Here is a 57,671-nt window from a genome sequence, read left to right on the forward strand (position 1 = left end):
CTGCGCGCAAGCTCTGCAGCTTGTGCACGACGACCATCAGCAGAGTCAGCTCGTCCACCAGGGCGTTGTAGCGCATGTGTTGCATCAAAAATAACAGGTGCCATTGCCTTCATGTCATCCATACCAAGCATATCAACCACAAGGTTGTTGTAACCAAAGCTAGAACCACGCTCACAAAGGGCTACGTTGTTATTACCAGCTTCATTAAATTTAGTAATGATATGACGCATTTCATGTGGCGCTAAAAACTGTGGTTTTTTCACATTAATAATTGCACCTGTTTTAGCCATCGCTACAACTAAGTCGGTTTGACGCGCTAAAAAAGCAGGTAACTGAATTACATCAACAACTTCTGCAACAGGTGCAGCCTGATGCGGTTCATGTACGTCAGTAATTAGTGGAATTTTAAACGTGTTTTTAATTTCTTCGAATATTTTTAACCCTTCTTCCATACCTGGACCACGGTACGAATTGATTGAAGAGCGATTAGCTTTATCAAATGAGGCCTTAAATACATAAGGAATATTTAGTTTCGTCGTAACTTCTACGTAATGCTCTGCAACACGCATTGCTAAATCGCGAGATTCTAATACGTTAATACCACCAAACAATACAAACGGTTTATTGTTTGCAAGTTCAATTTCATTAATTTTAATAATTTGGTCTTTCATTTAAATTCCTTAAGGTGCAACTGCTTGCATCATTAATCCACAAATATAAGCCATATAAGTACCCACACCGTAGCCCAGTACAGCTAACAAGACACCAACAGGCGCTAATGACGGATGAAACGCTGATGCTACTACAGGTGCTGACGCTGCGCCGCCCACATTAGCCTGAGAACCCACAGCCATATAAAATAACGGTGCTTTAATCAGTTTAGCCACAATTAACATGATGCTTGCATGCACTAACATCCAAATTGCACCCACTAAAAATAGCCCAGGGTTATTGAAAATAGCGGTTACATTCATGTGTAAACCAATCGATGCAACCAAAATATATAAAAAGCTAGAAGCTACTTTTGAAGCGCCAAACGCTTCTATTTGCCTCACTTTAGTAAACGATAAGCCTATGCCAATCGTTGTTGATATAACAATTAGCCAAAAGAATTTACTGTTTAAGCTGTATTCTTTTGCCCATTCATAAGTAGTGCCAAAGTACGGCCCTAAAAAGTCAGCGCAAAAGTGTGCTAAGCCAGTTATACCAAATGCAATTGCAATCAGCGTCATGTAATCATTAAGAGTTGGAATGCGTGCATGTTCTGCATGATATTCTTCCACACGCTTTTTCAAATCTTCAATTGCGCTTGTATCAGCACCCGTCGCTGCATCAATCTTTTTATGATTTGCTGCCATTAACAATAAAACAGCCATCCAAATATTAGCGACAATTACATCTACTGTAATCATTACTGAGAATATATCACCACCAACTTCAAACATTTCTTTCATTGATGCTTGGTTAGCACCGCCGCCAATCCAGCTACCTGCAACAGTTGTCATACCGCGCCATACGGCATCTGGGCCATGCCCACCAACAATACTTGGGTCAAATGCGCTCACCACTAAAATAGCTAATGGCCCACCAATAACAATGCCTAAAGTACCCACTAAAAACATAATAAGTGCTTTAGGGCCTAAGTTAATAATCGCTTTTAAATCAATACTAATGGTAAGTAGTATCAAACAGGCTGGTAGTAAGTAGCGCGAAGCCACATAATAAACATTAGATTTATTACCATCTACAATACCAAAGGTATTTAATAACGAAGGTAAAAAGTAACACAGTAATAAAGCAGGTACGTATTTATAAAATCGTTTTAAAGCTGGACGCTCACTGTTTGAGGTTTTAAAAATAAACCCCAAAATAATAGCAAGCAAACCAAGCACAACGGCATCATTTGTAATTAATGCGCTTTGAGTTTCAACCATAATTATTCCTATTCTTAATGGTGCGTTTTATTATTATCTTCTAGTTCTTCTATTTGGTGTTGAATAATCTCTATTGCAGGATCGTCCGGACACTCATCTACAAAAAACTGTAAATCATCACGTGCCATTTTAGGGCAACCGAGCTGATTTAATAAGTAACCTCTGTCGCGTCTCTCATACGGGTCGTCGCCTATTAACTCCATTAGCATCTCTACACAGGTTAAAGCATGACCAAATTTATTTTCGCTAATGAAAGACCATTTTTGCTGAGCTAAAAATAACTTATATACTTCGTCATCAAAAATCAGTTCTAGTGGCTCTTGCTCTTGACCATCATCTTCATCTGCGTTTTCAGGGATAATATACCAACTTTGTTGTCCACTGCTTGGCTCTATTATGTAGCCTTCTTCGTCACTAATCGCCACATGTACGCCAACATCACCTTGGGTAAGACTAAGGTTCGCGTCACAGTTAGCTTGTTGTAAAAAATGACAAAGTATAATTGCCAGTGTTGTAGGTGAACCACTGCGCATAGAAAGCGTATAGCTTAATGTATTTAATTTATATTCAGGCACTTTTAAACCTGATGCACTAAATAGCCAATCACTGTAAAACATATCTAATAATTTTTCGAGGCGATCGTGCTCATCACTCACTTTTAAACACAGCGCTGAAATTTGCTGTTCAAAGTCAGTTAAAGTTTCATAACATGGTGTTAAATCTATCTGAGGGTCCCACTTTGACTCTGCTTTAATACAGCGGTAAATCGCTGGAGGTGTAAATTCATCGTAAGCATCATCAAGATAAGATTCATCGTGTTCGTCAAACCCGAGGGTAGTCATTAATACTGCAACATTTTAGAAAACGAAGGCGTAGTTTACCTAACTTTAAAGCTATATACCAATATAGAGGTGTATTTGAATATTTTCTGAGAGGGAGTTGTATTTGAGCTTTACAAAACAACTATAAAGCTCAAATAGTCAGATATTACTTAAAGCAAAAAAGCTGATTTAGACGTCGCTAAATAACCTATCGCTAAAATAACAGCAGTGTTAACTAAAACGTAAGCAACTTTAGCCGCCATTTTAGTTTGTCGGGCGCTTTTAGCCCCAATACCAATGTATATAACCACTAAAACTATTTTTTCTAATAGCCAATATTGTTCAAACGGATTAATTTTAGCCATAAATATAAGCGTAAGTGCAGACACTAACAATAAAGTATCTATACTGTGACTACCAATCATTACCGCTTTATTTTTTGCTAATTTACCACTGCCCATTCGCGAAAAAGCGCGAATATAAAATAATATTACACTTAACATCGCAATTGCCATGTGCGAGTGCTTTACTGCTAAATAATCCATATGCCCCTGTACTTCTGTTTTATAAAAATTTAATCAGGAAAACGGTTAAGAACCGCTTCTAACTCATCAAGCTTCTCGTTAAATACTTCAACCAATTTTGGTTCAAAGTGTGTGCCTTTTTGAGCGTTAATTTCATCAACTACGTTTTGCAGTGTCCAAGGTTCTTTATAGCATCGTTTATGGCGAAGTGCGTCGTATACATCAGCAAGTGCAACTATACGACCAAATACATTAATTGCGTTTCCGCTTAAACCTTGTGGGTAACCAGAGCCATCCCATTTTTCATGATGCTCTTTTGCAATAATTGCGCCTGCACTAACAATCTCATGGGGAGAGTCTTTTAAAATAGTATAGCCTTTATCAGTATGGGTTTTCATCACTTCCCATTCTTGGGCGTCTAACTTTGCTGGTTTATTTAATACCGCATCAGGAATGCCCACTTTGCCTACATCATGAAGAGGCGACGCCAACCTTACTAAATCAGCATCATGCTTAGATAAGCCATACCCTTGTGCCAATATATGACAAATATGTGCTACACGCTTAACATGATTACCCGTTTCTGTTGAGCGTTGCTCTACCGCTTCACTTAACCTGTAAACAAGCTCTTGCTGAGTCGCTTCTATTTCAGACTGAAGCTGCACATTTTCAAAGGCAAGTTGCACATTTTGAGAAAATATTTTGATTAAATGACGCTGAGTATCCGTTAAATCCTTTGGGACACCAGATATGAACAGCATTGAATTATGATTGTACTCACTACTGCAGTACGCAAATAAGTAATTATCTTTATAAATGATACTTTTATCATTAAGCGCCTGATGACACGCACTTAACTGCTCAGCTTGTAATACCTTATCAAGCTCTTTACCTTCACTTTTTTCAAAATCGCCAGTGCCAGAGCACACTATTAGTTTTTTATTTTTTTCATGTTCTGGGTTTTGTGCAACTAAAGTGGTGGCATACATAGCTTGATCAGCAATACCCAATAAAGATGTTAATTGCTGCATAACGCCTTCAATAAAGTGCTCTATTGAATGCGCAGAAAAAATATCACGAGACGCTATAATTATTTTCTCAAGCCCTTCGCGTGACTGCTCAATCGAAATAATATCCCGATACGAGCGTAGGCTCGACATAATAACAGTAAATAATTTTTGAGCCGTTAGCTCCGTTTTCGATTTGTAATCGTTAATATCATAATTAATAATGACTTGACGTTCAGGTGCCTGGCCAGGTTGGCCTGTTCTTAAAATAATCCGTATATGATTATTTTTAGCTTCTTCACGAATAAACTTAGCAACCTGCAAACCAGCGTCGTCGGTTTCCATTACCACGTCAAGTAGCACAATAGCGGCATCTGGATGCTCTTTTATGAGCTCTTTCGCTTCAGCACCTGAGTAGGCACTAATAAACTCTAAGCGTTTATTTTGAAATTCAAAATCACTCAGTGCTAGTTTTGTAACAGCATGTACTTCAGGTTCATCATCAACGATTAATACTTTCCAGGTACCGTGTTCAATCTCATCGATTGTTTCTTCTGGTTCATCTGAAAATAAAAAATCACCCATCATAGTCGAAATTCCTTCATGGCATTATTTAACGCACTAGTAGGCAATTATTATTCTCTAGGGCCACAGTGCAAGTGTTACACGGTCATTGTTACCAAGGTCTTTCACTGTTTTAATATTAACAAACGCCATTTTTTCAAAAAAATGACGTACAGCTTCACCTTGCTCAAAACCGTGTTCTATTAAAAGATAGCCATTAGATGACAAATAGTCACGTGATTGTGTAATTATTTGTTTAATATCAGACATTCCGCAATCATCAGCCACTAATGCCGATAAAGGCTCAAAGCGCACATCACCCTGATTTAAATGTATATCGCTACTTTCTATATAAGGAGGGTTAGTGACAATTAAATTGAATTTTTCGCCATGCAACTCACTAAACCAGTTACTCTGTTTAACATGTACATTATTAATCGCTAATCGCTGCTGGTTACGTGTAGCAAGTGCAACTGCATCGCTTACTCTATCTACTGCAGTAATTTGCCAACTAGGCATTTCACTACCCAGTGCCAACGCTATTGCACCAGTACCTGTGCCTAAATCAAGCACCTTTGCTGTAGCGGGTAGCGCTATTTCAAGTGCTTGCTCGACTAATGTTTCAGTATCTGGTCGAGGTATTAGGGTCGTTGCGTTAACTTCAAGCGATAAGCTCCAAAATTCACGCAGCCCAGTTATATGGGCTACGGGCTCACCTTTTAAACGTCTTTGGATAAATACATTAAACTGCGATTGTTGCTCATCACTAAGCGCATGTTCTGGCCAAGTAAAAAGGTAACTGCGAGGTTTTTGAAGTATATGAAGAAGTAAAACTTGTGCATCTAATTTAGCACTTTCGCTGCTAGATGCTAATAAGTCAGCACCTGCAGCAATTGCTTGTTCAAGAGTGTGAGCCACAATTACTCGTCGCCCATGGCCGCAAGTAAGTCAGCTTGATGCTCTTGCATTAATGGGTCAATAATCGCACTTAAATCACCGGCTACCACTTCGTTTAAACGATAAAGTGTTAAGTTAATACGGTGATCTGTAATACGACCTTGCGGGTAGTTATAAGTACGAATACGCTCAGAACGATCGCCACTACCTACCAAGTCACGACGTTCAGAGGCTTCTGCCGCATGGCGTTTTTCATCTTCAGCTTGTTGCAGTCGAGCTGCAAGTACTGACATCGCTTTAGCGCGGTTTTTATGCTGCGAACGCTGATCCTGACACTCCACCACAACACCGGTAGGTATATGTGTAAGTCGAATAGCAGAATCAGTTTTATTTACGTGCTGACCACCTGCGCCTGATGCACGAAATGTATCAACTTTTAAATCTGCTGTATTAATTTGTATCGCTTCAGCTTCTGGTACTTCTGCCATAACCGCAACAGTACACGCTGAGGTATGAACACGACCTTGTGATTCAGTCTCTGGTACACGTTGTACGCGATGTACGCCTGATTCAAACTTTAATTGACCGTAAACGCCTTCGCCACTGATATTTGCAATAACTTCTTTGTAACCGCCATGCTCACCTTCATTGGTGCTTACAACTTCTACTTTCCATTTTTTATTTTCTGCGTAGCGGCTGTACATACGAAATAAGTCACCAGCAAAAATAGCCGCTTCATCGCCGCCCGTCCCTGCACGTACTTCAACAAACACGTTGTTGTTATCTCGCGGATCTTTTGGCAACATTAATACTTGAATTTTATCTTCAATCACTAGTATTTGTGCTTTTGCTTCTTTATATTCTTCTTGCGCCATTTCACGCATTTCAGGGTCAGAATCTTTAAGCATTTCTTCTGCACTGGCTAAATCGTCTTGCGTTTCTTTATAGTTTAAAAACGTTTTTACAATCTCTTCAAGCTCAGAATACTCTTTTGAAAGCGCACGAAAACGGTTTTGATCACTAATGACCGACGGGTCGCTTAGCAGCGCTTGTACTTCTTCATAACGCTCTACTAAGGTTTCTAATTTATTATAAACAGACTCTTTCATTTAACGGTTATTCCTGATCAATACCTAACATTTTTTTCAACTGGTTTAGCTGCGCCACTTCACCTTTTTTCGCTGCATCTTGTATTGCACGGGTAGGCGCGTGCATTAAGCGATTGGTTAATTTATTGGCGAGCTCTAATATAATTTTTTCTGCATCTTTACCTGTATTGAGCTGACTAACAGCACGCTCTACAAGTTCAGACTTAATTGTTTGTACATCGTTTCGATAATGGCGGATTAAATCTACCGAATCGAGTGAACGCATCCACATTGCAAATTCTTTGGTGCGTTCAGTAATAATTATTTGCGCTTGCTGTGCAGCTTGCTCGCGCGCTGCCATATTCTCGCTTACAATGGTTTGTAAGTCATCAACGGAATATAAATAGGCAGCATCTAGCTCCCCAACTTGGCTTTCTATATCACGCGGAACCGCTATATCTATAAATAGCATAGGTTTGTGACGTCGCTGCTTTAGCGCCTGCTCAACCACCCCTTTACCAATAATAGGCAAAGTGCTGGCTGTAGAACTAATCACTATATCGGCTTTATGCAAACGCTCAGGCAATTGCGCCAAAGCAATCACATCTGCCGACACTTCGTCAGCTAAGTTACGAGCTCGCTCAATAGTTCTATTTGCAACAGTGATATTTTGAGGCTCATTTTGGTATAGATGTTTAGCAACCAATTCGATGGTTTCACCTGCGCCAATTAATAACACATTGGTCTTATCAAGCTTGCCATAAATATGCTTTGCCAAGTTAACTGCAGCAAACGCTACCGATACCGCACTTGCGCCAATATCGGTTTCAGTTCTAACTTGTTTCGCTACTGAAAATGTTTTTTGAAACAACCTATCAAACGTAACACCTACTGCATCGTGGTTTTTAGCACTAAAAAACGATTGTTTTATTTGCCCCAAAATTTGCGGTTCGCCCAACACCAAAGAATCCAACCCACACGCCACGCGCATTAAGTGATTAATAGCATTGTTATCTTCGTAGCAATAAGTGTTTTTGCTCAGTTCATGTTCATCCAAACCATGGAAACTGGCAAGCCAGCTCAACAGTGTTTGGGAATTTTGCTGAGCGAGGCTACAATAGATCTCGGTTCGATTGCAGGTAGACACAATAACCGCTTCATTAAAGTCGGCATGGCCACTTAATTGTTGCAACGCCTCTGAAATTTGCTCAGGCGAAAAAGCCACTTTTTCACGTAATTCTACGGATGCGGTTTTGTGATTTATACCTAGTGCTATTATGGTCATATTTGCCAAATATTGCTGAGCCCTACTTCAAAGGCGGTAATTTTACCAAAAATCAGCGGAATATGGAAAGTAAGGAACAACATTTGATTCGACAATATTTGATTTTATTCATGTTTTTTTTGTTTTTAGGTGGCTGTGCTCATCAAATTGATACAAAAACAACACTTTATGATGATTGGAAACCACGTTTAGCTGCTCAAAAAACTTGGCAAGTAGAAGGTAAACTTGCATTTATTAGCCCAGAAGAGCGTCAATCTGCAAACTTAAATTGGCAGCAAACAACAAATTCCAATAATTTAATACTGACTACTTTTATTGGTACTCGTATTTTGTCGCTTAAACAAACAGCTAACGGTGCTGAATTAGAGTTTGACGGTGAACAATACTTTGATACTAACGCTGCAGAGCTTTTAAAACGATTAACGGGTTTTACACTACCGGTTGATAATGCCGATAACTGGCTTAAAGGCACTATTGACGATGAAAGTTTAATTGTTGATGAGCTTGGGCGTGCAAACCAAGTATTATGGTTTGATAATACAGGCAAAAAATGGCAAATAGATTATGGCACCTATGTACAAAACGCAGGTTACTGGTTACCTACTAAACTGACGTTAAAGCACCAACAAATAAAAATTAAAATTCAACTATACGATTGGCAGTTTAAATAAGTATGAATAACAAAACCTCTTTTTCACTTATTGCTCCGGCAAAACTCAATTTATTTTTACATATTAATGCTCGCCGAGAAGATGGCTATCATGAACTTGAAACCTTATTTACTTTTTTAAATTTTGGTGATGAGCTGCATTTTGAGTTAACAACAGATGGGAGTATTTCTGTCGGTGGTGATACTAAAGACATCCCTCTAAATGATAATCTTATCTATAAAGCGGCTTTATTATTACAAACACACTGTAAAACCTCTTTGGGTGTAAAAATAAATTTAATTAAGCGCTTGCCGATGGGGGGCGGTGTTGGAGGAGGTTCATCTGACGCAGCGAGTACTTTATTAGCCCTAAATAAGTTATGGAAACTGGCACTAAATTTAGAAACACTAGCACAATTAGGGCTCAAGTTAGGGGCAGATGTTCCGGTGTTCATACAAGGTCAAAGCGCCATAGCGCACGGTATTGGTGAAAAACTACACCACGTAACACTTGAACAAAAATGGTACTGCGTTGTACACCCTAACCAACATGTAAGTACCGCAAAAATATTTACACATCCAGATTTAAAACGCGACACACCAAAAATAATAGGCGACTGGAAACACCATACTTTGACCAACGATTGTGAGCCTTTAGTTAAAAAGCTTTGCCCCGAGGTTGAAAAAACCCTCCAGTGGTTGCTAAAATACGCACCGTCGAAGATGACCGGAACAGGTTCATGTTGTTTTGTCGAATTTGCTAGCCAAGTTCAAGCACAAGATGTACTTGAAAATCTCCCCCATACTTGGCAGGGTTTTGTGGCTTCAAGCGCAAATGTCTCACCTGCTCATACGGAGTTAACCGCCATATTCGATCAATGAAGTAACGTACAAGTAATCATAAGTTAACCCGCAGTGATATTTATCATTGCCCGTTAGTCCAAATATTCAGTGCCTGAGGAACCCTACCGTGCCTGACATGAAGCTCTTCGCTGGTAACGCAACACCTGAGTTAGCTCAAAAAGTTGCAAAACGTTTATATATTGAATTAGGCGATGCTGTTGTTGGCCGTTTTAGCGACGGTGAGATCAGTGTTCAAATAAATGAAAATGTTCGTGGCTCGGACGTTTTTATCTTGCAATCAACCTGTGCCCCTACAAACGATAACCTGATGGAACTTATCGTTATGGTTGATGCTCTACGTCGTGCATCTGCAGGTCGTATTACTGCCGTCATTCCTTATTTTGGTTATGCGCGCCAAGACCGTCGTGTACGTTCTGCTCGTGTTCCAATTACCGCTAAAGTTGTTGCAGATTTCTTATCAAGTGTTGGTGTTGACCGTGTTCTTACGGTTGATTTACACGCTGAACAAATCCAAGGCTTCTTTGATGTACCTGTAGATAACGTATTTGGCAGCCCTGTATTACTTGAAGATATGAAAGAACGCGACTTTGAAGACGTCGTTGTTGTATCTCCAGATATCGGTGGTGTTGTACGTGCTCGTGCAATTGCAAAACTACTAAATGATACCGATTTAGCAATCATTGATAAACGTCGCCCTCAAGCAAATGTTTCTCAAGTAATGCACATTATTGGTGACGTTGAAGGTCGTGATTGTATTATCGTAGATGATATGATTGATACCGGTGGTACATTGTGCAAAGCCGCAGAAGCACTTAAAGAACATGGCGCTAAGCGTGTATTTGCATACGCAACGCACCCTATCCTTTCAGGTAAAGCAGCCGAAAACTTACGTGACTCAATGATTGATGAAGTAATTGTAACTGACTCAATTCCGCTATCTGATGAGCTTAAAGCCCTTGATAAAGTTAAGGTACTTACGCTTGCTGACATGTTAGCAGAGACTATTCGTCGTATTAGTAACGAAGAATCTATCTCAGCGATGTTTGAACACTAAAATTAAACATTCCTGAATATAAAAGCGCCTTTTGGCGCTTTTTTTGTAAGCGATGTTTATTTTATCTGGGCGTGGTGGTATGATAGCGCGCCTTTTGGCTAGGGACCTTGGTCGCAAAGGCCCTACACATTTAAATAACTGGAGACATCATGTCTAACAAAACTTATACGTATAACGCTGAACTTCGCGTAGAAACTGGTACTGGTGCGAGCCGCCGCCTACGTCGCGAAGACAAAGTTCCTGCAATCCTTTACGGAGCTGATAAAGAAGCTTTATCTCTTACTTTTGCTCATAAAGATATGATCAAAGCTCAAGAAGACGAAGGTTTCTACACGCATATCCTTACGCTTAACGTTGATGGCGAAGCTGTTGAAGTAATCTTAAAAGATATCCAACGTCACCCATTCAAGCCTAAGCTTACTCACCTTGATTTCCAACGTGTAGATGCTACTCATAAATTTCAAACTAAAGTTCCTCTACACTTCATCGGTGAAGAGATTGTAACTAAAGCTGGCGCAACTGTTGTTCACCAGTTAACTGAAGTTGAAATTACGTGTCTTCCAAAAGCACTTCCAGAATTCATTGAAGTAGATGTTTCTAAGTTTGTTGTTGGCGATTCAGTTCATATCTCTGACCTAACTTTCCCTAAAGGCGTTAGCTCTGTAGATTTAGCTAAAGGCGAAGGCCATGATCAGTCTATCCTGACTATCAAAGCAAACAAAGCAGCTCCAGTTGAAGACGACGCTGCAGCAGCAGAATAATATTTAAGGTCTCGCAACCTTGAATTCTATTCAAATGCTTGTGGGCCTGGCTAATCCAGGCCCCGAATACGCAAACACACGCCACAATGCAGGTGCTTGGTTCATCGAGCAAATCGCTGCACGCTATAACTGCACTCTAAAACACGATCCTAAATATCATGGCCTTACAGGCAAAGTGATCATTCAAGGCCAAGAATTCAAATTATTGATCCCCACTACTTACATGAATTTAAGTGGTAAAGCGGTCAGTAGTTTAGCTAATTTTTTCAAAATCCCTGTCGAGGACATTTTAGTTGCCCATGACGAATTGGATTTAGACCCAGGCGTTGCCAAATTAAAAAAAGGTGGCGGGCATGGCGGTCATAATGGTTTAAAAGACATTATTGCAAAAATGGCAAATCAAAAAGACTTTATGCGCTTGCGCATTGGTGTAGGTCATCCGGGGCATCGTGAAATGGTAACTGGTTGGGTGCTTGGAAAAGCGGCCAAAGAAGACCAAGAAAAAATGGATGCTGCTGTTGATGAAGCAGTTCGTTGCATGGAAATACTTGCAAAAGATGGTGTGTTAAAAGCACAAAACAGACTACATTCGTTTAGACCCTAGTAACTTGGGTCCAAGTACACCGTTTAAACGAATTCTAAACAAGGTATCTTACTATGGGTTTTAAATGTGGCATCGTTGGCTTGCCTAACGTAGGTAAATCAACGCTTTTCAATGCACTAACTAAAGCGGGTATTGAAGCCGCTAACTTTCCTTTTTGTACCATTGAGCCTAATACAGGTGTGGTGCCTGTGCCAGATCCTCGTCTAGACGAACTTGCTAAAATTGTTAATCCTCAACGAGTTCTTACCACTAGTATGGAATTTGTAGATATTGCTGGCTTGGTAAAAGGCGCATCTAAAGGTGAAGGCCTTGGTAACCAGTTTTTAGCTAACATTCGTGAAACCGATGCAATTGGCCACGTAGTTCGCTGTTTTGAAGATGAAAACATCATTCACGTAGCAGGCACTATTGACCCTGCTGACGATATTGACGTAATCAACACTGAGTTAGTACTTGCTGATATGGATAGCGCTGAAAAAGCCCTTTTCCGTAACGCAAAAAAAGCAAAAGGTGGTGATAAAGACGCCAAAGAGCAAAATGCCGTACTTGAAAAAGTAAAAGTGCATCTTGATGAAGGCTTAACTTTACGCGCTTTAGCATTAACTAAAGAAGAAAAAGCAGCAATCAGCTCTATCAACTTCTTAACTATTAAACCAACTATGTATATTGCAAACGTTGCTGAAGATGGTTTTGAAAATAATCCATACCTTGACCGTGTACGCGCTATTGCTGCAGCTGAAGATGCGATTGTTGTTCCTGTATGTGCTGCTATCGAATCTGAGCTTTCAGAATTAGATGACGAAGACAAGCTTGAGTTTATGGCTGATCTTGGCTTAGAAGAGCCCGGCCTTAATCTTGTTATTCGTGGTGGTTATGAATTACTACAATTACAAACTTATTTCACTGCGGGTGTTAAAGAAGTGCGTGCATGGACAATCCCTGTAGGTGCAACAGCGCCACAAGCAGCGGGTAAAATCCATACCGACTTCGAGCGTGGCTTTATTCGTGCGCAAACGATTGCTTTTGACGACTTTGTTGCCTTTAAAGGTGAAAGTGGCGCAAAAGAAGCAGGTAAGATGCGTCAAGAAGGTAAAGAGTACATTGTTAAAGACGGCGATGTAATGAACTTCTTGTTCAACGTATAAGTTAAATGAAACCAAATTAGTATTGGTAATAATTTTAAAGGCTCGTTTTTACGAGCCTTTTTTGTACCTCCAACGTTATAAACTTATAAAATTGATATAGCCCCAACCTAAATGCCTACGTTTAATTTAAAAAACACACTGCGCAGAAGATCAAACCTCAATAATAAGTACCTCTTAAACAAATTAATGTTAAGATTTAACCAGAGCGTAATAATTTGTCGAATAATCAAACAGCTTCAAACTATTGGTTTTTGCTTTTTTTATTTAGCGACAAATTTTGTATGTGAATTGCACTCAAAAAATCATCATTTTTATTAAAATTTAGCCGCTTAGCTTAATTTTCCTGCAAACAAACACAGTTAAGTGTTTTTTTGCAAAAAAGGTGTTGACGAATTTGGGTCATATCAGCATAATACGCCCCGCACTCAGCGATGAAGTGCTAACAAAAAAAGATGGCTAAGTAGCTCAGCTGGTTAGAGCACATCACTCATAATGATGGGGTCACAGGTTCAAATCCCGTCTTAGCCACCATATTTTTTTGTTGCTCAATGAAGAGTTTAAAATAACTACCTTGTGTGCGGGAGTGGCGGAATTGGTAGACGCGCTGGATTTAGGTTCCAGTATCTTAGGATGTGAGAGTTCAAGTCTCTCCTTCCGCACCATAATTCTTGATAAGAATTAAAACTATCAATTGTTATTGTTGGGATATCGCCAAGCGGTAAGGCACCAGGTTTTGATCCTGGCATTCCCAGGTTCAAATCCTGGTATCCCAGCCAACAATGGCTAAGTAGCTCAGCTGGTTAGAGCACATCACTCATAATGATGGGGTCACAGGTTCAAATCCCGTCTTAGCCACCATTTCTTTTTTTAGAAGTGGCTCTGCAAGAGTTAAATTGCACTCAATGAAGAGTCTAAAATAACTACCTGTGTTTTATAACACAAACGATGCGGGAGTGGCGGAATTGGTAGACGCGCTGGATTTAGGTTCCAGTAACTTCGGTTGTGAGAGTTCAAGTCTCTCTTTCCGCACCATGTTCTTGATACGAACTAAAAATATCAATTAATTCTTTGTTGGGATATCGCCAAGCGGTAAGGCACCAGGTTTTGATCCTGGCATTCCCAGGTTCAAATCCTGGTATCCCAGCCAACTTCTTCTACCAAGGAAAGTTGAATAAAAGAATAACTCTTGCTTAGAGTTTAAATGAGCAAATTAGTGATGCGGGAGTGGCGGAATTGGTAGACGCGCTGGATTTAGGTTCCAGTATCTTAGGATGTGAGAGTTCAAGTCTCTCCTTCCGCACCATGTTCTGATAAGAACTAAAATTATAAAAGAATTCTTTGTTGGGATATCGCCAAGCGGTAAGGCACCAGGTTTTGATCCTGGCATTCCCAGGTTCAAATCCTGGTATCCCAGCCAACTTCTTCTACCAAGGAAAGTTGGATAAAAGGATTGCTCTAGCTTAGAGTTTAAATTAGCAACTTAGTGATGCGGGAGTGGCGGAATTGGTAGACGCGCTGGATTTAGGTTCCAGTAACTTAGGTTGTGAGAGTTCAAGTCTCTCCTTCCGCACCATGTTCTTATTAAGAACTAAAACTAATTCAAATTTATAGTTGGGATATCGCCAAGCGGTAAGGCACCAGGTTTTGATCCTGGCATTCCCAGGTTCAAATCCTGGTATCCCAGCCAATTTGACTTCCTTCTCTAAAACTTCTCAATATTCATTAAATTCAGCTTACTTTTTCTGTACTTAAATATACATTTATAAATTCATCTATATTTATTGGTTTGCTATATAAATACCCTTGTAAATAATCACAGTTAAGACTCAACAACGCCTGTTCTACCTCTTTAGTTTCTATTCCTTCAGCAACTACATCGCAATTTAATCGACTCGCTAAAAACAATGTAGATTCTACAATGGCGTAATCAGGCGAGTTAGTAAGCATATCTTTGACAAACGACTGATCAATTTTTATTTGATTGATTGGCAGCTCTCTTAATAATGACAGTGACGAAAAGCCAGTACCAAAGTCATCAACACTAAATTTAAACCCCCGCATACTCAACTGTTGCATCATTTTTCTTGCTGCGGGTATGTTTGTCATCATTGCCCCTTCTGTAATTTCAAATATTAGTGAATCACTTAAAGTCGGGTCAGTAGTAAGTAAGCTAATTATAAATTCGTAAAACTCGCTGCTTTCGATATCTTTCGTTGATAAGTTGACATGAATAGTACCGGTAAACCCAAAGAGTTTAAGTTTTCTAATATGGTTAACTGCTTCTTGTACAACCCATTTCGATAAAACAAAAATTAGCCCTGTACGCTCAGCTACACTTATAAACTTTTCAGGACTAATAAAGCTACCATCAGCTTGCGGCCATCGGATCAGCGCTTCTAGGCCATGCAATTGAATATCTTTGGAGTTCATTATTGGTTGTAAATAAAGCTCGAACTCCCCTTTGTGTAACGCGGCTTTAATTTTGACTGATAAATCAAAAAAGTCCTCAGCTCGTTTACCTATTTCAGATGAGTAATTTACTAAAGGTTGAAATGTCTTTTTTGCTTCATGCAGTGCCAAGTTGGCTTTTTTTAATAACTGGTCGGGTAATCGGCTATCATCTGGGAAACGGCTTACGCCTATACTTAATTCTATTTTAACCATTTGCTCATGTGTACAAAACGGGGCTTTAACGGCTGAGTTTATAATATTTACACAGTGAGCCATGCTTTCATCAGTATCGGTATTCAGTAAGAACGCAAACTCATCCCCCCCTATTCGATATAACTTAGCAATGCCACATAGTTCTTTGCTTAACTTATTAGCAAAAGCAGCCAGTAGCTGATCACCACATTGATGACCAAAGGCATCATTAATTTGTTTAAAATTATTTAAATCAATATAAAATAATGCAAATGAAGAAGGGTAATCAACTTGTTTACTCAAGGATTTAAAAAAGTTATTGCGGTTGGGTAAGGTTGTTAAGTTATCGTGCTCAGTTTGATATTTTTGATACTGCGTTGCTTGCTCTATTTTAAGGATGCTTTTCAAACTCAGTTTGACAACTAAGAAAACAAACCCTGCACCACCAAATAATATTGTGGCAACTGCATTTCTTATTATTGGTGCCGTATCGTAATTTGAAAAGTAATAAAGTATCCACCAATACCCTAAAATAAAACAGACAATAGCGCATAACAGTACACTCCACGCTCTTTGCGATGTTTTTTTACAAACTTTAAAGGTTGTTTTTAAGCTAGCAACTAGCAGTAGCGCACCTAAAATAATTATTACTGAAAAAAAATTATCCACACATAGGCTCTTTAAAATTATTAAATTGCGGTTTAGTGATATAACCCTAGTCAAATTAAAATTTTATTTAATATAACTGGGTCACTATTGGTCCACTTAAAACATACATAAAAAAAGGCTCATAAATGAGCCTTTTTAATCTCTACTTTAAATTTAGCCTAAATCACCGCTAATTGCGTATTTTAAAACCCAGTTTTTTATAGGGCCTGTATTATTAGCCATTTTTAAAAACTGGCTACGTGCCCATTTAAGTGGCGCAACTTGGTTAGAAAAGCCAAAGTAACACGCGTCCATCATGCTCATCATTAATAAATTAGCCTTACGGCGAGCTCGCTCGTATTCTTTAAGCGTTAACGGGCACCCTATATCCGCTGCATTGTCTAAAACTTCAGCAAGTGCCACTACGTCCTGAAAACCTAAATTTACACCCTGCCCTGCAAGCGGATTTATTGTATGTGCAGCGTCGCCGACTAAAACTAAGCGCCCTTGTGAATAGCTGTTAGCATGTTGGCGAGTAAGCGGAAATATTGCATGAGTCTGTACTTCAAAGTCTCCAGCAAGTTCAGGAAATTTATTAAGTATGTGCATTTTTAACTGAATTGGGCTTAGCCCTTTAAATGCTTGCAATGTATTTGCATCGTCGTACCAAATTAAATTAGCGTACGGTGCCTGCATTGGTAAAAATGCTAACGGCCCACTTGGTGTAAACTGTTGCCATGTTTTAATTTGTTGCGGTGCATCGAGTTTAATTAACACCCCCATGCAATGCTGTTGGTACTGCCAACCCGTAATACCAATATTCGCCTTATCGCGCAGCTGCGATTGCCCACCATCGGCTGCAATCACTAAATCAGCGGTATAGGTTTTAGCTCCATACACAAGCGTAATTAAATCATCCGTTTGCTCTATTTTAGTAATAGGTGTGGCTTGCTCAATAACCTCAATCTTATAATGATCAAATTGCTGCCATAAACCTGCTTGAATTAAACTATTTTCAATTAAGTGGCCTAAATGCGTGGTGTTTATATCGGCGCAGTCAAACAATAAATTATCACCACCGCGCTCAAATGCCTCTAATTGTTGATAAGGCGCTATGCGGTTTTGCCTTAAAAGCGGCATTGCTCCTAATTCATCAAGTAAATTTTCTGAAAAACGATTAATAGCCGACACTCTAATATCAACCTTATCACTACTAAGAATCTGTGATGGATCTATTAGGTGTTTTTCGATTATGCGTACGCCAAAGCCCTGTTGAGCAAGCTTTATCGCCATAGCCGCGCCAACCATGCCACCACCAACTACTATCACATTATTTTTAGTCATGTTTTTCATCATTTTATTATTACTTGAGTCTGTTTTGATTGTATCAAAATTAATTTGTTTTATACCAGAGGATATCCCTAACAGCTGATTAAACTCGCCTCGTATTGATTTGAGATCACAAACATGAAAACTATACTTGGATCTGGACGGGTATCCAGCTAAAATACGCCTCCTTTGAGTGAGCATGCTTGCTCCTTAATCCTGTTTCAAGCACATTTTTGTGCCACTATCGAATTGAACACGAGGCTATATTTCAATGAGCAAAAAGCTGCATATTAAAACCTGGGGTTGTCAGATGAACGAATACGACTCTCAGAAAATGGCTGAACTTTTAGATGCCACCAACGGCTACCAGCTAACTGAAGATGCAACAGATGCCGACGTAATCTTACTTAACACCTGTTCAATTCGTGAAAAAGCACAAGAAAAAGTATTTCACCAATTAGGTCGCTGGAAGTTATTAAAAGACGACAAGCCAGATTTAATCATTGGTGTAGGTGGTTGTGTTGCCTCACAAGAAGGTGACTCTATTCGCCAACGTGCGCCATTTGTAGATGTTATTTTTGGTCCGCAAACGCTACACCGTTTACCAGAAATGATTAAACAAGTGCAAGGCGACAAAGGCTCATCGGTTGTTGATATTTCATTCCCAGAGATTGAAAAATTTGACCGCCTGCCAGAGCCAAAAGCAGATGGCCCATCTGCTTTCGTATCAATTATGGAAGGCTGTTCTAAGTACTGTACTTTTTGTGTTGTACCTTATACTCGCGGTGAAGAAGTTAGTCGCCCAGTAGATGACGTACTACTTGAAGTTGCACAACTTGCAGAGCAAGGCGTACGTGAAGTAAATCTTTTAGGTCAAAACGTAAACGCATACCGCGGCGATACGCACGATGGCGAAATTTGTTACTTCTCTGATTTAATTCGTCTTATTGCAGCTATTGATGGTATTGACCGTATTCGTTACACCACATCGCACCCGGTAGAATTTACCCCAGATATAATCGACGTTTACGCCGATGTACCAGAGCTTGTAGATCACTTACATTTACCAGTACAAAGTGGTTCAGACCGTATATTAAACCTAATGAAACGTGGTCATACGGCAATTGAATACAAATCGACAATTCGTAAGTTACGTAAAATTCGTCCTAACTTAAGCATGTCGTCAGATTTCATTATTGGTTTCCCAGGCGAAAGCAAAGAAGACTTTGAAGCAACCATGAAGCTTATTAGCGACATAGGTTTTGATATGAGCTTTAGCTTTATTTACAGCGCACGCCCAGGTACGCCAGCGGCAGATTTGCCGGATGACGTAACAGAGCAAGAGAAAAAAGAGCGCTTATACTTACTACAAAACCGTATTACACAAATGGCGCAGCAAATTAGTCGTCAAATGTTCGATACAGAGCAACGTATACTTGTTGAAGGTCCTTCTAAGAAGAACCCTATGGAATTACGTGGCCGTACCGAAAACAACCGTGTAGTAAACTTTGTTGGCCCGCACACAGTGATCGGACAGTTTGTTGATGTACGTATTACCGAAGCACTACCTAACTCTTTACGTGGTGACTTAATTCGTACAGAATCAGAAATGAACTTACGACGTGAAGTCGCTCCTTCAGCTATTTTAACTAAAGCTGCAGCTGCAGAGCCAAAACCAGACACTGTTAACGAAATTGGCGTAGCTACTTTCGTTCCTTAGTCACACAATTAGCGCCAGTTAACGCTGGCGCAGTACTATAGGAAGCAATTTTGAGTAATCAGTTAAAAACATTAGAGATTTATTTAGAACCTGCCGATAACAAACGCCTTTCTTCTTTATGTGGCCCGTTTGACGAAAACATCAAACAAATTGAACGCCACCTGGCTGTTGAAATAATTCACCGTGACAACTTTTTTAAAGTAACCGGTAAACTACACAACTGCGCCGGCGCTGTAGAAATCTTAAAAAACCTTTATGTTGATACTCAGCCAGTTCGTGGTGTTTTAGGCGAAATAGAACCCGACGCCGTTCATTTAGCAATTACCGAATCAAAAGCCTTAGATCAAGATGCATCCAGCAGCGCTTATGGCAAAGAAATGGTTATTAAAACTCGCCGTGGTGTTATTAAACCACGTAACGACAACCAAGGTGTTTATGTGGCTAATATTTTAAACCACGACATTACCTTTGGTATTGGCCCTGCAGGTACTGGTAAAACTTACCTTGCAGTTGCAGCCGCCGTCGACGCTCTTGAGCGCCAAGAAATACGCCGTATATTGCTAACGCGCCCTGCTGTTGAGGCTGGTGAGAAGCTTGGCTTTTTACCTGGCGATTTAAGTCAAAAAATAGACCCATACCTGCGCCCTCTTTACGATGCGCTTTTTGAAATGCTAGGTTTTGAAAAAGTAGAAAAACTCATCGAAAAAAATATCATCGAAGTCGCACCGCTTGCTTACATGCGCGGACGTACTTTAAACGATGCCTTTATTATTTTAGATGAAAGCCAAAATACCACCGCCGAGCAAATGAAAATGTTTTTAACCCGTATAGGGTTTAACTCAAAAGCGGTGATTACAGGCGATATTACACAGGTCGATTTACCTCGTGGGACACGCTCAGGCCTTCGCCATGCAATTGAAGTACTTGATGGCGTAAACGAAATTAGCTTTAACTACTTCAAAGCCCACGACGTAGTACGCCACCCTGTTGTAGCACGCATAGTTGAAGCCTACGAGCGTAACGACGAAAGCGAGCGACTTAAGCGCATTGAAAAGCAAAATGCAAAAGACGCACTCGCTGCTCTTCAACAGCCTACTACTAAAGAGTAATACTTTGACAACCGAACTTGATTTACAAATAGCCTGTGAGTTTGACAACCTCCCAAGCGAAGAACAATTTGCACTATGGGCCGACAAAGCCCTTAGCCAATACCGTGACGAGTCCGAACTCAGTATCGTTATTAGCGACGAAGCGCAATCGCAACAACTTAATAACGACTATCGCGGTAAAAATAAACCGACCAACGTACTGTCGTTCGAATTTGAAGCACCACCAGGAATAGATATTCCCTTGGTTGGTGATTTAATTATTTGCCCAGCCATTGTATTAGCTGAAGCAATTGAGCAAGAGAAGTCATTTCATGACCACTTTGCTCACATGGTTATTCACGGATGCTTGCATTTGCTTGGATTTGACCATATAAAGAGTGACGATGCTTTAGAGATGGAAAGCATCGAAAAGCAATTACTTGCAGAGCTAAACATAGCTGACCCATACCGGGACGATATTTAAATTAACGGAGCAATTAGACGCAATGAGCGACGGTAACTCGCAATCTAGCCAGGGTTCTTCTGGCAAAACGTGGTTGGGCAGAATAGCCCAAATGTTGCAAGGGGAACCCCAGAATAGAGAAGAGCTGGTCGAAGTTATTGCCGATGCGCAAGAACGAGACGTAATCGATCCAGAAACAAAAGAGATGATAGAAGGTGTGCTTGGCGTGTCTGAGCTTAAAGTGCGAGACATAATGGTTCCGCGCTCACAAATGATCACTCTTGAGATCGACAGCCCGCTTGAAGAACTAATTCCAATGATGGTTGACTCAACTCACTCACGTTTTCCAGTGGTGATTGAAGACAAAGATCATGTAGAAGGTTTTTTACTCGCTAAAGATTTATTGCCACTGATCTTAAATAAAGACGAGCATTTACCATCAATACGCGATTATTTACGCCCAGCAATGGTAGTACCTGAGAGCAAACGTGTTGATACATTGCTAAACGAATTCCGTCAGCAACGCTACCATATGGCTGTTGTTATTGATGAATACGGCGGCGTATCTGGCTTAGTAACGATTGAAGATATTCTTGAAATAATTGTTGGCGAAATCGAAGATGAGCACGACGAAGAAGAAGAACATCAAGATATTCGTCAACTTGCTAAACATGTCCACGTAGTGCAAGCACTCACTCCTGTAGATGACTTTAACGAGCATTTTAAAACAGGCTACAGCACAGACGAAGCCGATACTATCGGCGGAACTGTACTGCACGCATTTGGCCATATGCCAAGCCGTGGTGAAACGATTGACATAGAAGGTTACCAATTTAAAGTAACCAACGCCGACAATCGTCGTATTTTGCAACTGCAAGTCACCGTTCCTAAGGCTGATGATAACGACAGTGAAGAAACTGCTAACTAGACTTACCCTATTAGCAAAAGATAAAAAAGCATGGCTCGCACTCGTTGCGGGCCTTGTTTTAACTTTTGGCTATGCCCCTTTTGAAATTTGGCCCATCGTATTTATTAGTATTGGCGCCATAATTTTTTGCATTAATCCCAATAATACCGGTAAAGCACACGCAAAAACCGGTGCTAAATATGGCTTTATATTTGGCCTAGGCTGGTTTGGTGCAGGTATAAGCTGGGTACATGTTTCTATTGCCACCTTTGGCGGTATGCCGCTTATAGCGTCGCTCTCGTTAATGGCTTTTTTGTGCTCATACTTAGCATTATTTCCCGCACTTGCCTTTTGGGCAACTACACGCTTTGCTAGTGGCCCTAAAAGCTTTGGCGCATTACTAATTGCCTGCTTTGCAATTAGTGAGTATTTACGTGGCACCGTACTTACCGGTTTCCCGTGGTTAAGCTTTGGCTACACACAAACCGACGGACCTTTAAGGCTGCTCGCCCCTTATATTGGCGAGTTTGGCTTAACTCTTACCTGTGTCGCTATTGGCTTTGCACTATATAGACTTACCCAAAAAGATTTTAAAACCCCGGCGGTTACTGCGACAGCTGTTGCGCTTATTTTTACAGGTGCAAATACCACAGGCAGCATTCATTACACAGATAAAAACATGTCAGTATTGCTCGTACAAGGCAACATACAGCAACACCTGCGCTTTGAGCCAAGTGAGTTTTGGACCACAATGAGCAAATACCAAGACATGACACGTCCACATTGGGATGCCGACTTAATAGTATGGCCAGAAGCCGCAGTGCCTGAAATAGAAATGCTTGCCGATTCCTACCTAGCCAATTTAGACAGTGCCGCCTCGTTTAATAAAACCGCCCTTGTAACCGGTATTGTTGACTACCAGCGAGACACCAAAAATATATTTAACACCTTAATTGTTGTCGGTAATAAAGAGCGCGGCGACGAGCATGGGCATTACCATTACCTTGATAAAAACCGCTATCAAAAACACCAGCTACTACCTATTGGCGAATTTGTACCATTTCAAGACTTTTTGCGCCCTATTGCCCCATTATTCGATTTGCCTATGTCATCGTTTACCCGTGGCGACAAAGTGCAAAACAACTTACGCGCCAATGGCTATAACTTACTCCCTGCTATTTGCTACGAAATTGTTTTTGCCGACTTAGTACGCGGTAATTACAAAAGCGACTCTGACCTACTCTTTACTGTAAGTAACGATGCCTGGTTTGGCGACTCTATTGGGCCTTTGCAACACATGCAAATAGCCCGTATGCGCGCGCTCGAACTACAACGCCCTCTAGTGCGTGTTACAAACAATGGTGTAAGCGCCGTATACGACCCCATAAGCCACACTCAACAAACCATGCCTCAGTTTGAAGCTACCATATTGAAAGCCAACATTAAGCTTATAAAAGGCGACAGCGTGTACAGCCAATACGGCAATGTGTTTGTGTGGGGATTTGTGTTGTTGATGGGAGTTGTTGGGTTTGGGGTTAGGTTTAGAAGTTAAGCTCGCTATTTAAGATGTAGGGCCTACATATTTAGCTCTACATTTTTAAAGTGTTTAATTAGCTTCTAAAGCCATTTCTTCTAAAGATAACCTTAGTAAGTAGCTACACCATTCCCTTAAATTTAGCAGACTAACTTGGTAGTACTCTCTAGCGTTACTCATTGTATTGCTATCTAATAGTGGTACCACACTGCCTGAATATGAATTATCGACAAACCTAGTTCCTTGGTGAAGGTATCTTGATCTTAAACCGTAATATGAATTAATTATTTTAACTAATGGGTCATTATTGCTATCTTTTCCCACATAACTTCTCACTCTATCTGAGATTGAATGTACTTGTTGACCACAACTATCACACTTTTTACTCTTCGAAGCTCCAATCAACGACGCAACTTCTAATGAAGACATATAAAGTATCATTGCATCTTCACTTGATGATGGATGAAGTTTAGCTGCATTAGAGAATCTTAAATCGCTCTGAAAGTCAGTATTCCCCTCATCACTTGCCTCCCCTATTCTCGGAGTTGGGGAATATGTATCTAAGGTAAATGAATCTAAAGATCTGCCTGATGAAAAATGAGCATAAGAATTCAAGAGTAATTGAATTTCATAAGAGTAAATATCATTACTCAGTATGTAATCAATAAGGAAACAGGTTTTTTCTGAGATTTGAACTAAGCCATCAGCTATTGGTTTAGCATCAATCCAACTTATATCTCTAGAGTATTTATTAATTTCAATACTTGAAAACGATGAATCATTGTCACTTTGAGTATCTCGAATAATCAAACAGTTTGTACTAACAGTTAAAATTTCAATAATCGTTTTAATTTTTTCTGCTGCTTTAGCTTCTGCATCTACAGCATCATAACCATTAATATCAACTATCAATTTAATTGAGCTATTACCTGTTGGTTTTAAAACAAAACTTTTACCTGAGTATGCGGCAATAGAACCCCTAATAACTTCAAGTGAAGTACTAAATCTGAATTTAGAAATCAGTTTTTTATAATCTAAACTATTTTTAACTAGCTCTCTAATAACTTTTAGGTCGCTTATAATTTCATCACTTTCGATATAATCAGAGAACATGACCGCGACTAAATTTCCTTTTTGTTTATACGTGACCGAAACCTCGAAAGAACCTTTAGCTTTATAGTCCATACGTCCTAAAATTATTTGTTTAGAACCTAGCTTTTTATACGGAGAGTAATGCCAAGCACACTTACCAAAGTGATCTCTAATACTTGCCCATAAAGATCTCAAAAAATGATTACTTTCATTTTCATTATTTAATCCTTCAAGTAAGACTTCCAAATAGATATACCTATAGTTTAATTAAATTATGTTAATTGGAGTTAGTCCTTCACTGCTTCTTCTACCGTTTCCACATTTACAACTTGATTCAAGTTACCTTTAATAACCACCGTCGCTGATATTTTATCTTGAATGGCTTGCCTGTTTGGGTCCCAGTATATCTGTAAAAAGCCCAATAAGCCCGTTGCAAAGCCTGCACCGTAGCCGCCGTAGCGACCAAAACAATCTAATAAACCTAATGGCTCACCGCTTAGAGCGACAACACGGATATTACAAACCTTTTTACCCGGCGTTTGGCCGCGCCAAAGTAACGAGAACAACGTAAAGTAAACAGCAGCCCAGCCAAAACCTAAGCCCAAGTCTTGAATAATGCCTTTGCCCCACTGCAAAATACTATTTGTGCTTGTTTGTGCAGGTTTTTCTTCTATTAACTGTGCAGGCTTTATTTCGTTATTTTCACTGAGTACTAAAAGTTGTAAAAGTACGGTAGCAAGTTGTGGGCTTTGTAGGTCGTCCATTTCTGCTAATTTGGGAACTTGCCCAATTAAATTATCAAACGCGTTTTGTTGGCAAGGTTGCTCACAGCTGTCATCGGCTGTTTGCGCTAAATAAGTATTTACCCGTTGTTTTTCTGTGGAGGAAAGCTGAATTTCATCTTGTATTTTTACGCCCTGAACAGCTAAACCTTGATCAGCGTTATCGTCTTCTAGGTAATCAATGCCAATTGAAAGCACAGTAAGTGCACTTACAAATAAAATACTTGCTGCCGTTATTTTTAATATTCTTCGCCACACATTCGACATTTTTGGAAGGTATTGCTGTGCCGTACCTTTATAAAAAGCCATTGCAGCAACAAATGCTATTAGAGCAGCGCTAAGCTTGGCTGCTAAAAATATCAGTGCAACATCAATAATAATCGCTAATGCACGCTGAATAGGTGTAGCTAAAGGCAAGCCCAGTAAAGCGCTGTCAATTTTAAAAGCGTAGGGTGTAATAACTTCTCGGGTTTCAGAATTTGATAATTCTAATTGTTCTATCTCTGTGGCTTTCATTTATTTTCTTGTTATTAAAATAGGTAACCCGGTTAACTTACGCGTTTTTTATTTTTTGCTCAAGGTAAAGCTATTAGAATCAATGCACAAAAAAGGGCTGCATAAAATGCAGCCCTTCATGTTTTTACTCAATGTTAATTACTTACTAGCAATTATACCTTTGGATAATCGGTATAGCCTTGTTCTTCGCCACCAAATAAGGTGTCGGGGTTGTGGCTGTTAAGAGGCTTGCCTTGCTTTAAGCGTGCTGGTAAGTCTGGGTTTGATACAAACGGGCGACCAAAGCCAATCATGTCGGCCCAGCCTTCGCTAAGTGCGTTGTCTGCGCGCTCTTTGGTGTACTTGCCTGCGTAAATTAATACACCACTGAAGGCTTTGCGAATCGATTTTTTAAACTCAACACTCATTAAAGGTGCGTCATCCCAATCGGCTTCGGCTATATGCATGTAACCTACACCGGCTTTATTTAATGCCTCAGAAACCGCTAAATAAGTTTCCTCAGGGTTTTCGTCTACAGTGCCATTAAGAGTTGTTAACGGGGCTAGTCTTACGCCTACTTTATTGCTACCAATTTCGTCGCTAACAGCATGTACCACTTCAATTAAAAAGCGTATTCGGTTTTGCACACTGCCACCATATTCATCGGTGCGAGCATTTGACTCTGAGTCTAAAAATTGATTAATAAGGTAACCATTTGCAGCATGAAGCTCTATGCCATCAAACCCTGCATTAACTGCATTTTTAGCTGCTTGGCGAAATTCGCCTATGACATGCGTAATATCTCGTTTGCTCATTTCGCGTGGGAGTTGGGTGTCTACAAACCCCGGTGCGCCGTTTGTATCTACAAATACTTTTACGTCTTTTGCAGCAATGGCCGAGGCTGAAATAGGCTGCACGCCACCGGTGTTGTCACTATGAGTTACACGGCCAACATGCCAAAGCTGAGCAAACATAACGCCACCAGCGCTATGTACTGCGTTGGTTACTTTACTCCAGCCTGCAACTTGCTCATTTGAATAAATACCCGGAGTCCAAGCGTAACCTTTACCAAGCTCACTAATTTGTGTGCCTTCGCTTACAATTAGCCCGGCACTTGCGCGCTGTGCGTAATATGTTGCCATTAAGTCGTTAGCTATATCGCCAGGCTGCGTTGAACGCGAGCGAGTCATTGGGGGCATAACAATACGGTTTTTTAATGTTTTACCTGCAAGTTCTATTGGTTCAAAAAGTAATGTCATAATGCCTCCTAAGTTTGATTGCGCTCATAATAACGTAACCAAGCACATGCAAAAACAACAAAAACTGCAAAATAGTTTTGTTGTATCTGCAATAAAGCCACAAAGTAAAACACATTAACTTTAGGTGAACTAAATGTATTTTATTGACTCTTAACAGCACTATTAAGTTGAGGGTTTGATGTGAATAAAGGGAATGCATGGCCGTGGGTTATCTCGTTGTGTATACACGCTATTGTGTTGTACTTTTTGTTTTCGCAATCTATTAAAGTTGCGCCGCCAAAGGAGGAAAAAAACGCAATAATACAGGCCTATGTTACGGTTAATTTAGCAAGCCTACCTAAGCTAAGCTCAGTTGTTACAACAACCAATGCGCCTGATATAAAACCTGTAAACACTAAAACTGATGCACCAAATTCAGCGACCTCTAACACTACACCTATAAAAAAAGATTCTACAAAAGCCAAAGTAAAGGTGGCTAAAAAAAAGCAAGCCAAAACCACCACGTTACCAAAGGCACAAACAGAGCTTAAAAAAGAGCCTGTAAAATCTGTTGACCCCGAGTTAGCTGCGCCTTCAGAGCCTACAACAAAGGCTTCTTAAACATTTAAAAAGCTAAATCCATACGCGCCGCTATTTGGCTCTCCTGTAAATAATATGACTCATAAAAGAATGATCTCCTTTGGTGAAGATAAAAGCTCTGGAAGTGATGAGATAAACAATAAGCTCATTATTAAAACGCCAATAAAATCGGATAATTCAGAAGTTATTAGCCAAAATACAACAGGCACACCGCGATTAGAAAAATTTAACGGTAAATGCTATTTAATTGATACCTCGACCGTATTTGGTAGTAATGGCATGCCTCAAGGTAGCGGTAAACCCTGCCCTGAGGATAAAACTGATAAAGAAATTATGTTTGAAAAAATCATGAAAAAATGGAGCCATAAAAATAATTAGCTTTAAATAAGTGAACAAATAATATGTTTATCCGTATTGGTAGGCTTAAAGTACCTAGGAGTAAGCCATGATCACCAAACAACTATCATCACTTTTTGTATTTAATTTATTAGTAGTAAGTGCACAAGCTAATGCAAACCAGCGCTGGTATGTAGTTAACGATTCCGTAATGGGCGGTGTATCTAATAGCCAAGTAACACAAACTCAAGAAAGTTTGCTTTTTATAGGCAATGTTTCGCTTGATAATAACGGCGGTTTTGCATCAATACGTACTGAAATTGACACACAAGGTCAAAATACTAAAACTGTAGCGCTGCGTGTTAAGGGCGACGGACAAACCTATCAGCTTAGGCTCAGAACTACCAATTACCTTGATGGCGCAGCGTATACCCACTCGTTTAAAACAGTAAAGAATGAATGGATAGATATAAACTTTGCTCCGAGTGATTTTACTTTAACGTATCGCGGCCGCGTGCTTGAGCAACAACCGATTATTGATTTTGATGATATAAAACAGCTAGGCTTTATGATTGCAGGCAAGCAAGAAGGTCAATTTAAACTTGAAGTGAGTAAAATTGAGTTTAAAAGCTAACCCACCAGCTTTTTGGTGGCGCTAAATAGTATAGTCGTCGCCCCGCCTCTTTATTTCACTAATAACCAGTTCAATCATTTGTTGCTTTATTGCCGCTTGCTCTGATTTTAACTCCCCTAATTGCAGCTCTAACATATCTATTTGATCTTGCTGTTGCGTGTTTTTATATTTTTTTGCACCTAGGTGGTCAGCATCTAAAACTGAATTTGCATCACTTTTATTTAGCTCATTGGCGCTGCTATCGATGGTTAAACTTCGCTGTGCTGGGCTTTGTTTAAGTTTGTTAATTTGTTCTTGCAGTGCAATAATTCGCCCGGTGAAGTGCTTGTATACTTTTTCTAGGTTTTTATATTGATTGCCAAACGTAGCGTTATCTTCACTATATTCTTGCGCTTTGGTATCTAAAAACTTAGATAACACATATTTTGGCTCTTCTTCTCCCTCTTCCTCATTCTTTTCACCACTCGCTTTTTCAACAGGTAGTTTATCTGATTGCGCTAAAGTTTGAGCATTTGAGCTGTGTACTTGGTATGAAATAGGAGCCAGTGAAATCTTCATTATTTTGTCCCTAAAATAGCTTTTTAACTATTATGGATATCGACCTCGTATTAAAATCCTTGAGTAAATTTTATTGTTAGCTAAAAGCAAAAAGCCCCACTTTATTAAAGTAGGGCCTTAGTAGTTTATTACTTCAAATAAAATTACGACTCAATAGCCAGTAACTCTACTTCAAAAATAAGTACTGAAGCAGGAGGAATACTCCCTACACGTTTTTCACCGTACGCTAATTGGTGCGGCACATAAAAGGTGTATTTATCGCCTGGGCTCATCAGTTGTAAGCCTTCAGTCCAGCCTTTAATAACTTGGTGTAAACCAAAGCTAATAGGTGTTTTACGCTCTACTGAGCTGTCAAACACCGTGCCGTCGATTAGTGTGCCGTGGTAATGCACGTTAACCATACTTGTTGGGCTTGGTGTGTTTTCACTCTCACCTTTGTGTACTATTTTGTACTGCAAGCCAGAAGCTGTTTCTACTACACCTTCTACTTTTGCGTTAGCGGCTAAGTAATCTGCCCCTATTTGTGCATTTATGCCTGCTTGTTGTTTTGCTTTTTTACTATTTTGAAATATTAAAAAACAAAAAATGGCGATAACCACCGCCAAAATTATATTGATCATTATTAACCTTTTTCGTTATCTAGTTCTTCGTCTTTTTCGTCATCGTTATCGTTATCGCCATTTACTATGTCGGCAATTTCTTTAAGGCGAGCAAGCGCAATTCCGTTTACTGAGTTTTCTGGATACTGGTCATCAATAATATCGCCAGCTTCTATATCCATTAACAGGTTAAGCGCTTGGTCTACGGTTTCAACTGCGTAAATATTAAATTTACCCGCCTCAACTGCATTAAGTATTTCGTCATCAAGCACTAAGTTAACTTGGTTTGATTTAGGGATGATAACGCCTTGCGAACCTGTTAAACCACGCATTTTACACAGTTTAAAGAAGCCTTCTATTTTTTCGTTTACGCCACCAATAGCCTGTACATCACCATGTTGGTTAATAGAGCCCGTAAGCGCAATTGATTGGCTAATAGGTAGGCTTGTAATAGACGAAATAAGCGCACACAACTCAGCCAGAGATGCACTATCGCCATCTATATAACCGTAGCTTTGCTCAATAGCGATATTAGCGCTAAGCGTTAAGCTAAAGTGCTGTGCGTATTTATTACCTAAATAACCGGTAAGTAGCATTACACCTTTTGAGTGAATTGCTTTACCCAGCTCGGCTTCACGTTCAACATCTATTACACCATCGGCGCCAGCATAAACCGTTGCTGTAATACGCGCAGGGGTACCAAATGAGGTATCGCCAATGTGTAATACGGTTAAGCCATTTACTTTACCAATGGCTTGGCCGTCGGTTGCAATAAGTGTATGACCTTCTTTTATATCGCTTAGCATGTTTTCACTAATTTGGCCGGTACGGTATTGCTTACCTTCAATGGCTTCATCAATATGATGCGCATCTATAACAGTTAATTTATCTTGTTTTGCGTAATAACTTGCCTCTGCAACTAATTCAAGTACATCAGCAAAGCGCGCAGAAAGCTTATTGTGATGCTCTGCTTGGCGGTAACTAAACTTAAGTAAGCGCACCATAGCGGCTTGCGTGGCAGTACACTTTAATGTTTGCTCGCAGTACTCGGTAACTTTAGTTATAAATTGGTACTGTAATTTATCGCTACTTGGTAAGTAGTAATCAAAGTCAGCTAATACTCTAAATAACTCTGCAAACTCTTCATCGTATTCACCTATGGTGTAATACAGTTCGCGCGAGCCTAATAGAATAATTTTTACATCAAGCGGTATAAGTTGCGGGCGAAGTGTAAAACTACTGCCTACTGAGCTATCTTGATACGGTAAGTCGTTTTTAATTTGATGCGTTTTAAGCGAAAGTTTTAAACCATCCCACACTTGAGGGTTAGCCATTACTTTTTCAGCATCCATAATTAAATAACCGCCATTAGCACGGTGCAATGCTCCTGGCTGAATAGAACGATAACTGGTAATTAAAGACCCTTGCGATGTGGAATACTCAATTTTACCAAATATATTACCAAATGTTGGATTGGGCTCGTAAACCACGGGTGCTGCATCGTCTTCTTTAAACTCAACTAAAATATTAGGTGCAAAAAAGTCGGTAAGCATGCCTTTACGATCAAAGTCTTCTTTGCTTTCTTCGCTTTCGTCTTCATCATCGAGCCATTCAAGTACCGCGTCTATAATTTCAACGCGTATATCTTTTAAATAACGCAGTACACCAATGTGTGTCGCGTACTTATGCTCTAAGTCTTTTAAAAGTGGTTTAGTGGCTTGCTCTGCAGTCGACTTTTTAAGATTACGCTGTTTTTCTTTTGATTCGCGCTTCCAGCGTGGCAGCTCAATTAACGCTTCTATTAATGCATCTTCTAGCTTTTCAATTTTTTCAAAAAACTCTTCGCGTAACGTTTCTTCAAGTTCGCCAAATTCGCTATCGCTTAATTGTTTACCATCTACAAGCGGTGCAAACCCAACTGAATTTTTTTCTTCGACTAATGCAACACTTTGCTCAAATGCCGCAATTTCTACTGCGGTAATAGCGCTGTCGTAGGCATCGTTAAATTCACGGTCGATTGATTTTTTTTTGCGTTGATATCCTGGGTTATCAAATGCAGCAGGAAATGTGTCGAGTACTTCATCTAAAAATGAATCTATGTCGTCACTAAGTTGCTTGCTTTGCCCTGCGTGCATAAACAGCGCAATAGGCTCTCTGTGGTCATCGTAATTATTTACGTATAACCATTCGTTTGGGGTTGGGCGGTCTTTTGCATGTTGCTTAAGTTTATCTTTAACAAGCGTAAAGCGCCCATGGGCAGCCTCGCCCATTACATAAACGTTGTAACCAGGCAGTTCCATTCCTAAAGAGAAATCTAAGGCACTTTGGGCGCGTTGTTGGCCTATAAATGTTAGTTGCTCGGGGTATGGATTGCTCATACACGTATGTACGTGATTAGTAGAAATACTCGGTGCGAGCTTTGAAACAGATAGTGGCAGCAATTTTTTCGTCATTCTAACTTCTTTTTTTACCAACATATTCGCTGGCCTTTGGGCGTATTAAGTGGCCCGCAGCCACTTAATACTTATATTTAAGGGTGCAGCGCCTTACGACTAAAATAGATTCCATCACATTCAATACACGGTGTAATTTGTGTCGCGTGATAAACATCGTAACTATGAGTGCAATTCTTACATACTAATGTGCCCATGGCTATCCATTCGCCTGCGTGATACACACCATTGTGCTTAAAATCTTGACTAAGAGATTGCCACTCAAGCTGGGTTTTATCTTCTATATGCGAAAGCTCAAACCATAATGATTCTTTAAGCTCTTGCCATGCAAGCGAATTATAGTGCGATTCGTTTTCTTGGACATGTTCTATATCGCGCTGTAAATAACTTTTATATAAAGCGTATCTTTCTTGCCCTAAATCTTTAAGTGCCTGCTCAGATTCAACAAATCGAGTAACTGCGCCTTTTACTTCATGATCTTTTACATCTTTTAGCCATTTGGTTAAATCGCCAAGCCATGTTTTATAATCTGCCATTTTTTACTCCTTCAAAATTGCTGTTAAATCACCCTATAACTTAGATAAGTATAGGTTAACCTGAACTGAAGGTTAGAATTTATCAAAACCGCGTTTTTGACGCTGTGAATAGCACTTTATTTGGGGTATCCTAATGGCAATTTTTTATTAGTTTGCAAGAAGTCTGGAACCATAGATGCAAGAGCAATATAACCCGCAAGATATAGAGTCAAAAGTACAAAGCTACTGGGAAGAAAACCAGGTATTTAAAGTCACTGAAGATGAGAGCAAAGAGAAGTATTATTGCCTTTCTATGTTCCCTTATCCGAGTGGTCGACTGCATATGGGTCATGTACGTAACTACACCATTGGTGATGTTGTTTCTCGTTTCCAGCGCCTGCAAGGCAAAAACGTAATGCAACCTATGGGTTGGGATGCGTTTGGTTTACCTGCAGAAAACGCTGCTATTAAAAACAAAACAGCGCCAGCTAAGTGGACATACGAAAATATTGATTACATGCGTACACAGCTTAAGCAATTAGGTTTTGGTTATGACTGGGATCGCGAAATTGCGACGTGTCATCCAGAATACTATAAGTGGGAGCAGTGGTTTTTCACTAAGCTTTACGAAAAAGGCTTAGTGTATAAAAAAATGTCTACGGTTAACTGGGATCCAGTGGATCAAACAGTACTCGCTAACGAGCAAGTTATTGATGGTCGCGGTTGGCGTTCAGGCGCTGTGGTTGAGCAAAAAGAAATTCCACAGTGGTTTATTAAAATTACCGACTACGCACAAGAACTACTTGACGATTTAGACAAGTTAGAAGACTGGCCAGAGCAAGTTAAAACAATGCAGCGCAACTGGATTGGCCGCTCTGAAGGGTGTGATATTGAATTTAAACGCACCGATAACGACGAAACTTTTAGCGTATACACAACTCGTCCAGACACCTTTATGGGTGTTACGTATGTTGCTGTTGCTGGTGGTCACCCTATTGCACAAGAAGCCGCTAAAAATAGCGATGCTGTTGCAATGTTTGTTGAAGAATGCAAAAACACCAAAGTTGCCGAAGCAGACATGGCAACAATGGAGAAAAAAGGCATAGCAACAGGCTTTTACGCAACTCACCCATTAACGGGCGAGCAAGTACCAATTTGGGTCGCTAACTTTGTATTAATGCATTACGGCTCAGGCGCTGTTATGGCGGTACCTGCACACGACCAACGCGATTTTGAATTTGCAACGGCTTACGGCCTAGATATTAAACAAGTAATTGCACCGGTTGAAGGCTCAGATCTTGAAGTAAACCTTGAGCAAGAAGCATTTACCGACAAAGGTGTACTTGTAAATTCAGGTGAATTTGACGGTCTTGATTTTGACGCTGCGTTTAAAGCTATTGCCGACAAGCTTGAAGCACTCGGTGTTGGGGAGCGTAAAGTAAACTTCCGTCTACGTGACTGGGGTGTGAGCCGTCAGCGTTATTGGGGTTCTCCAATCCCAATGCTTAGCGACGAAGAAGGCAAAGAACTTGCAGCAACAGAAGATATGCTACCAGTTCGCTTACCAGAAGATGTGGTAATGAACGGTGTAACGTCACCTCTTAAAGCAGACCCAGAATGGGCTAAAACAACAGTAAATGGCGCACCTGCGTTTCACGAAACTGACACGTTTGACACCTTTATGGAATCATCTTGGTACTACGCACGCTACTGTAGCCCACGCTACGACGAAGGCATGCTAGATCCAGCGGCTGCTAACTATTGGTTACCAGTAAACCAATACATTGGTGGTATTGAGCACGCTATTTTACACTTATTGTACTCGCGATTTTTCCATAAATTATTACGTGACTTTGGTTTAGTAAATTCAGACGAGCCGTTCGACCGCTTACTTTGTCAAGGTATGGTGCTTGCTGAAACATTTTATCGTAAAGATGAAAAAGGCGGCGATGTATGGATTTCGCCAAGCGATGTAAATACCGAAACCGATGACAAAGGCCGCGTAACTAAAGCATGGCATAAAGAAGATGGTGAGCCGGTATTCTCATCTGGCATGAGTAAAATGTCGAAGTCTAAAAACAACGGTATAGACCCACAACAAGTAATTGCCCAATACGGTGCAGATACAGTGCGTTTATTTATGATGTTTACAGCACCACCAGAGCAAACGCTTGAATGGTCAGACTCAGGTGTTGAAGGCGCACATCGCTTCTTAAAACGTGTATGGAAATACGCAGTAGATGTTAAAACAGTAGGTTACCAAGTACTTGATAAATCAGCGCTCACTAACCCGCAAAAAGTACTACGTCGTGACTTACACAAAGCAATTGCTAAAGTGACTGATGATGTTGAACGTCGTCAAACCTTTAACACCGCTATTGCAGCCATTATGGAGCTTTCTAATAAGTTATTAAAAGCACCACTGAGCGACAAACAAGATGTAGCGATTGCTAACGAAGCACTTGAAGCATTAGTTATTATGCTTGCACCTATTACTCCGCATTTATCACATGAGCTTTGGAAAGAGCTTGGTAAAGAAGGCGAGATTTTAGATGCAGCATGGCCAAAAGTTGATGAGTCGGCACTTGTTGAAGACGAAAAGTTAATTATTGTCCAAGTAAACGGCAAGCTTCGCGCTAAGTTAACAGTGGCAGCTGATGCCACTCAAGAGCAAGTAGAAGCCCTTGCGTTTGCAGAATCTAACGTAACTAAATTTACGGATGGCGCAACTATTCGTAAAATCATTTACGTACCAGGTAAACTACTTAACGTGGTAGCTAACTAATATGGCTGCATTTAACGCCATTAAAAATGGACTAGCCTTAGTGCTAGTCTGTTTTTTGTTATCAAGCTGTGGCTTTCATTTAAAAAAAGCCTCTAGCTTGCCTGATAACTTAAAACAGCTAACACTTGTAGGCGATGATGAAAAATCGACTTTATTTACTGAGCTTAAAAAAGAGCTTAAAGCGAGTAACGTAGAGCTTGTATCGTCAGCTAAAGATAAAGCCCAATTGTATTTACGCAAAGAAAGCATTGAACGCCAAACACTTTCGCTGTTTCAAAATGGTCAGGTTGCTGAATACGAACTTGCTTATGGCGTGTCGTATGTAGTTAAACGCCCAGGCGAAAAAGCGATAGAAAAACGCTTTGAGCTTTATCGTAATTACCAAGACGATCCTGATCATGCATTAGCTAAAGCAAAAGAGCTTGAGCTACTCATTAGCGAGATTCGTGAGCAAGCCAGTCGTCGTATTGTTAGAGAGCTGTCGCAACTATAATGCGCTGCTACGCTAATCAACTACCGAGTGAATTAAATAAAGGGCTAAAGCCCTTTTATTTAGTATTTGGTGAAGAGCCTTTTCAAGAAGCGCAGTGCGTGCAACAAATTCGCGACTGTGCTAAGCAACAAGGTTTTGATGAAGTAATTAAGTTTACTTTAATGCAAGGATTAGATTGGCAAGAAATCATAGCCCAGTATCAGAGCATGTCGCTGTTTAGCGCGCGCACTATTATTGAGCTTGATTTAAACCAACAAAAGCCAGGCGTTATTGGCAGCAATACCTTTAAAAAAGTAGTTGAACTGGTTAATCCCGATACTATTTTAATTGTTAAAGGCGCTAAAGCCAGTCAAGAAGTACAACGTGGTGCGTGGTTTAAAGCCCTTGATAAACTAGGCGTGTTCGTACCTTGCTACCCACTTACGGGCTCTCATGTAAAACGATGGCTTGATGAGCAATGCCAACGTTTATCACTTAATATGCAAAGCGACGCCAAAGTAAGCTTAATAAATGCCACCGAAGGCAACTTATTAGCCTGTTTTCAGGAGCTTGAAAAGCTCTCGCTACTGCACGGCAATGCATTAATTACTCAGCAACTAGTTATGCAAGGGCTGTTAAATCAAGCCAAGTTTGATATTTTTGATTTAAGCGATGCACTATTAAATGGCCACGCTAAACAAGCTATAAAAGTACTAAACAAACTTGCCAGCGATAACACCGAAGTGGTGAGTATTTTGTGGGCTATAACCAAAGAGCTTAATACACTTATAAGTATGCAACTTGGTTTATTAAATGGCGAACCTATAACAAATTTATTTAAACAAAAAGCAATTTGGAAAAACCAACAAGGTCCAGTTCAAAACGCAATTAACCGTTTAAATATGCACACACTAGAACAAATAAACAGTGATGTTGCGTTGTTTGATGCCAGTTACAAGCAAGGTAATTTAATTGCACCTTACCAAGCGCTTGCTCATATTTGCATTAAATTTTGCCAGCCGCTCAACATTCCTATGCCGTGCCACGCGGTTAATTAATAAATAACTAATGGGTGTTAAATGATCGCAATTTTTGGTGGCACTTTCGACCCCGTCCATTTAGGCCATCTAAATATGGCGCAGCAATGCGTTAATGCGTTTAATTTGGATACGCTTTATTTTATGCCCTGTGCATTACCTGCACATAAAGCAGCTCCGGGTATTAGTACGCAGCACCGAATTAATATGCTCAACGCAGCTATTGCACCTTATCCTCATTTTGAACTCGATTTAAGAGAACTTAACCGAGCTGGTCCATCGTATTCACTACTTAGTTTGCAAGAACTTCGTAAAGAGCACCCCACTACGCCTATTTTATTTTTAATTGGAATGGACTCATTTAACAACCTAGATAAGTGGTTTGAGTGGAAGGCAATAACGCAGCTTTGTCATATTGTGGTGTACCAGCGCCCTGCTCAACATTGCACTGTAAAAGGTGAGCTCAAAAGCTATATGCAACACGCAAATGCTGGCGAAGTCGCGACACTTAAACACTCACTTGCAGGTAAACTTTATTTTTTACCGGGTGAAATGCTCGATGCAGCCTCAAGTACAATTCGCAAGCAGCTAAAAAAAAGTAATAAAAAGAATGAACTATTGCCCGACGCAGTGAGTCATTACATAGAAGTGCATCAGCTCTATCAAATTGATGCTTAAAAACTCCTAGCGTGTTAAAATGCGCGCCATTAAATTTTTAAATTGAGACAAAACCTTGGATTCAAAACAACTACTCGCCTTTGCTATGGACAAAATTGACGATATGAAAGCGCGTGACATCGTTCATATTGACGTAACTGAAACATCAGATATTACAGATTACATGGTAATTTGTTCTGGTACTTCTAAACGCCACGTACAGTCAATTGCCGATCACTTAGCAAAAGAAGCGCGTCATGCAGATTCAGAGCCACTAGGTTATGAAGGTGAAGGCGACGGCGAATGGGCACTGGTTGATTTAGGTGATGTGGTTGTACACGTGATGCAAAACGAAGCACGTAGCTATTACGATCTAGAAAAACTGTGGGGCTAAACGCTCACTCATTTTAGACAATGCTTGGAAGTAATACGTGAAAATACAAATGATTGCTGTTGGTACTAAAATGCCAGCATGGGTAGAAACGGGATTTGCAGAATATCAGCGCCGTTTCCCTAAAGATATGGCGCTAGAGTTAATCGAAATTCCAGCCGGTAAACGTGGTAAAAATGCAGATATAAAGCGTATTTTACACATTGAAGGTGAAAAAACATTAGCAGCTATTCCAAAAGGCAATCGTATTGTAACGTTAGAGGTAACAGGGAAAGCACTGGATACTCACCAACTTGCTAAAAATATGGAAAAATGGCAACTCGATGGCCGCGATGTAAGTTTACTTATTGGCGGACCTGAAGGACTTGCTCCAGAGTGTATTGCAGCGTCTGAGCAAAAATGGTCGTTATCTAATTTAACATTGCCGCATCCTTTGGTGCGTATAATTGTTGCAGAGAGCCTTTACCGAGGCTGGAGCTTAAATAACAACCATCCTTATCATCGCGAGTAACCCCTTGCCATGCTAAAACATAGACCCACTATTCGTGACCACTCCGCAGAAGCAAACTTATTTGCTAGGCGAGCATTCGTGGGTTTTGTTTTTGTATTAGGATTAGTCGCAGTATTGCTTTCTAATCTTTATACTATTCAGGTCGAAGATCACCAAGACTACCAAACCCGCTCCAACGATAACCGCATTAAAGTTATTCCTATTGCACCCAACCGTGGTTTAATTTACGACCGTAACGGTGTGCTACTTGCAGAAAACAAACCTGTTTACAACCTTGAGGTCATCCCCGAAGAGGTAGACGACCTTGACGAATCGCTTGATCAAATAAGTAAAATAATTGCGATTACAGAGCAAGACAAACAAGACTTTTTAAAAGATATAAGACACACCCGTCGTTTTAAATCACAAGTATTAAAAGCCCGCTTAGACGAAACAGAAGTGGCGAAGTTTTCGGTTAATCAACATAAATTCCCTGGTTTTAGCATTGAGGCACGCCTTGCACGCTACTACTCATTTGGCGACACACTAACGCATGCGCTCGGTTACGTTGCCAAGCTTAATAGAAAAGAGCTAAACCAATTAGAACAAGAAGACCGTGCAACCAATTACCGCGCCACACATGATATTGGCAAACTCGGCATAGAGAAATATTACGAAGAAACACTGCACGGTAAAGTAGGCTCACAACGGGTAGAAGTTAATAACCGTGGCCGTGTAATACGCACCCTGAGCATGACCCAACCGCAACCAGGTAGCGACTTAGTACTGACTTTAGACGTTGGCTTGCAACAAATAGCACAACACGCGCTTAAAGATATGCGCGGCGCTGTTGTAGTTATGGACGCCAAAGATGGCGGCGTGCTGGCACTTTATTCAAACCCAAGTTACGATCCAAACTTATTTGTACACGGCATTAGCAGCAAAAATTATAAAGCGCTGCTTAACCAAGACCGGCCATTAATAAACCGTACTACGCAAGGTCGTTATGCGCCGGCCTCTACTGTAAAGCCTTTAATGGCAGTATTAGCGCTTGAAGAAAATATAGTAAATGAGTCAACATCAATGTGGGATCCTGGCTTTTTTCAAATTCCAAATGTTGAACATAAATGGCGAGATTGGAAACGTTGGGGCCATGGTCATGTAGATGTATATAAAGCGATTGAAGAGTCGTGTGATACCTATTTTTACGATGCGGCTTATCGATTAGGCATTACTAAAATAAGCGATTTTATGGCCCGTTTTGGCTACGGTGATTTGTCAGGTATTGATATTCACGAAGAAACTACGGCTATTCTACCTTCAAAAGAATGGAAAGAAGGACGCTTTAAAGAGTCTTGGTGGCGCGGTGATACTATTTCGGTAGGCATTGGCCAAGGTTACTGGACTGCCACACCTATTCAAATTGCAAATGCAACTAACATATTAGTTAATCGTGGTATTAATCATCCCCCTCATTTGGTGCAAGTGATAAAAAAAGATAACGACATAACGCAAATTAACAACGAAGAAAAACCCCCTGTTATTTTAAAAGATCCGCGCCATTGGCAGGTATCGTTAGATGCAATGCATAATACAGTACAAAAAATATCAGGCACAGCCCACAAAGCATTTAAAGGGACTAACTACGACTCGGCTGGTAAAACCGGTACCGCGCAAGTAGTTAGTATTGCCCAAGGTGAACGCTACGATGCAAAATCTCTTAAAGAGCGCCAACGCGATAATACAATTTATGTTGGCTTTGCACCTTATAGCGATCCTAAAATTGTGGTTTCTGTTGTGTTAGAAAACAACCACGGCGGCATTCAAATAGCTCGCCAACTTATGGATTACTACTTTGCAGCCAACCCTGTTAATCTTGCAAGGAACGAGACACCATGACCGCTTTGCACGATAAACGCTCTATTTGGATGCGTATGCACCTAGACCTACCGCTGCTTATTGCACTACTTATAATGATGGCTGGCAGCATAATGGTTGTTTACAGCGCAAGCGGGCAAGAGTCTTCTATGATGATTAGGCACATGACCCGCATGGGCGGTGCGATTGTTGCTATGATTGTTTTAGCCCAGTTTTCGCCTGCCACGTTAAAGCGGTTAGTGATCCCACTTTATTGTGTTGGGTTATTAATGCTAGTCGGTGTACTTTTATTTGGTGTAAGCTCAAAAGGCGCGCAGCGTTGGCTCAATTTAGGGGTGACACGGTTTCAACCTGCAGAATTAATGAAGTTGGCTGTCCCGATGATGGTAGCTTGGTATATAGGTAGAAACCACTTACCACCTCGCCCGCTACATTTAATTATTGGTTTTATGATTGTAATGCTCCCTACATTATTAATTAAAGAACAACCCGACTTAGGTACCGCTATACTTATTGCAAGCTCAGGTATATTTGTATTATTTTTGTCTGGGTTGAGTTGGCGTTTAATAGGGTTTTTAAGCTCGATTGTAGCGCTTGCTGCATGGCCATTTTGGCACTACGGTATGCACGATTATCAAAAACAACGTGTACTCACCTTTTTAGATCCTGAGAGCGATCCGCTTGGTTCGGGTTATCATATTATTCAATCGAAAATTGCTATTGGATCAGGCGGCATAGAAGGTAAAGGCTGGTTGCTTGGTACACAATCGCAATTAGAGTTTTTGCCAGAGCGCCATACCGACTTTATATTTTCGGTTTTAAGCGAAGAATTTGGCTTATTCGGCGTATGTGTTTTACTTAGCCTGTACTTATTTATTATTGGCCGTGGTTTATACATTGCTGTTAATGCACAAGATGCATTTGGTAAATTGCTCGCAGGCGCACTCACCCTCACCTTCTTTGTGTACGTATTTGTAAACATAGGCATGGTATCGGGTTTATTACCTGTTGTAGGCGTACCTTTACCACTGATTAGTTATGGTGGTACATCGATGGTGACGTTAATGGCAGGATTTGGCATTATTATGTCAATCGCGACAGATAAAAGGATGCTTTTAAAATAATGCGACACACTAATCAGCTTATATTTACTACATTATTAATTTTACTTTTAAGTGCTTGTAGCAGTGGCTCTGGTAGTCGCTATAGCATGCGCCACGATGCAGCACCACTTAGAGCCCCTACTACACTTGAGATGCAAGACGCTATAGTTACTGAAACCACTAAAAGTGCTAGCGCTAGCCGCCCATACACAGTGCTTGGTAAAAGCTATTCGCCCATGCTTGATGAGACGGGTTATAGTGAGGAAGGCATTGCCTCTTGGTATGGTCGTAAATTTCATGGTTATCACACCTCAAATGGTGAAACGTATGATATGTTTGCCATGACCGCAGCGCATAAAACGCTGCCACTACCTAGCTTTGTTAAAGTAACCAATACAGCAAATGGTAAATCGGTAATCGTACGCGTGAACGACCGTGGCCCATTTCATGACGATAGAATAATTGATCTTTCGTACGCAGCCGCTTATAAGCTTGGCTACTACACCCATGGTACAGCAAAGGTTAAGCTAGAGGCCGTTACGCTTGCGGGCGCAACTGCGCGTCAAACCTATATTCAGGTAGCTGCAGGTAGTACACTTGCTAATATTGAAGCACTTGCCAGCACATTGCGAGAGCAATACAAATTACCAACAAATATTGTGCAAAAAGACGATATTTACAGACTGCATTTAGGGCCAATAAAAGATACCCCTCATGCAAACGAAGTATTAAAAAAATTAAAAGAAAATCAATTTCAAAACGCGTTCTTGCTTTACACTCAGTAAGACTAATACCCAAACTACCCCAGGATGCTCGCATCTTGGGGTGGTTTGGGTATAAAATGGCGTAACGCGAATCTTTAACTTTAACCATTAATGAGTATGATGAAATCTATTAAATATAAAATCCTCAAAGGTGTATGCGGCCTAGTTTGTACAGCCGCCGTATTCTCAGCCAGCGCCCAAATTATTCCGGCACCACCTCAAGTTAATGCGAAAGGTTATTTTTTAGTCGACTTTACAACAGGTAAAGTTATTGCTGAAGGTGAAGCCGATACACAGCTAGCACCTGCAAGTTTAACTAAAATGATGACCAGTTATGTAATTGGTACTGAAATTAAAGCAGGTAATATTGCCACTACCGATATGGTAACGGTAAGCGAAAAAGCATGGGCTAAAAACTTTCCAGAATCTTCAAAGATGTTTATTGAAGTAGGTAAACAAATTAGTGTTGATGAGCTTAACCACGGTATTATTATTCAATCAGGTAATGATGCATGTGTAGCAATGGCTGAGCATATTGCTGGAAGCGAAAGTGCATTTGCTGATTTAATGAATGCCCATGCTGCTAAATTAGGTATGAGCAACAGTCACTTTATCAACAGCCACGGCCTTGATACTGACGAGCACTTCACAACTCCACGCGATATGGCGACACTTGGTGCTGCTCTTATTCGTGATGTGCCAGATGAATATGCACTTTATAAGCAAAAATCGTTTACTTACAACGGCATTAAGCAATATAACCGTAACTCATTATTATGGGATGAAAGCTTAGATGTTGACGGCATTAAAACAGGGCATACATCAGAAGCTGGTTACAGCCTAGTTACCTCAGCAACTAAAAACGATATGCGTTTAATTGCTGTTGTTATGGGTACCTCAAGCGAACGAGCTCGTAAAGTAGAAAGTAAAAAGCTACTTAACTATGGTTTCCGTTTTTATGAAACAATTACTCCGTACAAAGCAGGCGATAGCTTTGCAGAACAACGTATTTGGATGGGTAACAAAGAGAACGTATCTTTAGGTATTTTAGAAGATACACCAATTACTATCCCACGTGGTCAGCATAAAAACCTTAAAGCTAACTTTGAGCTAGATAATACGCTTGAAGCACCACTTGCTAAAGGTACTAAAGTAGGTACGTTATTCTTACAACTAGAGGGCGAAGATATTGCTCAATACCCACTAGTTACACTTGAAGAAGTGGAAGAAGGCAGCTTCTTTAGCAAAATTTATGATTACTTACGCTTACAGATCATGCAGTAATTTATATCTCCCCTATTAACTAGGTAACTAATTTAAACGTCTCCACTGTGAGGCGTTTTTTTTTGCTTGAAAAATGTTAGAATGCGCCCCATATAAGCAAGACTGCTAATTGCCTATCTGTATTAAGCTTCAAGCTTGCATAGAGTCCACACTTTTGTATGAGGAGTCACCGTCGTGGTTCAACCTGTTAAAGATACTAAATTTGATGAGTACCTAGAGTACCCTTGCCCATTTACATTCAGAATAATGGGTTTAGCTAACGTAAACTTAACTGATCAAATTTTAGCTAAGTTACAACCAATAGCACCTGGCGATTACGCCCCTAAAGTAAAACCAAGCAGCAAAGGTAATTACGAGTCAGTAAGCCTTGTAGCAACAGTTACTAGTGGCAAACACATTGAAGAAATTTACAACGTGATCAGCAATATTGATGACGTACGCCACATGCTTTAATCCATAGTTGAGATTTGTTGTGAACGAAAACACTTTGATCGTACGCCAACTGGGTCGTCAGCGTTATATGCCAATTTGGCAAAAAATGCAGGACTTTACCGACACCCGTGATGAAAATACGCCAGATGAAATTTGGCTTGTAGAGCACGAGAGTGTATTCACCCAAGGTCAGGCTGGTAAGGACGAACACTTACTAGCTCCTGGCGATATTGAGGTGATTAAAGTTGACCGTGGCGGGCAAGTAACTTACCACGGCCCTGGCCAGCAAATGATGTATGTATTATTTAATCTACGTCGTTTAAAGATTGGTGTACGTGAACTGGTTACTTGGCTTGAAGAGTGCATTATTGAATCACTCGCCGAGTATGGTATTGAAGCTTATGCTAAAGCTGATGCACCAGGTGTATACGTTAATGACAGTAAAATTGCATCCCTTGGTTTAAGGGTTCGTCGAGGTTGCTCGTTTCATGGCTTAGCATTAAATGTTAACATGGACCTAAGTCCATTTTTACGCATTAACCCATGTGGTTATGCGGGCATGAATATGGTGCAAACTAAAGAATTAGATGGTCCTCAAAACCTAGAAAGTGCGGGTGAAGGATTGGTGAAACACATGATCAAGAAGCTTAATGCAACACAGGTTAAGCATACTGAAGGGTTTGAAAACGAATGAATAAACCAGTCAAAATGGAACCAGGTGTAAAACTACGCGACGCAGAAAAAATGGCGTTGATCCCAGTAAAAGTTTTACCTACAGAAAAAACTGAAATGTTGCGTAAGCCAGAATGGTTAAAAATTCGCTTACCTAAATCAACCGATCGTATTGACGGTATTAAAAAAGCGCTACGTAAGCATGGCTTACACTCGGTATGTGAAGAAGCTTCGTGCCCTAACCTATCTGAATGTTTTAACCACGGTACAGCTACCTTTATGATTTTAGGTGCAATTTGTACTCGTCGTTGCCCATTTTGTGATGTTGCTCATGGTCGCCCATTAAAACCTGATGCCACTGAACCTGAAAAGCTAGCACTTACTATTAAAGATATGAAGCTAAGCTACGTTGTAATCACTTCAGTTGACCGTGATGATTTACGTGATGGTGGTGCACAGCATTTTGCCGATTGTATTCGCGAGATTCGTAAACATAATCCAACTATTACTATCGAAATTTTAGTACCTGATTTTCGTGGCCGAATGGACCGCGCACTAGAGATACTAATCGAGACGCCACCAGATGTGTTTAACCACAATCTTGAAACTGCGCCACGTTTGTACAAGCTAGCTCGTCCAGGTGCTGACTATAAATGGTCATTAGAGTTACTTCGTCGCTTTAAAGAAGCTCACCCAGAAGTAAAAACTAAATCAGGTTTAATGGTTGGTTTAGGTGAAGAAATTAGCGAAATTGAAGAAGTACTTCGCGATTTACGTGCTCACAACGTTGACATGCTAACTGTAGGCCAGTACCTACAACCTTCTAAGCATCACTTACCGGTTAAGCGCTACGTGCCACCAGTAGAGTTTGACGGCTTAAAAGCGTATGCTGACGAAATTGGCTTTACTCACGCGGCTTCTGGCCCGTTTGTACGTTCAAGCTACCATGCTGATCAACAAGCAGCGGGTAAAGAAGTGAAATAATCACTTTTATCAAAAAATTAAAAAAGCCGTTAATGATGCATAATCATTAACGGCTTTTTCATGCTAATTGATAAAATAGCTACTGCGCTATCTTACCTTTTGTAATAGAAAAATCAGCAAACCTAACACGTTCTTCATCAGCGCGAAGGCTGTCGGTTTCAACAATTGAGCGGTATATTCCCCACTTAGGACGAGCAAAATCAGCATCACTAAAGCCGCGCCACATATCTATGTTTTGCTCGCTTATATTAAATATCTCTGCATTATCGCTTAAGCGCGTTAACGTCATATCAAACTTGCCATTTTCACTAAATGTAGCTTGTACAAATACCTCGACCCATTCATCTGTAATGAGTGACCAGTCGGTTTCAATGAGGTTTTTATCAAGCCCTGTGCTGTTACTGTTACCGTTTTCGTCAAAGCCTGCGCTATATCGCACTTGCAGCTGATTACCTGTACTGTTTTTTTGAGCCCCAGAGAGCGTAATAATAGGCTGGTCGTCGTTGCCATTAGTATTATCGTTGCTGTCATTTCGGGCTTTTATTTGAAAAAAATGGCTAAACTTACTCGTAAGCTCAAGCTCGCTGCTTACTTTAAATTTCCAGCTATATTGAAATGTCTCACCCTCAAACGCCAGTGTTTCTTGTGGGGATTTATCGTAGGTTTTTATTTCGTTACGTTGTCTATCACTTACGCCTTTGTCTTTATCTTGGTCATCATCTCGGTGAGCTAAAAAGACAAAATGGTTACCAATTATCGTATCGGTATCTTTAAGAATATGGACAACACTTTGATGATTGCCAGCGTATAAGTCTGGAGATTCAATTGACCCTTCGCCGAAGGCATTTTCAATAAGCTTGTATGCGTCAAGCCCCGAATTAACGCCATCTGATCGCAATAAAACGTGTGATATTTTCTCAAAGCCATCAGCTTGAGCTATTGGTGCACCTACAATTGTTATGATAATTTGTGCGCTAGTACCATCTACAGAGTTTACTGTTATTGTATCTTGTAGTGTTTCACTTTCACTTAAAGATGTTATTGAAGCGTTTAAATCGTCAAGTGTGTATGACCAATCTCCACCAGCATTTAAGCTAAAAAAACCATAGCTTGTAGCGCTATTTTCTTGTGCTACAAAAGCAGCTTCACCTGATTGTTGATCCGTAATAGTTAACGAGCCTGTTATTGCATCATTACTATCGCTAATAACTTCACCTAGAGTGTTACCACCAATTGTTGCATGAGTTTGTGAAGAAATCGCTTCATTATTTTGCACCGTAGGATCAGAGCCTGAGCTGCCACAACCAGTAACTAAACAAGATAGAAGTATAGCTGTAACTGTATTACAGGGTTTAAGGGTATATTTAGACATGAGTAGTTCTGCGGTTAATAGTAAGTTAATTAAATATGAATTTACCAATTTATTGTACAAATAACCACAATTCAATTACCAATTAACATTACCAATTTACTGATATTTTAAATTTAATTATAAAATCTATTATTTTCATAGTGATACAAAAAATTATTTCTATAGAGTGTTTATTTATATTTGTTTTAAAATAAAATTAGGTTAAACCTGAGTTACTTGAGATAATTAATACTGACATAATTATTTAGGTTCATTATGAAACTATTAGTTCGTAACTTGTCTCGTGCTACCACTGAGCATGAGCTTCGTACTTTATTTGCAGAGCACGGTAAAGTGACTACTTGTAACTTGGTACTTGATAAAGAAACTGGCCAATCTAAAGGTTTTGCCTTTGTAGAAATGCCAAACGACATAGAAAGTAAAAGCGCAATTACTGCACTTAACCAATCTACTGTTGATAAAAGTAAGATCCGCGTAAAACTTGCAGACGCATAAAGCTAACTGCAACCTATGCAAAAAAACCAGCTAATGCTGGTTTTTTGCTTTTAGTGCCAAGTATTAAGTATTGTATTTAAGCTTTATATTTAGCTAAAAAACTAATGACTCGGACAGATATTTACATTGGCTCATTGTATGCCTATTACATTGTCGCTCATTACTACGCCTTATAAAATCAATCTGCAATTGAATGAAAAGTTCTCTATAAAAATTCGACATCACTGCGGTGCTTCCTTTATATTGAAAGCCTAATTAAATAACGATATGAAAACTATGGCATCTACTCTTTTAAAAAGCGCTAGCCTAAGCCTGCTAGTTGCACTCTTTGGCTGCTCAGAGCCTGCAAGCGAACAAACCCCATTAGAAAATACAGCAGGTGTAAGCCTTAGCAATATTAAACAGCATATTAAAACGCTAGCCTCTGATGACTTTGAAGGCCGAGGCCCGCTTACTCATGGTGAAGTAAAAACCGTAGGCTACTTAAGCGAGCAATATAAAGCGCTGGGTTTAACCGGTGCTTATAAAGGTAAATACTTACAGCCTGTAAAAATGGCAATGGTGACAGCTAATCAGGATATGGAGTTAAAGGTAGGTGATTTAAGCTTTGAATCAGGTAAAGACTTTACCGCACGTACCGAGCAACTTCAGCCATTAATTGATGTACGCAATTCTGACGTTGTATTTGCGGGCTATGGTATTAATGCACCAGAATATAACTGGAATGACTATAAAAATATTGATGTAACTGGTAAAACAGTGGTTGTGCTAGTTAACGATCCAGGCTTTGCTACTCAAAACGACGCCCTTTTTACTGGTAATGCAATGACCTACTACGGTCGTTGGACTTATAAATATGAAGAAGCCGCTCGCCAAGGTGCAAAGGCTGTATTTATTGTTCATGAAGCAGCACCTGCGGCATATCCTTGGGGCGTAGTTGAAAGTTCAAACACCGGCACTAAATACACGTTAATGGATAACAATTTAAACGCGTCTAAATTACCGGTTATGGGCTGGCTAACACTTGATGCGACTGAGAAAATGTTTAACGCCGCAAAGCTTAACTACCAAGATTTAAAACAAGCAGCATTAAATGATGACTTTAAAGCGATGCCACTTAACTTAAAAGCAAACCTAGCCTTTAAAAACGAAGTATCACATGCCAAATCGCATAACGTAGTTGCACAAATTACAGGTAGCGAATCACCTGACGAATACGTTGTTATCAGCGCTCACTGGGACCACTTTGGTACTAAACAAACTGATACTGGCCCTAAGATTTATAATGGCGCAGTAGATAACGCTTCAGGCACTGCAGCCACGCTTGAAATAGCACGTATAATGAGCGAAATGAACAAGCAAAAACCATTTAAACGCTCAATTATTTTTGCTAACTTTACAGCAGAAGAAACAGGGTTAATTGGTTCTGAAGAGTTTGCATCGGGTGCAGTTGTACCTACAAAACAAATGGTCGGTTTATTAAATATTGATGGCATGAACGTGCTTGATGGCACTGACTACATTTTACAATACGGTAAAGATTTATCGACAATGGAAAACTATTTAGCAAAGGCTGCAAAATCACAAGGCCGTGTTGTTAAAATGGATCCTCGCCCGCAAAATGGCTTATTTTTTAGATCTGATCATTTCTCGCTTTCTAAGCAAGGCGTGCCTAGTTTATTATTTATGAGTCTGGGCGATACCGACCCTGAGTACATTGCGCATAAATACCATAAAGAAGCAGACGACTACTCAGCTGATTGGTCGTTGGGTGGTGTTAAGCAAGATATAGATCTTATTGTTGATATAGCCACACAGCTTGCAAATAATGGCGATTGGCCAAAATGGACGAGCGAGTCTGACTTTAAAGCCAAACGCGCGCAAGATAAGCAATAAATAGCTATTAAATAGTTATGTAATATAAAATCCTCCTACTTGGAGGATTTTTGTTTTAAACGAGCGCGCATTAATAGCGTTTCGGCCTTTGCCCCTAAATAAACATAAATAGCCAGTGCAATTAAAAGCCCTACTACTGCCAGCATCATCGCTATGGCAGGCATTAAATACTCCGATTGCCCCAAAGCCGCTTTAAACATAGTTAACAGCGCCTCAATTGATATAGCAATCAACACAGTAGAGATAAACCGTGTAATAGTGCGCCGCGTAGACGAGTGCCTAAAAATATCCTTATGCATCAGGATTTCTTCTTCGAGTATTGTTTTACCTAAATCAAATACTGCCAATGCCAAGGTGATGTAAATAATGATACTAAAGGGTTCAAGTGGGTCTGATGAGGTATCTACATGAGTTAATAGCGCGTATATATCACTAAAAACGATATTTAGTAAAAATAATACTAAGCAAAATAAGCACGCCACAATAATACCGTAACCCGCCTTGAAGTAAGGCGACATATTAGCGCGCGCAGTATCACCCATTACAAACTCAATAAGCTGCGTTAAGCTCACATCAACGACCAAGTAATGTTGATTATTAATTGGTTTTTTTAGCTCTTTAATCGCCGATATACATAAATGGTTAGTCGCTATAGAAATATAGGGATCAGTAAAGCACACTTTATCACTTGCTTTAGCGTTCAAAAAATAGGGTCGCTCGCTTAAATCTTGTTGATTACCACTTTCACCTAATTTTTTGCTGTATGCGCGTTTAAAGCAGACGTTATTACCCTGCTGCAAACCTTCTGCATTTAAACAATATTGTAATTCTAAAAATGGGTACTGCTTAATCAGATAGCGGGTATCACGCTCTTTAGTTAATCCGTCCTCAATACTCATTAAAATAGATTCAAGTAAACTGTGTATTACATGCTCATATTCGTGGTAGCGCTCAACACTACTGATATAACTCATCCGCGCCATTTTAAATACTCATTGACCTAAGTTATAAATAGATTTGCAAGTTTAAAACCAACAATAAAATAAATTAATAATCAGTAACTTGACACTATTCAAACTCAACTTTTGCACTACTTTGGTGACTAAATAGTAATATATTAAATTAAATGCACAAAAAAGCAGCTAAGTATTAATTACTTAGCTGCTTTGTGAGTATGACTGGTAAGGTTCTACATAGAGCATATTACTGAACCTTCGAAAACTCTTCTTTAGATAACTCGCCATTTCCATCTGTATCTAATTGATCAAAAAGCTGTACTAGTTGCGAGTTTACTTGGGCTTCTGTTTTACTAATTACGCCGTCGCCATCTGTATCAAAAGAATCAAAATCTACCGCAGCAAACGCCGCTGAAGAAGAAGCTAGGGCTACAAGAGCTAGAGTTTTATGTAATGTTTTCATAATCGTTTCCTTAGGCTTTGGGCCTGATTAGGGGTAAGAAGTCCTTTTCAAAGATCCTTTAGGAGTAAAGTGTCTATAAATTAATATTCAAAAAAATCATTTTCTGTCGGACCACCGCTACTTTGAACATTCAGCTCGTCAAATTGCTCTATCACTTGCGCCGATTCTTCAGAGCGACTAATTGAAGCGTTGTCGTCTGCGTCGAGTGTTTCAAAGTCTGTGTTTGCAAATACTACTGACGAAGAAACAATAGCCATAAGTACAAATGTTGATTGTAGCTTTTTCATAATTTAATCCTTCAAAAGTATGCGGTGTCCTAAATAAATTTGCTCTATAGTGCTCTCTAGTCACTTCCTGGTTATTCTTTTTAGTAGGCTCCCTTGCCTACTTAGGTTGTCTTTGGCAACTCAGAATTTAGATAACATCACAGAGCATTAACTGCTTAAGGCTTTAATTTTAGGCCTTAGAAAACTCATCTTCAGATAGCTCACCATCTTGGTTTGTATCGAGTTCTTCAAATTTGCTTAAAAGCTCAGCATCTACTGAAGCTTCGGCTTGGCTGATTGCGCCATTACCATCTACGTCTAGCGTATCAAAATCTGTTGCTGCAAAAGCCGCTGATGAAGAAGCTAGCGCCATTAGTACTAATGTTGATTGAAATGTTTTCATAATAGTATTCCTTCATTGGGTTGTTGCGATTAAGGCCTTTGGCTTTCATCACGTTTTGCTTAATACACTCTAGGTATTACAACTTCGGTGCCACTTTTTATTTATTGCTTAAAAACAACGAGTTAAATGATATAAAGCGAGAAAAGCTTAATTTGGGGAGGTGTTATTGTTGCTATTTAGCAACAGTCATTTAACTAAAAATAATAAATCATTATAAATCAATTGGTTAAGTTTAATTAAAAAGACACACTTTTGCTAAAAAGCCAATAAGGGGGCGTTTAGGTTAGCCTTCAAAATAAACTAAATATGAACATGGAAATTACATAGGATTTATTTCCGGCTATTAAATAATTAATTTATTTATAGTCAGTAAGTTATATTGTTTTTGAAATTTATTATAAAAATTTTGGAAAGATATTTTGAAATTAACTGTTTTGTTGCCAAATGGCGAATTTATTTAGGAAGGTTTCAATGCTAAAGCTAAGTTGTAGCATTAAACTCATAATTTAATGCGCTGTAAAGTATAGGTTCGCTTGAGTTAAACAAACCTACATCGTGTGCCAGCTATCTGCAAATGTGCCAGCTATTGGAGTGAAGTAAATTATATAGATTTAAACTACTTCCACCCTTGCAGCCACTTTTGGTTATCTTTTAAATCTCGCCAACTAATTGGATATTGATTTTTTGACATAACAGCCTCAGTAATACATTCAATTACATTGCCGTCTTCATCAAATTCCACCTCAACAATAATGAAGTGTTTTTCTTTATTTATAGCAGGTATTGCGGTCCATTTACTATTCAATAATTTTTTAGGGTTTAGTTTATTCATTTAGTATAACGACTCCTACTCATCTATTTATACAGCTTATATAAGACAATTATACGACCCCAACACCTACTTAGCTCAGATTACTGAGCAACTAGCTTGCCTTTGTACATTTGCATTTGGCAATGAAAGTCATACTCACCGGCTTCAAGCGCATGTAGTTTAACCGTATTGCCATCACCCATTGCCAGCGTTTTACTTATATCAAGCTGTGGAAATACCACTGTTTCGGCGCACGGCGCGCTGTCTTTTCTATCAAAGGTAAGTACAACCTCTTTGTTGGCTGCCACTTTAATGTGTCCTGGCTTATAAACACCGTTATCAACGACTATTGTTTCTTTGTTGTCATCACTTTGTGTTTGCTCTGGTTTGTATAGCCAAAACCAATAAATAATTGCACCTATTAACAGTGCACCACCTATATTAATCATCAACATAATGTACTCCTTAGCTTAAATTACGATTTATTTGGTTTGAAAAAACGTAAGCGATTAGCGTTACTTACCACTGTAAGCGATGAAAGTGCCATAGTTGCACCTGCAACAACAGGGTTAAGTAGGATGCCAAAAAATGGATACAACACGCCGGCTGCAATCGGAATACCCGCCACGTTATAAATAAAGGCACCAAATAGGTTTTGTTTAATATTTGAAATAGTTGCATTACTCACTGCAATTGCATCAGCAAGGCCATGTAACGAACCACGCATTAAGGTAATGTCTGCACTTTCTATTGCAACATCGGTACCTGTACCAATTGCAAATCCTACGTCGGCTTGTGCAAGTGCGGGAGCATCGTTAATACCGTCACCTGTCATACCCACTATTTCACCATTTGCTTGGCGTTTTGTTACTTCGTTTACTTTGTCATCGGGCATTACTTCTGCAATAAAGTCATCAATACCAACTTGTTTAGCAACGGCTTGTGCAGTGGCTTTGTTGTCACCTGTTAGCATAACTAGGTGGATACCTTTATCTTGCAGGCGTTTAATAGCTTCAACTGAATCCTCTTTAATTGGATCGGCTACTGCAATAATAGCGTGGAGCTTATTATTACTTGCAAAATACATGGGCGTTTTAGCATCACTGGCAAGTGTTTGAGCTTGCTCGGTGGCATCATCAACGGCCACATTGTATTTATCCATTAGCGCTTTATTGCCAAACAATAATGTTTGCCCGTCAACACTGCCGGCTACACCTTTACCTGTAATTGCATCAAAGTCGGCTACTTTACTTAATGTTAAGCCTTTCTTTTTAGCGTGTGCCGTAATTGCTTGGGCCAGTGGATGCTCTGAGCTACTTTCAAGGCTTGCGGCCAGTTGCATTACTGTATTTTCATCACTGTTATTAAAGGTAACTACATCGGTAACTTGCGGTGTGCCTTGAGTAATAGTGCCTGTTTTATCTAAAATCATGGTGGTGATTTTAGATGTTGTTTGCAGCGACTCACCATTTCGAATTAATATTCCTGACTCTGCAGCTTTACCAATACCCACCATAACCGACATAGGGGTTGCGAGTCCTAGCGCACAAGGACAAGCAATAATAAGTACAGTGGTAACCGCAACAACGGCATAAGCAATTGATGGCTCAGGTCCGAAGTTTAACCATGCAAGGCCTGCAAGCACCGCAATAATCATGACTGTTGGTACAAATATTCCTGATATAACATCAGCTAAGCGCCCTATTGATGGCTTTGAGTTTTGTGCACGCTTTACCATATTGATAATATTGGCAAGTGTGGTTTCGCTACCAATGTGCGTGGCTTTAAATAATAAAGTGCCACTTTTATTAATACTTCCGGCAACGACTTTATCGCCCGTTTTTTTGCTTACAGCCATTGGCTCACCAGTAAGCATTGACTCATCAACCGTACTGCTGCCTTCAATAACTTCGCCATCCACAGGGATTTTTTCACCTGGGCGTACGCGTACTTCATCATTTTTTACAACATCACTAATGTCGATGTCTTGCTCTTGAGCATCGCGAATTACGCGTGCAGTTTTTGGTTGCAGGCCAATTAAGCGTTTAATTGCTTGTGAGGTGCGCCCACGTGCTTTTACTTCAAAAGCGAGCCCTAAACTAATTAAACCGATGATCATCGATGATGCTTCAAAATATACGTGTCTTGCGACTTGTGGTAATAAGTTTGGTGCTATTACTACGAACATTGAATACAACCACGCAGTACCTGTACCAAGCGCTATTAATGTATCCATATTGGCAGCATGGTTTTTAAATGCCTGCCAAGCACCGTTGTAAAATTGCTTACCTGATATAGCCATAACCACAAGCGTGACTATACCCACTAAAAACCAGGCTATTCGTTGTGTGTCGGTGGTCACACTCATATCAAAAATAAGCCCGTATATCATTAACGGTGCACCGACTCCTAACGCTAATATCATATTACGCATTAGCTTTTTGTAATGTGCCTCGTCCGACTTTGCTTTTTCATCAAGTGCATATTGATCAGACTCATTACTCATTGGCTTAGCTGAATAACCAATGTTTTCGACTGCTTTAATAAGCGTGCTTTCGCGGGCTTTACCTTCTACACGTACTGTACGCTCAGCAAAGTTCATTTCCACGTTTTGCGCGCCTTGCACGCTATTAAGGGCTTTTTCAATTTTAGCCACACAACTGCCGCAATTAGCACCTTCAATAATAAAGTTTTGCGCGGTGTCTTTTGTATTAGTCGTCATTACGCTGCTCCTTATTTGCAGAATCGTTTATTGGATCAACAAAAGATTCTATTAAACTACATACGTCACTGGCATTTGCACCATCGGCTGATGTATCCCATTGCGCCAGAGCTGCATGCATTCTGTTTCGTAACTTTAATGTTTCTTGAAATAGTGCTTCGGTTTCTTCTAGGCGTTTAGTAATGAGTTTACGCGTTAACGGACAAGGACAATTCCCCTGCTCTGACTCGCCTATAATGTGTTGAATATCTTTGAGTGAAAAACCAAGTTGACGAGAGCTAATAATAAACTTTAAACGCTGCTGGTCTTGCTTTGTATATTCTTGATAGCCATTTCCTTCACTGCGTATTGGATGAAGTAACCCAACACGTGTGTAATGACGAACAGTATCGGCAGTCACGCCCATTAACTTGGCGAGTTGTTTAACATACATAATTTAGCTCCGTCGTGTTTCAATAGCTTCATAATAAACCTAGGTGCAACACATAGGTCAATAGAGAGGAGCATTAAAGCATAATTTAAATTTTCTGAAACTGATTTAGCGAAAAAGTAAAAGCGCTCTGGCTAGAGCGCTTAAATAAGAGAGGTAAAAGCATTAGAGCCTGTTGCTCTTTAATACTTTAAATTTAATAAAAAATCGACGACCTTTAGTTCGCTTGCTCGCGTGAGGCTTTTAGCTCTTCACTTAGCTTGCCTGCTATCGCTTGAATTTTTGGCATTGCATCTTGTATTAGGCCTTGCGACATTTGCATAGACTCTTGCATTACAACAGGCATTTTTTCAAGTATTTTTTGCCCTGTATCTGTTTTATAAAACGCTAACATATCGGCAATCTCTTGCTCACTAAAATGCTTGTCGTAAACATTGACCATCATTGGCTGCATTTTAGCCCAGCTCATTTCGGTTTTTAATACCGTCGTCATGTCGCCGTAGTACTTATCAAAAATAGCTTGCTCAGAAGGCTTAACACCCATTTGGTCTGACATGCCTTTCATCATACCTTCAACCTGGCCGTACATAGAATCAACCATTGAATCTAAATTCATTACTTTAATGAGTTCATCTATTTTTTGCTGCTTAGTATTTTGTTCAGCATATAAACTACTAGAAAAAATTAGCAATGATAAAAGTAGTACCTTACCCATAATAATATCCTTTCATATAAATAATGGATTTATAGTCACATGAATAATTTGTATTGTAAAGGGTACAAGCAATCATTAAAAAGGCCGAATAAAATGAATTTATTCGGCCTTTTATAAATTAATTTTTGCGTTAGTCGTCTTCTACATTATCTAGGCCTTTAGTGCCTTCTTTGGCTTTTAGCTTATGATGAATAGCTGACTTTATTAGCATGTAACCACTAATCGGTGCTGTAATTAGTAAAAATATAGTAATGAGTATTTCTTTAACACTTAGGCCATGCTCTGAACTTGCAAAATAAACCATAGCCGCAATTAACATACTCGCCATGCCTAACGTGGTTGCTTTAGTTGGTCCATGCAAACGCATAAAAAAGTCAGGTAGTTTAATTAAACCTATTGAGCCAATTAAAATAAACGTACCACCAAATAACAATAATATTGATACAACCCATTCGCTGATCATGTTTTCACCTTATTCAATTATATCGCCACGTAGTAAATACTTACACACTGCAACCGTACTTATAAAGCCGAGCATGGCAATAAGCAGTGCAGCTTCAAAATAAAGCCCTGTATCCATACTAATGCTGTATAAAATAATCAGTGCGATGACGTTAATGTACATAGTATCGAGCGCTAAAACACGGTCAGGCACTGACGGACCGATGATTAATCGCCATAAATTAAGCAATAATGATAAGCCAATCATCGAAAAAACAATGAGTAATACGGTGTCTAACATTGAAATATCTCCTTTAGTGGAGCTTCGTAGCGTTGTTTTATTTGTTTGATAAGTGCTTCTTCATCTTTAAGGTCAAGCACATGTATTAATAAGTAGCGTTGCGTTGGCTCTTCACCTTCAGGTAACGACTCAGCAATTGGATAAACCTCTGCACTCACAGTACCAGGTGTAAGCGATACACAACTGGCCAATATAGTAATTGGCATGTCGTGTGTTAAATCTATAGGAACTTTTATAAAGGCCGGACGCAATTTTTTTGATGGCCCAAGTATAAGTAAAGCCACTTGTAAATTTGCAACAACAATGTCGTACAGCACTATAAGTAACTGCTTAAGCGCCAAGCCTGGCTTTAAAATCAGTGGCTGAGGGTCTCGAAACGAAAAACTTAATATAGGGATAAGTATCGCAAAAATAGTCGCTAATACTAAGTGCCCTACCGATACGCTATTGTTTAACAATAACCAAACCATAAACAAAAATAAGCTACGAAATGGCGTTGGTAACCAACGAAAACGGGCTTGTAATCTCATCACATGCCTCCTTTAAGTACAGCATTAATACCGCCGCTTAGATCATGTAACTGAGTAGCAGCATTTAGCATATATTCACTTATTGGTCCG

60 protein-coding genes and 10 tRNA genes (1 of these 70 running past the window's edge) are annotated in these 57,671 nt (G+C 39.8%); 39 read left to right on the top strand and 31 right to left on the bottom strand.

What is annotated here, in order from left to right; genetic code table 11:
* The 8 genes from kdsA to hemA form a co-directional block, all read right to left on the bottom strand.
* Positions 1–671, bottom strand: a 671-nt coding sequence (kdsA, locus tag H5115_RS12075) for a 3-deoxy-8-phosphooctulonate synthase (RefSeq protein ID WP_182755492.1), incomplete at its 3' end; no start/stop codon positions are given.
* 9 nt (positions 672–680) lie between these two features.
* Complete coding sequence (locus H5115_RS12080; protein WP_024595290.1) at positions 681–1,934, bottom strand: DUF819 domain-containing protein; 1,254 nt, start codon at positions 1,932–1,934, stop codon at positions 681–683.
* Between the two features lie 14 nt (positions 1,935–1,948).
* Positions 1,949–2,776, bottom strand: coding sequence for a tetratricopeptide repeat protein (locus H5115_RS12085; protein ID WP_002958558.1), 828 nt, complete (start codon positions 2,774–2,776; stop codon positions 1,949–1,951).
* Positions 2,777–2,925: 149 nt separating this feature from the next.
* Entirely contained in the window at positions 2,926–3,300 is a 375-nt protein-coding gene (locus tag H5115_RS12090; RefSeq protein WP_182755494.1) for a SirB2 family protein, read from the bottom strand.
* Between the two features lie 29 nt (positions 3,301–3,329).
* Positions 3,330–4,874, bottom strand: a complete 1,545-nt coding sequence (locus tag H5115_RS12095) for a response regulator (protein ID WP_182755496.1) — start codon at positions 4,872–4,874, stop codon at positions 3,330–3,332.
* A gap of 54 nt (positions 4,875–4,928) precedes the next feature.
* Positions 4,929–5,768 carry a peptide chain release factor N(5)-glutamine methyltransferase gene (prmC, locus tag H5115_RS12100; protein ID WP_002958555.1) on the bottom strand — a complete coding sequence of 280 codons (840 nt, stop codon included), beginning with the start codon at positions 5,766–5,768 and terminating at the stop codon, positions 4,929–4,931.
* Between the two features lie 2 nt (positions 5,769–5,770).
* Complete coding sequence (gene prfA / locus H5115_RS12105; RefSeq protein WP_182755498.1) at positions 5,771–6,856, bottom strand: peptide chain release factor 1; 1,086 nt, start codon at positions 6,854–6,856, stop codon at positions 5,771–5,773.
* 7 nt (positions 6,857–6,863) lie between these two features.
* Complete coding sequence (hemA, locus tag H5115_RS12110; RefSeq protein WP_182755500.1) at positions 6,864–8,120, bottom strand: glutamyl-tRNA reductase; 1,257 nt, start codon at positions 8,118–8,120, stop codon at positions 6,864–6,866.
* An 83-nt stretch (positions 8,121–8,203) separates the two neighbouring features.
* Here hemA and lolB point away from each other — a divergent pair, with 83 nt between their 5' ends.
* The 16 genes from lolB (at position 8,204) to H5115_RS12190 (ending at position 14,884) form a co-directional block, all read left to right on the top strand.
* Positions 8,204–8,791 (top strand): lipoprotein insertase outer membrane protein LolB, encoded by a 588-nt coding sequence (gene lolB / locus H5115_RS12115; protein WP_182755502.1) that lies wholly within the window; start codon positions 8,204–8,206, stop codon positions 8,789–8,791.
* Between the two features lie 2 nt (positions 8,792–8,793).
* Positions 8,794–9,651, top strand: a complete 858-nt coding sequence (gene ispE / locus H5115_RS12120) for a 4-(cytidine 5'-diphospho)-2-C-methyl-D-erythritol kinase (RefSeq protein ID WP_154903382.1) — start codon at positions 8,794–8,796, stop codon at positions 9,649–9,651.
* 88 nt (positions 9,652–9,739) lie between these two features.
* Positions 9,740–10,687: a ribose-phosphate pyrophosphokinase gene (locus H5115_RS12125; RefSeq protein WP_002958550.1), complete on the top strand. Its 948-nt coding sequence runs from the start codon at positions 9,740–9,742 to the stop codon at positions 10,685–10,687.
* A gap of 149 nt (positions 10,688–10,836) precedes the next feature.
* The gene (locus tag H5115_RS12130; protein WP_002958549.1) at positions 10,837–11,448 is read left to right on the top strand and encodes a 50S ribosomal protein L25/general stress protein Ctc; all 612 of its coding nucleotides are present in this window, start codon (positions 10,837–10,839) and stop codon (positions 11,446–11,448) included.
* Between the two features lie 19 nt (positions 11,449–11,467).
* Positions 11,468–12,052, top strand: coding sequence for an aminoacyl-tRNA hydrolase (gene pth, locus H5115_RS12135; RefSeq protein ID WP_182755504.1), 585 nt, complete (start codon positions 11,468–11,470; stop codon positions 12,050–12,052).
* A gap of 53 nt (positions 12,053–12,105) precedes the next feature.
* Positions 12,106–13,197: a redox-regulated ATPase YchF gene (ychF, locus tag H5115_RS12140; protein ID WP_002958547.1), complete on the top strand. Its 1,092-nt coding sequence runs from the start codon at positions 12,106–12,108 to the stop codon at positions 13,195–13,197.
* Between the two features lie 454 nt (positions 13,198–13,651).
* A tRNA-Met gene (locus H5115_RS12145) sits at positions 13,652–13,728 on the top strand.
* A gap of 46 nt (positions 13,729–13,774) precedes the next feature.
* Positions 13,775–13,859 (top strand) — tRNA-Leu (locus H5115_RS12150).
* Positions 13,860–13,898: 39 nt separating this feature from the next.
* Positions 13,899–13,973, top strand: a tRNA-Gln gene (locus H5115_RS12155).
* 5 nt (positions 13,974–13,978) lie between these two features.
* Positions 13,979–14,055, top strand: a tRNA-Met gene (locus H5115_RS12160).
* A gap of 89 nt (positions 14,056–14,144) precedes the next feature.
* Positions 14,145–14,229: transfer RNA gene (locus H5115_RS12165), tRNA-Leu, on the top strand.
* A gap of 40 nt (positions 14,230–14,269) precedes the next feature.
* A tRNA-Gln gene (locus tag H5115_RS12170) sits at positions 14,270–14,344 on the top strand.
* A 71-nt stretch (positions 14,345–14,415) separates the two neighbouring features.
* Positions 14,416–14,500 (top strand) — tRNA-Leu (locus H5115_RS12175).
* A 39-nt stretch (positions 14,501–14,539) separates the two neighbouring features.
* Positions 14,540–14,614 (top strand) — tRNA-Gln (locus tag H5115_RS12180).
* A gap of 71 nt (positions 14,615–14,685) precedes the next feature.
* Positions 14,686–14,770, top strand: a tRNA-Leu gene (locus tag H5115_RS12185).
* Between the two features lie 39 nt (positions 14,771–14,809).
* Positions 14,810–14,884 (top strand) — tRNA-Gln (locus H5115_RS12190).
* Positions 14,885–14,925: 41 nt separating this feature from the next.
* Here the strand turns inward: H5115_RS12190 and H5115_RS12195 are convergent.
* Both H5115_RS12195 and H5115_RS12200 read right to left on the bottom strand, forming a co-directional pair.
* Positions 14,926–16,509, bottom strand: coding sequence for a bifunctional diguanylate cyclase/phosphodiesterase (locus H5115_RS12195; RefSeq protein WP_182755506.1), 1,584 nt, complete (start codon positions 16,507–16,509; stop codon positions 14,926–14,928).
* Between the two features lie 153 nt (positions 16,510–16,662).
* The gene (locus H5115_RS12200) at positions 16,663–17,844 is read right to left on the bottom strand and encodes an FAD-dependent monooxygenase (RefSeq protein WP_182755508.1); all 1,182 of its coding nucleotides are present in this window, start codon (positions 17,842–17,844) and stop codon (positions 16,663–16,665) included.
* 244 nt (positions 17,845–18,088) lie between these two features.
* On the opposite strand from H5115_RS12200, the gene miaB reads away from it, so the two are divergent.
* From miaB to lnt, 5 genes are read left to right on the top strand one after another with little or no spacing between them, the layout of a single operon-like run.
* On the top strand, positions 18,089–19,537 hold the full coding sequence (miaB, locus tag H5115_RS12205) for a tRNA (N6-isopentenyl adenosine(37)-C2)-methylthiotransferase MiaB (protein ID WP_002958544.1): 1,449 nt from the start codon (positions 18,089–18,091) through the stop codon (positions 19,535–19,537).
* 50 nt (positions 19,538–19,587) lie between these two features.
* Positions 19,588–20,646 carry a PhoH family protein gene (locus tag H5115_RS12210; protein WP_182755510.1) on the top strand — a complete coding sequence of 353 codons (1,059 nt, stop codon included), beginning with the start codon at positions 19,588–19,590 and terminating at the stop codon, positions 20,644–20,646.
* 4 nt (positions 20,647–20,650) lie between these two features.
* Complete coding sequence (gene ybeY / locus H5115_RS12215) at positions 20,651–21,109, top strand: rRNA maturation RNase YbeY (RefSeq protein WP_002958542.1); 459 nt, start codon at positions 20,651–20,653, stop codon at positions 21,107–21,109.
* Between the two features lie 22 nt (positions 21,110–21,131).
* The gene (corC, locus tag H5115_RS12220; RefSeq protein WP_002958541.1) at positions 21,132–22,016 is read left to right on the top strand and encodes a CNNM family magnesium/cobalt transport protein CorC; all 885 of its coding nucleotides are present in this window, start codon (positions 21,132–21,134) and stop codon (positions 22,014–22,016) included.
* Positions 21,997–23,547: an apolipoprotein N-acyltransferase gene (lnt, locus tag H5115_RS12225; RefSeq protein ID WP_182755511.1), complete on the top strand. Its 1,551-nt coding sequence runs from the start codon at positions 21,997–21,999 to the stop codon at positions 23,545–23,547. Before corC ends, lnt begins: the two co-directional genes overlap by 20 nt.
* Before the next feature lie 54 nt (positions 23,548–23,601).
* Here the strand turns inward: lnt and H5115_RS12230 are convergent, their stop codons facing one another.
* The 3 genes from H5115_RS12230 to H5115_RS12240 form a co-directional block, all read right to left on the bottom strand.
* Positions 23,602–24,867 (bottom strand): hypothetical protein, encoded by a 1,266-nt coding sequence (locus H5115_RS12230; RefSeq protein WP_182755513.1) that lies wholly within the window; start codon positions 24,865–24,867, stop codon positions 23,602–23,604.
* 41 nt (positions 24,868–24,908) lie between these two features.
* Positions 24,909–25,919: an RDD family protein gene (locus H5115_RS12235; RefSeq protein ID WP_182755515.1), complete on the bottom strand. Its 1,011-nt coding sequence runs from the start codon at positions 25,917–25,919 to the stop codon at positions 24,909–24,911.
* Between the two features lie 152 nt (positions 25,920–26,071).
* Positions 26,072–27,157, bottom strand: coding sequence for an alkene reductase (locus tag H5115_RS12240; protein ID WP_182755517.1), 1,086 nt, complete (start codon positions 27,155–27,157; stop codon positions 26,072–26,074).
* 180 nt (positions 27,158–27,337) lie between these two features.
* On the opposite strand from H5115_RS12240, the gene H5115_RS20225 reads away from it, so the two are divergent.
* The 3 genes from H5115_RS20225 to H5115_RS12250 all read left to right on the top strand — a co-directional run bounded on the left by H5115_RS20225 (position 27,338) and on the right by H5115_RS12250 (position 28,706).
* A complete protein-coding gene (locus H5115_RS20225; RefSeq protein WP_259396389.1) occupies positions 27,338–27,757 on the top strand; it encodes a hypothetical protein in 420 nt (139 codons plus the stop codon).
* A gap of 54 nt (positions 27,758–27,811) precedes the next feature.
* A complete protein-coding gene (locus H5115_RS20230; RefSeq protein WP_259396390.1) occupies positions 27,812–28,114 on the top strand; it encodes a hypothetical protein in 303 nt (100 codons plus the stop codon).
* Between the two features lie 67 nt (positions 28,115–28,181).
* The gene (locus tag H5115_RS12250; RefSeq protein WP_182755519.1) at positions 28,182–28,706 is read left to right on the top strand and encodes a CIA30 family protein; all 525 of its coding nucleotides are present in this window, start codon (positions 28,182–28,184) and stop codon (positions 28,704–28,706) included.
* Between the two features lie 21 nt (positions 28,707–28,727).
* On the opposite strand, the gene H5115_RS12255 is transcribed toward H5115_RS12250, so the two are convergent.
* From H5115_RS12255 to H5115_RS12270, 4 genes are all read right to left on the bottom strand, one after another.
* Positions 28,728–29,264, bottom strand: coding sequence for a hypothetical protein (locus H5115_RS12255; RefSeq protein ID WP_182755521.1), 537 nt, complete (start codon positions 29,262–29,264; stop codon positions 28,728–28,730).
* Positions 29,265–29,407: 143 nt separating this feature from the next.
* Positions 29,408–29,884 (bottom strand): FKBP-type peptidyl-prolyl cis-trans isomerase, encoded by a 477-nt coding sequence (locus H5115_RS12260; RefSeq protein WP_039489326.1) that lies wholly within the window; start codon positions 29,882–29,884, stop codon positions 29,408–29,410.
* A gap of 2 nt (positions 29,885–29,886) precedes the next feature.
* Positions 29,887–32,316 (bottom strand): Lon protease family protein, encoded by a 2,430-nt coding sequence (locus H5115_RS12265; RefSeq protein ID WP_259396391.1) that lies wholly within the window; start codon positions 32,314–32,316, stop codon positions 29,887–29,889.
* Between the two features lie 77 nt (positions 32,317–32,393).
* Positions 32,394–32,852, bottom strand: a complete 459-nt coding sequence (locus tag H5115_RS12270; protein WP_149594549.1) for a zinc ribbon-containing protein — start codon at positions 32,850–32,852, stop codon at positions 32,394–32,396.
* Positions 32,853–33,027: 175 nt separating this feature from the next.
* On the opposite strand from H5115_RS12270, the gene leuS reads away from it, so the two are divergent.
* The 13 genes from leuS to lipA all read left to right on the top strand — a co-directional run bounded on the left by leuS (position 33,028) and on the right by lipA (position 45,780).
* Complete coding sequence (gene leuS / locus H5115_RS12275) at positions 33,028–35,616, top strand: leucine--tRNA ligase (RefSeq protein WP_182671327.1); 2,589 nt, start codon at positions 33,028–33,030, stop codon at positions 35,614–35,616.
* A 1-nt stretch (position 35,617) separates the two neighbouring features.
* Positions 35,618–36,109, top strand: a complete 492-nt coding sequence (gene lptE / locus H5115_RS12280; RefSeq protein ID WP_010554703.1) for an LPS assembly lipoprotein LptE — start codon at positions 35,618–35,620, stop codon at positions 36,107–36,109.
* Entirely contained in the window at positions 36,109–37,146 is a 1,038-nt protein-coding gene (holA, locus tag H5115_RS12285; RefSeq protein ID WP_182755524.1) for a DNA polymerase III subunit delta, read from the top strand. Before lptE ends, holA begins: the two co-directional genes overlap by 1 nt.
* Positions 37,147–37,167: 21 nt before the next feature.
* A complete protein-coding gene (nadD, locus tag H5115_RS12290; RefSeq protein ID WP_182755526.1) occupies positions 37,168–37,803 on the top strand; it encodes a nicotinate-nucleotide adenylyltransferase in 636 nt (211 codons plus the stop codon).
* Between the two features lie 55 nt (positions 37,804–37,858).
* Positions 37,859–38,176 carry a ribosome silencing factor gene (gene rsfS, locus H5115_RS12295; RefSeq protein ID WP_002958523.1) on the top strand — a complete coding sequence of 106 codons (318 nt, stop codon included), beginning with the start codon at positions 37,859–37,861 and terminating at the stop codon, positions 38,174–38,176.
* Positions 38,177–38,213: 37 nt separating this feature from the next.
* On the top strand, positions 38,214–38,684 hold the full coding sequence (rlmH, locus tag H5115_RS12300) for a 23S rRNA (pseudouridine(1915)-N(3))-methyltransferase RlmH (RefSeq protein ID WP_002958522.1): 471 nt from the start codon (positions 38,214–38,216) through the stop codon (positions 38,682–38,684).
* A gap of 9 nt (positions 38,685–38,693) precedes the next feature.
* Positions 38,694–40,562, top strand: coding sequence for a penicillin-binding protein 2 (gene mrdA / locus H5115_RS12305; protein ID WP_182755528.1), 1,869 nt, complete (start codon positions 38,694–38,696; stop codon positions 40,560–40,562).
* On the top strand, positions 40,559–41,665 hold the full coding sequence (gene rodA, locus H5115_RS12310; protein WP_002958520.1) for a rod shape-determining protein RodA: 1,107 nt from the start codon (positions 40,559–40,561) through the stop codon (positions 41,663–41,665). Before mrdA ends, rodA begins: the two co-directional genes overlap by 4 nt.
* Positions 41,665–42,429 (top strand): septal ring lytic transglycosylase RlpA family protein, encoded by a 765-nt coding sequence (locus H5115_RS12315; RefSeq protein WP_182755530.1) that lies wholly within the window; start codon positions 41,665–41,667, stop codon positions 42,427–42,429. The genes rodA and H5115_RS12315 overlap by 1 nt, the downstream gene beginning before the upstream one ends.
* Before the next feature lie 99 nt (positions 42,430–42,528).
* Positions 42,529–43,692 (top strand): serine hydrolase, encoded by a 1,164-nt coding sequence (locus tag H5115_RS12320; protein WP_182755532.1) that lies wholly within the window; start codon positions 42,529–42,531, stop codon positions 43,690–43,692.
* 174 nt (positions 43,693–43,866) lie between these two features.
* Positions 43,867–44,145, top strand: a complete 279-nt coding sequence (ybeD, locus tag H5115_RS12325; RefSeq protein WP_002958517.1) for a DUF493 family protein YbeD — start codon at positions 43,867–43,869, stop codon at positions 44,143–44,145.
* A gap of 19 nt (positions 44,146–44,164) precedes the next feature.
* Entirely contained in the window at positions 44,165–44,818 is a 654-nt protein-coding gene (gene lipB / locus H5115_RS12330) for a lipoyl(octanoyl) transferase LipB (RefSeq protein ID WP_010554695.1), read from the top strand.
* The gene (gene lipA, locus H5115_RS12335; RefSeq protein ID WP_002958515.1) at positions 44,815–45,780 is read left to right on the top strand and encodes a lipoyl synthase; all 966 of its coding nucleotides are present in this window, start codon (positions 44,815–44,817) and stop codon (positions 45,778–45,780) included. Before lipB ends, lipA begins: the two co-directional genes overlap by 4 nt.
* A gap of 79 nt (positions 45,781–45,859) precedes the next feature.
* Here lipA and H5115_RS12340 read toward each other — a convergent pair whose 3' ends face one another.
* Complete coding sequence (locus H5115_RS12340; RefSeq protein ID WP_182755534.1) at positions 45,860–47,152, bottom strand: VCBS domain-containing protein; 1,293 nt, start codon at positions 47,150–47,152, stop codon at positions 45,860–45,862.
* A 255-nt stretch (positions 47,153–47,407) separates the two neighbouring features.
* Between H5115_RS12340 and H5115_RS12345 the strand changes: the two genes are divergently transcribed.
* The gene (locus H5115_RS12345) at positions 47,408–47,647 is read left to right on the top strand and encodes an RNA-binding protein (protein ID WP_002958513.1); all 240 of its coding nucleotides are present in this window, start codon (positions 47,408–47,410) and stop codon (positions 47,645–47,647) included.
* Between the two features lie 276 nt (positions 47,648–47,923).
* Positions 47,924–49,543 carry a M28 family metallopeptidase gene (locus tag H5115_RS12350; protein WP_182755536.1) on the top strand — a complete coding sequence of 540 codons (1,620 nt, stop codon included), beginning with the start codon at positions 47,924–47,926 and terminating at the stop codon, positions 49,541–49,543.
* 35 nt (positions 49,544–49,578) lie between these two features.
* Here H5115_RS12350 and H5115_RS12355 read toward each other — a convergent pair whose 3' ends face one another.
* The 13 genes from H5115_RS12355 to H5115_RS12415 all read right to left on the bottom strand — a co-directional run.
* Positions 49,579–50,526: a PDC sensor domain-containing protein gene (locus H5115_RS12355; RefSeq protein WP_024603579.1), complete on the bottom strand. Its 948-nt coding sequence runs from the start codon at positions 50,524–50,526 to the stop codon at positions 49,579–49,581.
* 220 nt (positions 50,527–50,746) lie between these two features.
* Entirely contained in the window at positions 50,747–50,962 is a 216-nt protein-coding gene (locus H5115_RS12360) for an EF-hand domain-containing protein (protein WP_024597051.1), read from the bottom strand.
* Positions 50,963–51,042: 80 nt separating this feature from the next.
* Entirely contained in the window at positions 51,043–51,249 is a 207-nt protein-coding gene (locus tag H5115_RS12365) for a hypothetical protein (protein ID WP_024591130.1), read from the bottom strand.
* A 169-nt stretch (positions 51,250–51,418) separates the two neighbouring features.
* Positions 51,419–51,631, bottom strand: coding sequence for a calmodulin (locus H5115_RS12370; RefSeq protein WP_007585535.1), 213 nt, complete (start codon positions 51,629–51,631; stop codon positions 51,419–51,421).
* Between the two features lie 616 nt (positions 51,632–52,247).
* Positions 52,248–52,463 (bottom strand): TIGR02450 family Trp-rich protein, encoded by a 216-nt coding sequence (locus tag H5115_RS12375; protein ID WP_182755538.1) that lies wholly within the window; start codon positions 52,461–52,463, stop codon positions 52,248–52,250.
* Between the two features lie 80 nt (positions 52,464–52,543).
* Positions 52,544–52,897: a cupredoxin domain-containing protein gene (locus H5115_RS12380; RefSeq protein ID WP_182755540.1), complete on the bottom strand. Its 354-nt coding sequence runs from the start codon at positions 52,895–52,897 to the stop codon at positions 52,544–52,546.
* A 20-nt stretch (positions 52,898–52,917) separates the two neighbouring features.
* On the bottom strand, positions 52,918–55,164 hold the full coding sequence (locus H5115_RS12385; RefSeq protein WP_182755542.1) for a heavy metal translocating P-type ATPase: 2,247 nt from the start codon (positions 55,162–55,164) through the stop codon (positions 52,918–52,920).
* Positions 55,154–55,597, bottom strand: coding sequence for a MerR family transcriptional regulator (locus H5115_RS12390; protein WP_149602968.1), 444 nt, complete (start codon positions 55,595–55,597; stop codon positions 55,154–55,156). Before H5115_RS12390 ends, H5115_RS12385 begins: the two co-directional genes overlap by 11 nt.
* A 214-nt stretch (positions 55,598–55,811) precedes the next feature.
* The gene (locus tag H5115_RS12395; protein WP_182755544.1) at positions 55,812–56,309 is read right to left on the bottom strand and encodes a DUF2059 domain-containing protein; all 498 of its coding nucleotides are present in this window, start codon (positions 56,307–56,309) and stop codon (positions 55,812–55,814) included.
* Between the two features lie 130 nt (positions 56,310–56,439).
* Positions 56,440–56,772 carry a Na+/H+ antiporter subunit G gene (locus H5115_RS12400; RefSeq protein WP_002958501.1) on the bottom strand — a complete coding sequence of 111 codons (333 nt, stop codon included), beginning with the start codon at positions 56,770–56,772 and terminating at the stop codon, positions 56,440–56,442.
* Between the two features lie 9 nt (positions 56,773–56,781).
* The gene (locus tag H5115_RS12405; protein ID WP_007378493.1) at positions 56,782–57,051 is read right to left on the bottom strand and encodes a K+/H+ antiporter subunit F; all 270 of its coding nucleotides are present in this window, start codon (positions 57,049–57,051) and stop codon (positions 56,782–56,784) included.
* A complete protein-coding gene (locus H5115_RS12410; protein ID WP_002958499.1) occupies positions 57,045–57,581 on the bottom strand; it encodes a Na+/H+ antiporter subunit E in 537 nt (178 codons plus the stop codon). The genes H5115_RS12405 and H5115_RS12410 overlap by 7 nt, the downstream gene beginning before the upstream one ends.
* Positions 57,581–57,671 carry the final stretch of a monovalent cation/H+ antiporter subunit D gene (locus H5115_RS12415; RefSeq protein WP_182755546.1) on the bottom strand. The gene runs 1,427 nt beyond the window's last position, so 91 of the gene's 1,518 nt are visible here — the last part of the coding sequence; its start codon lies beyond the right edge, outside the window; the stop codon is at positions 57,581–57,583. Before H5115_RS12415 ends, H5115_RS12410 begins: the two co-directional genes overlap by 1 nt.

It is taken from the genome of Pseudoalteromonas sp. SR44-2 (genome assembly GCF_014163745.1).
GTDB lineage: Bacteria > Pseudomonadota > Gammaproteobacteria > Enterobacterales > Alteromonadaceae > Pseudoalteromonas > Pseudoalteromonas distincta.

Bases quoted from the DNA above. Each gene is read 5' to 3' on its own strand.
- H5115_RS12080 (WP_024595290.1), bottom strand. From the start codon at position 1,934: ATGGTTGAAACTCAAAGCGCATTAATTACAAATGATGCCGTTGTGCTT.
- H5115_RS12085 (WP_002958558.1), bottom strand. From the start codon at position 2,776: ATGACTACCCTCGGGTTTGACGAACACGATGAATCTTATCTTGATGAT.
- H5115_RS12090 (WP_182755494.1), bottom strand. From the start codon at position 3,300: ATGGATTATTTAGCAGTAAAGCACTCGCACATGGCAATTGCGATGTTA.
- H5115_RS12095 (WP_182755496.1), bottom strand. From the start codon at position 4,874: ATGATGGGTGATTTTTTATTTTCAGATGAACCAGAAGAAACAATCGAT.
- prfA (WP_182755498.1), bottom strand. From the start codon at position 6,856: ATGAAAGAGTCTGTTTATAATAAATTAGAAACCTTAGTAGAGCGTTAT.
- hemA (WP_182755500.1), bottom strand. From the start codon at position 8,120: ATGACCATAATAGCACTAGGTATAAATCACAAAACCGCATCCGTAGAA.
- ispE (WP_154903382.1), top strand. From the start codon at position 8,794: ATGAATAACAAAACCTCTTTTTCACTTATTGCTCCGGCAAAACTCAAT.
- H5115_RS12130 (WP_002958549.1), top strand. From the start codon at position 10,837: ATGTCTAACAAAACTTATACGTATAACGCTGAACTTCGCGTAGAAACT.
- ychF (WP_002958547.1), top strand. From the start codon at position 12,106: ATGGGTTTTAAATGTGGCATCGTTGGCTTGCCTAACGTAGGTAAATCA.
- H5115_RS12200 (WP_182755508.1), bottom strand. From the start codon at position 17,844: ATGATGAAAAACATGACTAAAAATAATGTGATAGTAGTTGGTGGTGGC.
- miaB (WP_002958544.1), top strand. From the start codon at position 18,089: ATGAGCAAAAAGCTGCATATTAAAACCTGGGGTTGTCAGATGAACGAA.
- corC (WP_002958541.1), top strand. From the start codon at position 21,132: ATGAGCGACGGTAACTCGCAATCTAGCCAGGGTTCTTCTGGCAAAACG.
- H5115_RS12235 (WP_182755515.1), bottom strand. From the start codon at position 25,919: ATGAAAGCCACAGAGATAGAACAATTAGAATTATCAAATTCTGAAACC.
- H5115_RS12240 (WP_182755517.1), bottom strand. From the start codon at position 27,157: ATGACATTACTTTTTGAACCAATAGAACTTGCAGGTAAAACATTAAAA.
- H5115_RS20230 (WP_259396390.1), top strand. From the start codon at position 27,812: ATGACTCATAAAAGAATGATCTCCTTTGGTGAAGATAAAAGCTCTGGA.
- H5115_RS12250 (WP_182755519.1), top strand. From the start codon at position 28,182: ATGATCACCAAACAACTATCATCACTTTTTGTATTTAATTTATTAGTA.
- H5115_RS12255 (WP_182755521.1), bottom strand. From the start codon at position 29,264: ATGAAGATTTCACTGGCTCCTATTTCATACCAAGTACACAGCTCAAAT.
- H5115_RS12260 (WP_039489326.1), bottom strand. From the start codon at position 29,884: ATGATCAATATAATTTTGGCGGTGGTTATCGCCATTTTTTGTTTTTTA.
- H5115_RS12265 (WP_259396391.1), bottom strand. From the start codon at position 32,316: ATGACGAAAAAATTGCTGCCACTATCTGTTTCAAAGCTCGCACCGAGT.
- H5115_RS12270 (WP_149594549.1), bottom strand. From the start codon at position 32,852: ATGGCAGATTATAAAACATGGCTTGGCGATTTAACCAAATGGCTAAAA.
- leuS (WP_182671327.1), top strand. From the start codon at position 33,028: ATGCAAGAGCAATATAACCCGCAAGATATAGAGTCAAAAGTACAAAGC.
- lptE (WP_010554703.1), top strand. From the start codon at position 35,618: ATGGCTGCATTTAACGCCATTAAAAATGGACTAGCCTTAGTGCTAGTC.
- holA (WP_182755524.1), top strand. From the start codon at position 36,109: ATGCGCTGCTACGCTAATCAACTACCGAGTGAATTAAATAAAGGGCTA.
- nadD (WP_182755526.1), top strand. From the start codon at position 37,168: ATGATCGCAATTTTTGGTGGCACTTTCGACCCCGTCCATTTAGGCCAT.
- mrdA (WP_182755528.1), top strand. From the start codon at position 38,694: ATGCTAAAACATAGACCCACTATTCGTGACCACTCCGCAGAAGCAAAC.
- rodA (WP_002958520.1), top strand. From the start codon at position 40,559: ATGACCGCTTTGCACGATAAACGCTCTATTTGGATGCGTATGCACCTA.
- H5115_RS12315 (WP_182755530.1), top strand. From the start codon at position 41,665: ATGCGACACACTAATCAGCTTATATTTACTACATTATTAATTTTACTT.
- H5115_RS12320 (WP_182755532.1), top strand. From the start codon at position 42,529: ATGAAATCTATTAAATATAAAATCCTCAAAGGTGTATGCGGCCTAGTT.
- lipA (WP_002958515.1), top strand. From the start codon at position 44,815: ATGAATAAACCAGTCAAAATGGAACCAGGTGTAAAACTACGCGACGCA.
- H5115_RS12340 (WP_182755534.1), bottom strand. From the start codon at position 47,152: ATGTCTAAATATACCCTTAAACCCTGTAATACAGTTACAGCTATACTT.
- H5115_RS12345 (WP_002958513.1), top strand. From the start codon at position 47,408: ATGAAACTATTAGTTCGTAACTTGTCTCGTGCTACCACTGAGCATGAG.
- H5115_RS12350 (WP_182755536.1), top strand. From the start codon at position 47,924: ATGGCATCTACTCTTTTAAAAAGCGCTAGCCTAAGCCTGCTAGTTGCA.
- H5115_RS12355 (WP_024603579.1), bottom strand. From the start codon at position 50,526: ATGGCGCGGATGAGTTATATCAGTAGTGTTGAGCGCTACCACGAATAT.
- H5115_RS12360 (WP_024597051.1), bottom strand. From the start codon at position 50,962: ATGAAAACATTACATAAAACTCTAGCTCTTGTAGCCCTAGCTTCTTCT.
- H5115_RS12365 (WP_024591130.1), bottom strand. From the start codon at position 51,249: ATGAAAAAGCTACAATCAACATTTGTACTTATGGCTATTGTTTCTTCG.
- H5115_RS12370 (WP_007585535.1), bottom strand. From the start codon at position 51,631: ATGAAAACATTTCAATCAACATTAGTACTAATGGCGCTAGCTTCTTCA.
- H5115_RS12375 (WP_182755538.1), bottom strand. From the start codon at position 52,463: ATGAATAAACTAAACCCTAAAAAATTATTGAATAGTAAATGGACCGCA.
- H5115_RS12380 (WP_182755540.1), bottom strand. From the start codon at position 52,897: ATGTTGATGATTAATATAGGTGGTGCACTGTTAATAGGTGCAATTATT.
- H5115_RS12385 (WP_182755542.1), bottom strand. From the start codon at position 55,164: ATGACGACTAATACAAAAGACACCGCGCAAAACTTTATTATTGAAGGT.
- H5115_RS12390 (WP_149602968.1), bottom strand. From the start codon at position 55,597: ATGTATGTTAAACAACTCGCCAAGTTAATGGGCGTGACTGCCGATACT.
- H5115_RS12395 (WP_182755544.1), bottom strand. From the start codon at position 56,309: ATGGGTAAGGTACTACTTTTATCATTGCTAATTTTTTCTAGTAGTTTA.
- H5115_RS12400 (WP_002958501.1), bottom strand. From the start codon at position 56,772: ATGATCAGCGAATGGGTTGTATCAATATTATTGTTATTTGGTGGTACG.
- H5115_RS12405 (WP_007378493.1), bottom strand. From the start codon at position 57,051: ATGTTAGACACCGTATTACTCATTGTTTTTTCGATGATTGGCTTATCA.
- H5115_RS12410 (WP_002958499.1), bottom strand. From the start codon at position 57,581: ATGAGATTACAAGCCCGTTTTCGTTGGTTACCAACGCCATTTCGTAGC.